The organism is Kineococcus terrestris, from assembly GCF_041020755.1.
Lineage (GTDB): Bacteria > Actinomycetota > Actinomycetes > Actinomycetales > Kineococcaceae > Kineococcus > Kineococcus terrestris.
This window is the reverse complement of sequence record NZ_JBEUEI010000022.1, coordinates 1-57,671: the sequence shown is the minus strand read 5'-3', so window position 1 is coordinate 57,671 and position 57,671 is coordinate 1. Positions and strand designations below refer to the sequence as shown.

At 76.6% G+C, this 57,671-nt stretch carries 53 protein-coding genes, 1 pseudogene and 1 riboswitch (1 of these 55 running past the window's edge); of the genes and pseudogenes, 47 read left to right on the top strand and 7 right to left on the bottom strand.

Annotated features, from left to right (window positions below):
- The 7 genes in view from pyrR to pyrF are tightly spaced (each overlapping or abutting the next) and all read left to right on the top strand, a layout consistent with a single transcriptional unit that may run on beyond the window.
- Positions 1–584, top strand: partial view of a bifunctional pyr operon transcriptional regulator/uracil phosphoribosyltransferase PyrR gene (pyrR, locus tag AB8M62_RS13930; protein WP_369052249.1) — the 3' portion only. Its footprint begins 13 nt before the window's first position; 584 of the gene's 597 nt are visible here — the last part of the coding sequence; the start codon falls outside the window, past its left edge; its stop codon occupies positions 582–584.
- Positions 584–1,552 (top strand): aspartate carbamoyltransferase catalytic subunit, encoded by a 969-nt coding sequence (locus AB8M62_RS13925; protein WP_369052248.1) that lies wholly within the window; start codon positions 584–586, stop codon positions 1,550–1,552. The genes pyrR and AB8M62_RS13925 overlap by 1 nt, the downstream gene beginning before the upstream one ends.
- Entirely contained in the window at positions 1,549–2,856 is a 1,308-nt protein-coding gene (locus tag AB8M62_RS13920; RefSeq protein WP_369069949.1) for a dihydroorotase, read from the top strand. Before AB8M62_RS13925 ends, AB8M62_RS13920 begins: the two co-directional genes overlap by 4 nt.
- Positions 2,856–3,389: a PH-like domain-containing protein gene (locus AB8M62_RS13915; RefSeq protein WP_369052246.1), complete on the top strand. Its 534-nt coding sequence runs from the start codon at positions 2,856–2,858 to the stop codon at positions 3,387–3,389. The genes AB8M62_RS13920 and AB8M62_RS13915 overlap by 1 nt, the downstream gene beginning before the upstream one ends.
- Positions 3,386–4,636 carry a glutamine-hydrolyzing carbamoyl-phosphate synthase small subunit gene (carA, locus tag AB8M62_RS13910; protein WP_369069948.1) on the top strand — a complete coding sequence of 417 codons (1,251 nt, stop codon included), beginning with the start codon at positions 3,386–3,388 and terminating at the stop codon, positions 4,634–4,636. Before AB8M62_RS13915 ends, carA begins: the two co-directional genes overlap by 4 nt.
- A complete protein-coding gene (gene carB / locus AB8M62_RS13905) occupies positions 4,636–7,941 on the top strand; it encodes a carbamoyl-phosphate synthase large subunit (protein ID WP_369069947.1) in 3,306 nt (1,101 codons plus the stop codon). Before carA ends, carB begins: the two co-directional genes overlap by 1 nt.
- Entirely contained in the window at positions 7,938–8,804 is an 867-nt protein-coding gene (gene pyrF / locus AB8M62_RS13900; RefSeq protein ID WP_369069946.1) for an orotidine-5'-phosphate decarboxylase, read from the top strand. Before carB ends, pyrF begins: the two co-directional genes overlap by 4 nt.
- 21 nt (positions 8,805–8,825) lie before the next feature.
- Here the strand turns inward: pyrF and AB8M62_RS13895 are convergent, their stop codons facing one another.
- Entirely contained in the window at positions 8,826–9,686 is an 861-nt protein-coding gene (locus AB8M62_RS13895; RefSeq protein WP_369069945.1) for an AraC family transcriptional regulator, read from the bottom strand.
- A 121-nt stretch (positions 9,687–9,807) separates the two neighbouring features.
- On the opposite strand from AB8M62_RS13895, the gene AB8M62_RS13890 reads away from it, so the two are divergent.
- From AB8M62_RS13890 to AB8M62_RS13870, 5 genes are all read left to right on the top strand, one after another.
- Positions 9,808–10,875, top strand: a complete 1,068-nt coding sequence (locus AB8M62_RS13890; RefSeq protein ID WP_369069944.1) for an aldo/keto reductase — start codon at positions 9,808–9,810, stop codon at positions 10,873–10,875.
- Positions 10,876–11,013: 138 nt separating this feature from the next.
- Positions 11,014–11,976: a siderophore ABC transporter substrate-binding protein gene (locus AB8M62_RS13885; protein ID WP_369069943.1), complete on the top strand. Its 963-nt coding sequence runs from the start codon at positions 11,014–11,016 to the stop codon at positions 11,974–11,976.
- Complete coding sequence (locus AB8M62_RS13880) at positions 11,973–12,974, top strand: ABC transporter permease (RefSeq protein WP_373694946.1); 1,002 nt, start codon at positions 11,973–11,975, stop codon at positions 12,972–12,974. The genes AB8M62_RS13885 and AB8M62_RS13880 overlap by 4 nt, the downstream gene beginning before the upstream one ends.
- A complete protein-coding gene (locus tag AB8M62_RS13875) occupies positions 12,967–14,031 on the top strand; it encodes an iron chelate uptake ABC transporter family permease subunit (protein ID WP_373694945.1) in 1,065 nt (354 codons plus the stop codon). The genes AB8M62_RS13880 and AB8M62_RS13875 overlap by 8 nt, the downstream gene beginning before the upstream one ends.
- Positions 14,028–14,786 carry an iron ABC transporter ATP-binding protein gene (locus AB8M62_RS13870; protein ID WP_369069942.1) on the top strand — a complete coding sequence of 253 codons (759 nt, stop codon included), beginning with the start codon at positions 14,028–14,030 and terminating at the stop codon, positions 14,784–14,786. Before AB8M62_RS13875 ends, AB8M62_RS13870 begins: the two co-directional genes overlap by 4 nt.
- On the opposite strand, the gene AB8M62_RS13865 is transcribed toward AB8M62_RS13870, so the two are convergent.
- Positions 14,777–15,487, bottom strand: a complete 711-nt coding sequence (locus AB8M62_RS13865) for an NAD(P)-dependent oxidoreductase (protein ID WP_369069941.1) — start codon at positions 15,485–15,487, stop codon at positions 14,777–14,779. The two genes, AB8M62_RS13870 and AB8M62_RS13865, sit on opposite strands and share 10 nt — an antisense overlap.
- Before the next feature lie 110 nt (positions 15,488–15,597).
- Here AB8M62_RS13865 and AB8M62_RS13860 point away from each other — a divergent pair, with 110 nt between their 5' ends.
- The 12 genes from AB8M62_RS13860 to AB8M62_RS13805 all read left to right on the top strand — a co-directional run bounded on the left by AB8M62_RS13860 (position 15,598) and on the right by AB8M62_RS13805 (position 28,142).
- Positions 15,598–16,032, top strand: a complete 435-nt coding sequence (locus AB8M62_RS13860; protein WP_369052239.1) for a MarR family winged helix-turn-helix transcriptional regulator — start codon at positions 15,598–15,600, stop codon at positions 16,030–16,032.
- Between the two features lie 297 nt (positions 16,033–16,329).
- The gene (locus tag AB8M62_RS13855; RefSeq protein ID WP_369052238.1) at positions 16,330–18,033 is read left to right on the top strand and encodes an ABC transporter substrate-binding protein; all 1,704 of its coding nucleotides are present in this window, start codon (positions 16,330–16,332) and stop codon (positions 18,031–18,033) included.
- Positions 18,033–19,037 (top strand): ABC transporter permease, encoded by a 1,005-nt coding sequence (locus tag AB8M62_RS13850; RefSeq protein WP_369052237.1) that lies wholly within the window; start codon positions 18,033–18,035, stop codon positions 19,035–19,037. The genes AB8M62_RS13855 and AB8M62_RS13850 overlap by 1 nt, the downstream gene beginning before the upstream one ends.
- Positions 19,034–19,951 carry an ABC transporter permease gene (locus AB8M62_RS13845; RefSeq protein WP_373694944.1) on the top strand — a complete coding sequence of 306 codons (918 nt, stop codon included), beginning with the start codon at positions 19,034–19,036 and terminating at the stop codon, positions 19,949–19,951. Before AB8M62_RS13850 ends, AB8M62_RS13845 begins: the two co-directional genes overlap by 4 nt.
- Positions 19,948–20,979 carry an ABC transporter ATP-binding protein gene (locus tag AB8M62_RS13840; RefSeq protein WP_369052236.1) on the top strand — a complete coding sequence of 344 codons (1,032 nt, stop codon included), beginning with the start codon at positions 19,948–19,950 and terminating at the stop codon, positions 20,977–20,979. Before AB8M62_RS13845 ends, AB8M62_RS13840 begins: the two co-directional genes overlap by 4 nt.
- Positions 20,976–22,055, top strand: coding sequence for an ABC transporter ATP-binding protein (locus AB8M62_RS13835; protein ID WP_369052235.1), 1,080 nt, complete (start codon positions 20,976–20,978; stop codon positions 22,053–22,055). The genes AB8M62_RS13840 and AB8M62_RS13835 overlap by 4 nt, the downstream gene beginning before the upstream one ends.
- A gap of 197 nt (positions 22,056–22,252) precedes the next feature.
- Positions 22,253–22,618, top strand: a complete 366-nt coding sequence (gene mihF, locus AB8M62_RS13830; protein WP_369052234.1) for an integration host factor, actinobacterial type — start codon at positions 22,253–22,255, stop codon at positions 22,616–22,618.
- Complete coding sequence (gene gmk / locus AB8M62_RS13825) at positions 22,615–23,250, top strand: guanylate kinase (RefSeq protein ID WP_369052379.1); 636 nt, start codon at positions 22,615–22,617, stop codon at positions 23,248–23,250. Before mihF ends, gmk begins: the two co-directional genes overlap by 4 nt.
- 2 nt (positions 23,251–23,252) lie before the next feature.
- Positions 23,253–23,516, top strand: a complete 264-nt coding sequence (gene rpoZ, locus AB8M62_RS13820; protein ID WP_369052233.1) for a DNA-directed RNA polymerase subunit omega — start codon at positions 23,253–23,255, stop codon at positions 23,514–23,516.
- Entirely contained in the window at positions 23,513–24,751 is a 1,239-nt protein-coding gene (coaBC, locus tag AB8M62_RS13815; protein ID WP_369069940.1) for a bifunctional phosphopantothenoylcysteine decarboxylase/phosphopantothenate--cysteine ligase CoaBC, read from the top strand. The genes rpoZ and coaBC overlap by 4 nt, the downstream gene beginning before the upstream one ends.
- Positions 24,748–25,947, top strand: coding sequence for a methionine adenosyltransferase (metK, locus tag AB8M62_RS13810; RefSeq protein WP_369052231.1), 1,200 nt, complete (start codon positions 24,748–24,750; stop codon positions 25,945–25,947). Before coaBC ends, metK begins: the two co-directional genes overlap by 4 nt.
- Positions 25,948–26,213: 266 nt before the next feature.
- Entirely contained in the window at positions 26,214–28,142 is a 1,929-nt protein-coding gene (locus tag AB8M62_RS13805) for a primosomal protein N' (protein WP_369052378.1), read from the top strand.
- Positions 28,143–28,163: 21 nt separating this feature from the next.
- Here the strand turns inward: AB8M62_RS13805 and AB8M62_RS13800 are convergent, their stop codons facing one another.
- Positions 28,164–29,126, bottom strand: coding sequence for a DUF368 domain-containing protein (locus AB8M62_RS13800; protein ID WP_369069939.1), 963 nt, complete (start codon positions 29,124–29,126; stop codon positions 28,164–28,166).
- A 172-nt stretch (positions 29,127–29,298) separates the two neighbouring features.
- Here AB8M62_RS13800 and def point away from each other — a divergent pair, with 172 nt between their 5' ends.
- The 11 genes and pseudogenes from def (at position 29,299) to AB8M62_RS13740 (ending at position 39,176) form a co-directional block, all read left to right on the top strand.
- Positions 29,299–29,844, top strand: coding sequence for a peptide deformylase (gene def / locus AB8M62_RS13795; protein ID WP_369052229.1), 546 nt, complete (start codon positions 29,299–29,301; stop codon positions 29,842–29,844).
- The gene (gene fmt, locus AB8M62_RS13790) at positions 29,844–30,785 is read left to right on the top strand and encodes a methionyl-tRNA formyltransferase (protein ID WP_369052228.1); all 942 of its coding nucleotides are present in this window, start codon (positions 29,844–29,846) and stop codon (positions 30,783–30,785) included. Before def ends, fmt begins: the two co-directional genes overlap by 1 nt.
- Positions 30,782–32,386 (top strand): RsmB/NOP family class I SAM-dependent RNA methyltransferase, encoded by a 1,605-nt coding sequence (locus tag AB8M62_RS13785; protein WP_369069938.1) that lies wholly within the window; start codon positions 30,782–30,784, stop codon positions 32,384–32,386. Before fmt ends, AB8M62_RS13785 begins: the two co-directional genes overlap by 4 nt.
- Positions 32,387–32,479: 93 nt before the next feature.
- On the top strand, positions 32,480–33,577 hold the full coding sequence (locus AB8M62_RS13780) for an alpha-hydroxy acid oxidase (protein ID WP_369069937.1): 1,098 nt from the start codon (positions 32,480–32,482) through the stop codon (positions 33,575–33,577).
- A 25-nt stretch (positions 33,578–33,602) separates the two neighbouring features.
- Complete coding sequence (rpe, locus tag AB8M62_RS13775; protein WP_369052225.1) at positions 33,603–34,268, top strand: ribulose-phosphate 3-epimerase; 666 nt, start codon at positions 33,603–33,605, stop codon at positions 34,266–34,268.
- Positions 34,269–34,365: 97 nt separating this feature from the next.
- Positions 34,366–34,493, top strand: a riboswitch (FMN riboswitch).
- Between the two features lie 88 nt (positions 34,494–34,581).
- Positions 34,582–36,363 carry a bifunctional diaminohydroxyphosphoribosylaminopyrimidine deaminase/5-amino-6-(5-phosphoribosylamino)uracil reductase RibD gene (ribD, locus tag AB8M62_RS20100; protein WP_373694943.1) on the top strand — a complete coding sequence of 594 codons (1,782 nt, stop codon included), beginning with the start codon at positions 34,582–34,584 and terminating at the stop codon, positions 36,361–36,363.
- A gap of 41 nt (positions 36,364–36,404) precedes the next feature.
- Positions 36,405–36,989 (top strand): annotated as a pseudogene (gene ribB / locus AB8M62_RS13760) (3,4-dihydroxy-2-butanone-4-phosphate synthase); the annotation flags it as partial.
- 44 nt (positions 36,990–37,033) lie between these two features.
- Positions 37,034–37,513 carry a 6,7-dimethyl-8-ribityllumazine synthase gene (gene ribH, locus AB8M62_RS13755; RefSeq protein ID WP_369052224.1) on the top strand — a complete coding sequence of 160 codons (480 nt, stop codon included), beginning with the start codon at positions 37,034–37,036 and terminating at the stop codon, positions 37,511–37,513.
- 75 nt (positions 37,514–37,588) lie between these two features.
- Complete coding sequence (locus AB8M62_RS13750) at positions 37,589–37,852, top strand: phosphoribosyl-ATP diphosphatase (protein ID WP_369052223.1); 264 nt, start codon at positions 37,589–37,591, stop codon at positions 37,850–37,852.
- 29 nt (positions 37,853–37,881) lie between these two features.
- Positions 37,882–38,727: an ATP phosphoribosyltransferase gene (gene hisG, locus AB8M62_RS13745; RefSeq protein ID WP_369052222.1), complete on the top strand. Its 846-nt coding sequence runs from the start codon at positions 37,882–37,884 to the stop codon at positions 38,725–38,727.
- Positions 38,724–39,176, top strand: a complete 453-nt coding sequence (locus AB8M62_RS13740; RefSeq protein WP_369052221.1) for a PH domain-containing protein — start codon at positions 38,724–38,726, stop codon at positions 39,174–39,176. Before hisG ends, AB8M62_RS13740 begins: the two co-directional genes overlap by 4 nt.
- A 15-nt stretch (positions 39,177–39,191) precedes the next feature.
- On the opposite strand, the gene AB8M62_RS13735 is transcribed toward AB8M62_RS13740, so the two are convergent.
- Positions 39,192–39,833 carry a nucleoside/nucleotide kinase family protein gene (locus tag AB8M62_RS13735; protein ID WP_369069936.1) on the bottom strand — a complete coding sequence of 214 codons (642 nt, stop codon included), beginning with the start codon at positions 39,831–39,833 and terminating at the stop codon, positions 39,192–39,194.
- Positions 39,834–39,836: 3 nt separating this feature from the next.
- Positions 39,837–41,093: a GNAT family N-acetyltransferase gene (locus AB8M62_RS13730; protein ID WP_369069935.1), complete on the bottom strand. Its 1,257-nt coding sequence runs from the start codon at positions 41,091–41,093 to the stop codon at positions 39,837–39,839.
- Positions 41,094–41,161: 68 nt separating this feature from the next.
- On the opposite strand from AB8M62_RS13730, the gene hisF reads away from it, so the two are divergent.
- Complete coding sequence (gene hisF / locus AB8M62_RS13725; RefSeq protein ID WP_369052218.1) at positions 41,162–41,935, top strand: imidazole glycerol phosphate synthase subunit HisF; 774 nt, start codon at positions 41,162–41,164, stop codon at positions 41,933–41,935.
- Between the two features lie 16 nt (positions 41,936–41,951).
- Here hisF and AB8M62_RS13720 read toward each other — a convergent pair whose 3' ends face one another.
- Positions 41,952–42,599, bottom strand: coding sequence for a TIGR03085 family metal-binding protein (locus AB8M62_RS13720; RefSeq protein WP_369052217.1), 648 nt, complete (start codon positions 42,597–42,599; stop codon positions 41,952–41,954).
- A 58-nt stretch (positions 42,600–42,657) separates the two neighbouring features.
- Here AB8M62_RS13720 and hisI point away from each other — a divergent pair, with 58 nt between their 5' ends.
- From hisI to AB8M62_RS13670, 10 genes are all read left to right on the top strand, one after another.
- Positions 42,658–43,059: a phosphoribosyl-AMP cyclohydrolase gene (hisI, locus tag AB8M62_RS13715; RefSeq protein WP_369052216.1), complete on the top strand. Its 402-nt coding sequence runs from the start codon at positions 42,658–42,660 to the stop codon at positions 43,057–43,059.
- Complete coding sequence (locus AB8M62_RS13710; protein ID WP_369052215.1) at positions 43,056–43,724, top strand: Trp biosynthesis-associated membrane protein; 669 nt, start codon at positions 43,056–43,058, stop codon at positions 43,722–43,724. The genes hisI and AB8M62_RS13710 overlap by 4 nt, the downstream gene beginning before the upstream one ends.
- A gap of 63 nt (positions 43,725–43,787) precedes the next feature.
- A complete protein-coding gene (locus tag AB8M62_RS13705) occupies positions 43,788–44,063 on the top strand; it encodes an HGxxPAAW family protein (RefSeq protein WP_369052214.1) in 276 nt (91 codons plus the stop codon).
- 132 nt (positions 44,064–44,195) lie between these two features.
- On the top strand, positions 44,196–45,020 hold the full coding sequence (trpC, locus tag AB8M62_RS13700; protein WP_369052213.1) for an indole-3-glycerol phosphate synthase TrpC: 825 nt from the start codon (positions 44,196–44,198) through the stop codon (positions 45,018–45,020).
- Entirely contained in the window at positions 45,017–46,324 is a 1,308-nt protein-coding gene (gene trpB / locus AB8M62_RS13695) for a tryptophan synthase subunit beta (RefSeq protein WP_369052212.1), read from the top strand. The genes trpC and trpB overlap by 4 nt, the downstream gene beginning before the upstream one ends.
- A 68-nt stretch (positions 46,325–46,392) precedes the next feature.
- Entirely contained in the window at positions 46,393–47,169 is a 777-nt protein-coding gene (gene trpA / locus AB8M62_RS13690) for a tryptophan synthase subunit alpha (RefSeq protein ID WP_369052376.1), read from the top strand.
- A gap of 127 nt (positions 47,170–47,296) precedes the next feature.
- Positions 47,297–48,148 (top strand): DsbA family protein, encoded by an 852-nt coding sequence (locus AB8M62_RS13685; RefSeq protein WP_369069934.1) that lies wholly within the window; start codon positions 47,297–47,299, stop codon positions 48,146–48,148.
- On the top strand, positions 48,145–49,191 hold the full coding sequence (gene lgt / locus AB8M62_RS13680; RefSeq protein WP_369069933.1) for a prolipoprotein diacylglyceryl transferase: 1,047 nt from the start codon (positions 48,145–48,147) through the stop codon (positions 49,189–49,191). Before AB8M62_RS13685 ends, lgt begins: the two co-directional genes overlap by 4 nt.
- A gap of 229 nt (positions 49,192–49,420) precedes the next feature.
- Positions 49,421–54,007: a glutamate synthase large subunit gene (gene gltB / locus AB8M62_RS13675; protein ID WP_369052209.1), complete on the top strand. Its 4,587-nt coding sequence runs from the start codon at positions 49,421–49,423 to the stop codon at positions 54,005–54,007.
- Positions 54,000–55,460, top strand: a complete 1,461-nt coding sequence (locus tag AB8M62_RS13670; protein WP_369069932.1) for a glutamate synthase subunit beta — start codon at positions 54,000–54,002, stop codon at positions 55,458–55,460. The genes gltB and AB8M62_RS13670 overlap by 8 nt, the downstream gene beginning before the upstream one ends.
- A 79-nt stretch (positions 55,461–55,539) precedes the next feature.
- Here the strand turns inward: AB8M62_RS13670 and AB8M62_RS13665 are convergent, their stop codons facing one another.
- Positions 55,540–55,971 carry a hypothetical protein gene (locus AB8M62_RS13665; RefSeq protein WP_369052207.1) on the bottom strand — a complete coding sequence of 144 codons (432 nt, stop codon included), beginning with the start codon at positions 55,969–55,971 and terminating at the stop codon, positions 55,540–55,542.
- A gap of 134 nt (positions 55,972–56,105) precedes the next feature.
- Between AB8M62_RS13665 and pyk the strand changes: the two genes are divergently transcribed.
- The gene (gene pyk / locus AB8M62_RS13660; protein ID WP_369052206.1) at positions 56,106–57,545 is read left to right on the top strand and encodes a pyruvate kinase; all 1,440 of its coding nucleotides are present in this window, start codon (positions 56,106–56,108) and stop codon (positions 57,543–57,545) included.
- Positions 57,546–57,671: the final 126 nt, after the last annotated feature.

The following is a 57,671-nucleotide window of genomic DNA, read 5'->3' as shown; positions in this document are numbered from 1 at the left end:
ACGACCCGGCCGGGTCGGCGCCGGCGACGGCGGACCGGGTGCTGCTGGAGGCCCCGGACGTCGCGCGCGCGCTCACCCGCATCGCGCACGAGCTGCTGGAGGCCAACAAGGGCCCCGGCGACCTGGTGCTGCTCGGCATCCCCACGCGCGGCGTCCCGCTCGCGCAGCGCCTGGCCCGGCGCCTGGCCGAGGTGGAGGGCACCGCGGTGCCCGTCGGCTCCCTCGACGTGACGATGTACCGCGACGACCTGCGCCGGCACCCCGTGCGCGCCCTGCTGCCCACCGAGCTGCCCGCCGGCGGCGTCGACGACAAGGTCGTCGTCCTCGTCGACGACGTCCTGTACTCCGGGCGCACGGTGCGCGCCGCGCTGGACGCCCTGAACGACCTGGGCCGCCCGCGCGCCGTGCGCCTGGCCGTCCTCGTCGACCGCGGCCACCGCGAGCTGCCCATCCGCGCCGACCACGTCGGCAAGAACCTGCCCACCTCCTCCGCCGAGCGGGTGCGGGTGCTGCTGGCCGAGGCCGACGGCCGCGACGCCGTCGTCCTCACCACGCCCGTGGCTCCCGCGGGGGGCGACGCCTGATGCGCCACCTGCTGTCCGCCGCCGACCTCGACCGCGCGGGGGCCGTGGAGGTCCTCGACGTCGCCGAGGAGATGGCCGCCACCCAGCGCCGGGAGATCAAGAAGCTGCCCACGCTGCGCGGGCGCACCGTGGTCAACCTCTTCTTCGAGGACTCCACCCGCACCCGCACCTCCTTCGAGGCCGCCGCCAAGCGGCTGTCCGCGGACGTCATCAACTTCTCCGCCAAGGGCTCCAGCGTCTCCAAGGGCGAGAGCCTGAAGGACACCGCGCTGACCCTGGAGGCCATGGGCGCCGACGCGGTCGTCGTGCGGCACTCCGCCTCCGGCGCCCCGCACCGCCTCGCCCACGCCGGCTGGACCCGCGGGGCCGTCGTCAACGCCGGCGACGGCACCCACGAGCACCCCACCCAGGCCCTGCTGGACGCCTACACGCTGCGCCGGCACCTGCGCGCGAGCGGCGAGGGCCTGGACGGCGTGCGCGTCACGATCGTCGGGGACGTCCTGCACAGCCGGGTGGCCCGCTCCAACGTCCTGCTGCTGCACACCCTCGGCGCGCGCGTCACCCTCGTCGCCCCGCCCACCCTGCTGCCGGTGGGTGTCGAGGCCTGGCCGTGCCAGGTCACCAGCGACCTCGACGCCGCCCTGACCCTGGGCGAGCCGGACGCGGTGATGATGCTGCGCGTGCAGCGCGAGCGCATGGAGGCCGCCGGCGGCGGGTTCTTCCCCTCCGCCCGCGAGTACACCCGCCGCTACGGCCTGGGCCGCGCGCGGCTGGCCGCCCTGCCCGACCACACCCTCGTCATGCACCCCGGGCCGATGAACCGCGGCCTGGAGATCTCCGCCGACGCCGCCGACAGCGCCCGCTCGACGATCGTCGAGCAGGTCGGCAACGGCGTCGCGGTGCGCATGGCCGTCCTGTACCTGCTGCTCGCCGGTGAGCGGGCCGAGACCCCCGGAGGTGCGCGGTGAGCGTCCTCGTCCACGGCGCCCGCGTCCTCGGCGGCGAGCCGACCGACCTGCTGCTGCGCGGCGGCGTCATCGCCGAGGTCGGAACGCTCGCCGGGACCCCCGCGGCCGAGGGCGCCACCGTCCTCGACGCGAGCGGCCTGGTCGCCCTGCCCGGCCTGGTCGACCTGCACACCCACCTGCGCGAACCCGGCCGCGAGGACGCCGAGACCGTCGAGTCCGGCACCCGCGCCGCCGCCCGCGGCGGCTACACCGCCGTCTTCGCGATGGCCAACACCTTCCCCGTGGCCGACACCGCCGGCGTCGTGGAGCAGGTCAAGCGCCTGGGCGACGAGGCCGGCTGGGCCGAGGTGCGCCCCGTCGGCGCCGTCACCGTCGGCCTGGCCGGCGAGCAGCTGGCCGAGCTGGGCGCGATGGCCGACTCCGCCGCCGCCGTGCGCGTCTTCTCCGACGACGGGCACTGCGTGTCCGACGCCGTCCTCATGCGCCGCGCGCTGGAGTACGTCAAGGCCTTCGACGGCGTCATCGCCCAGCACGCGCAGGAGCCGCGGCTGACCGAGGACGCGCAGATGAACGAGGGCACCGTCTCCGCCGTCCTGGGCCTGCGCGGCTGGCCCAGCGTGGCCGAGGAGGCCGTCATCGCCCGCGACGTGCTGCTGGCCGACCACGTCGGCTCGCGCCTGCACGTGTGCCACGTGTCCACCCGCGGCTCGGTGGAGATCATCCGCTGGGCCAAGCAGCGCGGGGTGCGGGTGACCGCCGAGGTCACCCCGCACCACCTGCTGCTCACCGACGAGCTGGTGCGCGGCTACGACCCCGTCTACAAGGTCAACCCGCCGCTGCGCACGCAGGCGGACGTCGAGGCGCTGCGCGAGGGCCTGGCCGACGGCACCATCGACGTCGTCGCCACCGACCACGCCCCCCACCCGGTGGAGGCCAAGGACTGCGAGTGGTCCGCGGCCGCCATGGGCATGACGGGGCTGGAGACCGCCCTGTCGGTCGTGCAGCACGCCGTCGTCGACACCGGCCTGCTCACCTGGGCCGACGTCGCGCAGCGGATGTCGGCGACGCCCGCGCGCATCGGGCGCCTGGCCGGGCACGGCACCCCGCTGGCCGCCGGCGAGCCGGCCAACCTCGTCCTGCTCGACCCCGCGGCCCGCACCGTCGTCGACCCGGAGGCGATGGCCACCAGCGGGCGCAACTCCCCGTTCCGCGGCATGGAGCTGCCCGGGCGCGTGGAGGCCACCTTCCTGCGCGGCGAGCCCACGGTGCTCGACGCGCGCCTCGTCGAGAGGACCCCGAGCTGATGCGCTGGATCGCCGTCGCCCTGCTGGTCATCGGCCTGCTGATCCTGTGGCGGATGATGTTCGCCGGCTACCGCGGGCGCGCGCTGCGGCAGAAGATGCTGCCGCGCCCGGTCGGCGCGCGGGACTGGGACGCGCTCACCGACGCCATCGAGGGCGTGTACGTGTCCACGACCGACGCCGAGAACGCGCTGGACCGCGTGGCCGCCCACGGCCTGGGCACCCGCAGCGCCGTCGCCCTCGGGTTCGTCGACGGCGGGGTGGGGTTCCTGCGCCAGGGGGCGCGCTCGTTCGTGGTGCCCGCCGACGCGATCGTCGGCGTCGGCCACGGCCCCGGGATGGTCGGCAAGTGGATGGGCAGGCCCGACGGGCTCCTCGTGCTGCGCTGGCGGCTCGGGGACCGCGTCGTGGACACGGGGGTGAAGCCGCGGCACCCGGCCGAGGGCAAGCGCTTCGCCCAGCAGGTGGAGGAGCTCGTGCGCAGCGCGGAACGGGCGCGGCGCACGCAGCGCGAGCAGCAGGGAGGCCAGGAGTGAGCACAGGCGCGAGCGGCGCCCGCACCCCCGCGGTGCTGGTGCTGGAGGACGGGCGCACGTTCCGCGGCGACGCCTACGGCCGCGTCGGCGAGACGGTCGGCGAGGCGGTGTTCTCCACCGGCATGACCGGCTACCAGGAGACGCTGACCGACCCCAGCTACCACCGCCAGGTCGTCGTCATGACGGCCCCGCACGTGGGCAACACCGGGTACAACGACGAGGACGACGAGTCCTCGCGCATCTGGGTCGCCGGCTACGTCGTGCGCGACCCCGCCCGCGTGCCCTCGAACTGGCGCTCGCGGCGCACCCTGGCCGACGAGCTGGACGCGCAGGGCGTCGTCGGCATCTCCGGCGTGGACACCCGCGCGCTGACCCGGCACCTGCGCGAGCGCGGCGCCATGAAGGTCGGCGTGTTCTCCGGGGAGGCCGCCGCCCGCCCGCTCGAGCAGCTGCTGGACGCCGTGCGCGGGGCCCCCGACATGGTCGGCACCGACCTGGCCTCCCTGGTCAGCACCCCCGAGGCGTACACCGTGCCGGCGCGGGGGGAGCGGCGCTTCACCGTCGCCGCCGTCGACCTGGGCATCAAGTCGATGACGCCGCAGCGGCTGGCCGAGCGCGGCGTCGAGGTCACCGTGCTGCCCTCGACCGCGACGCTGGAGCAGGTCCTGACCGCCGGGCCCGGCGGTTCCGCTCCCGACGGGGTGTTCTTCTCCAACGGCCCCGGCGACCCCGCCGCCGCCACCCACGAGATCGAGGTGCTGCGCGGCGTGCTGGAGCGCAAGGTGCCGTTCTTCGGCATCTGCTACGGCAACCAGCTGCTGGGCCGCGCCCTCGGGTTCGGCACCTACAAGCTGAAGTACGGCCACCGCGGCATCAACCAGCCCGTCATGGACCTGGCCACCCGCAAGGTCGAGGTCACCGCCCACAACCACGGCTTCGCCGTCGAGGGCCGCGCCGGGGAGGTCCGCCAGACGCCCTACGGGCGCGCCGAGGTCAGCCACGTCTGCCTCAACGACGACGTCGTGGAGGGGCTGCGCTGCCTGGACGCCCCGGCGTTCAGCGTGCAGTACCACCCCGAGGCCGCCGCCGGCCCGCACGACGCCTCCTACCTCTTCGACCGGTTCCTCGCCCTCATGGAGGGCGTGCCGGCCGCGCAGCTGGTCGACGACACCGGCGCCGCGGACACCACCGAGGCCGACACCACCGAGAACCCCGCCGCCGACGGCGCGACCGCGAAGGACGCCTGATGCCCCGCCGCACCGACATCTCCTCGGTCCTCGTCATCGGCTCCGGGCCGATCGTCATCGGCCAGGCCGCGGAGTTCGACTACTCCGGCACGCAGGCCTGCCGCGTCCTGAAGGCCGAGGGCCTGCGGGTCGTGCTGGTCAACTCCAACCCGGCGACGATCATGACGGACCCGGAGATGGCCGACGCCACCTACGTCGAGCCCATCACCCCCGCCACCGTCGAGGCGATCATCGCCAGGGAGAAGCCCGACGCGGTCCTGGCGACCCTGGGCGGGCAGACCGCCCTGAACACCGCGATCGCCCTGTACGAGAGCGGGGCGCTGGAGCGGCACGGCGTCGAGCTCATCGGCGCCGACGTGGACGCCATCAAGCTGGGCGAGGACCGCCTGCTGTTCAAGGGCGTCGTCGAGCGCTGCGGCGCGGAGTCCGCCCGCAGCCACCTGTGCCACTCCATGGACGAGGTGCTGGCCGCGGCCGGGGACCTCGGCTACCCCGTCGTCGTGCGCCCCAGCTTCACCATGGGCGGCCTGGGCTCCGGGTTCGCGCACACCGAGGAGGAGCTGCGCCGCATCGCCGGGCAGGGCCTGCACCACTCCCCGGTGACCGAGGTGCTCCTGGAGGAGTCGATCCTCGGCTGGAAGGAGTACGAGCTGGAGCTCATGCGCGACCGCGCCGACAACGTGGTCGTCGTCTGCTCCATCGAGAACTTCGACCCGATGGGCGTGCACACCGGCGACTCCATCACCGTCGCGCCGGCCATGACGCTCACCGACCGCGAGTACCAGCGGATGCGCGACATCGGCATCGCCGTCATCCGCGAGGTCGGCGTCGACACCGGCGGCTGCAACATCCAGTTCGCCGTGAACCCCGCCGACGGGCGCATCATCGTCATCGAGATGAACCCGCGCGTCTCGCGCTCGTCCGCGCTGGCGTCCAAGGCGACCGGGTTCCCCATCGCCAAGATCGCCGCGCGCCTGGCCGTCGGGTACACCCTCGACGAGATCCCCAACGACATCACGCGGGAGACCCCCGCCAGCTTCGAGCCGACGCTGGACTACGTCGTCGTCAAGGTGCCGCGGTTCGCGTTCGAGAAGTTCCCGGCCGCCGACCCCACGCTCACCACGACGATGAAGAGCGTCGGCGAGGCCATGGCGCTGGGCCGCAACTTCACCGAGGCCCTGCAGAAGGCGCTGCGCAGCACCGAGAAGCGCGGCGCGCCCTTCACGTGGGCCGGCGACCCCGGCGACCTGGACGACCTGCTGGAGCGCGCGCGGCAGCCCACCGACGAGCGCATCGGCCTGGTCATGCGGGCGGTGCGCGCCGGCGCCACCCCCGAGCAGCTGTTCGAGTCCACCCGCATCGACCCGTGGTTCCTGGACCAGCTGTTCCTGCTTGACGAGGTGGCCCGCGAGGTCCGCGACGCCGAGCAGCTGACGCCCGAGCTGCTGCGGCACGCCAAGCGGCACGGCTTCTCCGACGCCCAGCTCGGGGAGCTGCGCCACCTGCCCGAGGACGTCGTGCGCGGGGTGCGGCACGCGCTGGGCGTGCGCCCGGTCTACAAGACCGTCGACACGTGCGCGGCCGAGTTCGCCGCCCGCACGCCCTACCACTACTCCAGCTACGACGAGGAGGACGAGACCCGCCCGCGCGAGCGGCCGGCCGTCGTCATCCTCGGCTCAGGGCCCAACCGGATCGGGCAGGGCGTGGAGTTCGACTACTCCTGCGTGCACGCCTCCTTCGCCCTGCGCGACGCCGGGTTCGAGACCGTCATGGTCAACTGCAACCCCGAGACGGTCTCCACCGACTACGACACCTCCGACCGGCTGTACTTCGAGCCGCTGACGCTGGAGGACGTCCTGGAGGTCGTGCACGCCGAGACCCGCTGCGGTCCCGTGCACGGCGTGATCGTCCAGCTGGGCGGGCAGACGCCGCTGGGGCTGGCGGCCGGGCTGCAGGCCGCCGGGGTGCCGATCATCGGCACCCAGCCGGAGGCCATCGACCTGGCCGAGGAGCGCGGCGCGTTCGGCCGCGTCCTGGACCGCGCGGGCCTGCCCTCGCCGCAGCACGGCACCGCCGTCAGCGTCGAGGAGGCCACCGCCATCGCCGCCGGGATCGGCTACCCCGTCCTCGTGCGCCCCTCGTACGTCCTGGGCGGGCGCGGCATGCAGATCGTCTACGACGAGGCCTCGCTGCGCGACTACATGGCCACCGCCACGGAGGTCTCCCCGGACCGTCCCGTGCTGGTGGACCGGTTCCTCGACGACGCCGTGGAGATCGACGTCGACGCCCTGTTCGACGGCGAGGAGATGTACCTCGGCGGGATCATGGAGCACATCGAGGAGGCCGGCATCCACTCCGGCGACTCCGCGTGCGTCATCCCGCCCGCCACCCTGGGCCGCGCCGAGCTGGAGCGCGTGCGCCGCTCCACCGAGGCCATCGCCCGCGGCGTGGGCGTGCGCGGCCTGCTCAACGTCCAGTTCGCCCTGGCCGCCGACACCCTGTACGTGCTGGAGGCCAACCCGCGCGCCTCGCGGACCGTGCCGTTCGTCTCCAAGGCGACCGGGGTGGCGCTGGCCAAGGCCGCCGCGCGCGTCATGGCCGGCTCCTCGATCGCCGACCTGCGGGCCGAGGGCCTGCTGCCGGCGCGCGGCGACGGCGGCGTCCTGCCGCTGGAGGCGCCCACCTCCGTCAAGGAGGCCGTGCTGCCCTTCGCCCGGTTCCGCACGGCCGAGGGGGAGGTCGTCGACTCGCTGCTGGGGCCGGAGATGCGCTCCACCGGCGAGGTCATGGGCATCGACGTCGACTTCCCCACGGCCTTCGGCAAGGCGCAGGCCGCCGCCTACGGCGGGCTGCCCACGACGGGCACGGCGTTCATCTCCGTGGCCGACCGCGACAAGCGCGCCATGGTGTTCCCCGTCAAGGGCCTGGCCGACCTCGGGTTCCGGCTCCTGGCCACCCAGGGCACCGCGGACGTGCTGCGCCGCAACGGTATCGAGTCCACCGTGGTGCGCAAGCACTCGGCGGGCCCGGGGGAGTCGGGGGAGCCGACCATCGTCGCGCAGATCGCCGCCGGCGAGGTCTCCATCGTCGTCAACACCCCCTCGGGCAACCAGGCGCGCGCCGACGGCTACGAGATCCGCGCGGCCTCCACGGCCGTGGGCGCGCCCATCATCACGACCGTGCAGGAGCTCGCGGCGGCCGTGCAGGCCATCGAGGCGCTGCGCGCCGGGCACGGCACGTCGGTGGCGCCGCTGCAGGAGCACGCGGCCGTCCTGGCCGCGGCCTGGGACGGGTTCCGGGCGTGAGCGCGCCGCCGGTCGCGGCCGGGCGGCGCTTCGGCGCCCGCCTGGCCGCGGCCGTCGAGCGGCACGGCCCGCTGTGCGTGGGCGTCGACCCGCACCCGCCGCTGCTGGCCGCGTGGGGGCTGGACGACGACGCGGCCGGTGTCGAGCGCTTCGGGCGCACCGTCGTGGAGGCCGTCGCCGGGCACGTGGCGGCGCTCAAGCCGCAGGCGGCGTTCTTCGAGCGGCACGGCTCGCGCGGGGTCGCCGCCCTGGAGCGCGTCGTCGCCGACGCCCGCGAGGCGGGACTGCTCACGGTCGTGGACGCCAAGCGCGGCGACATCGGCTCGACGATGGCCGCCTACGCCGACGCGTTCGCCGGGGACTCCCCGCTGGCCGGGGACGCCGTGACGGCCTCGCCGTACCTGGGGTTCGGGTCCCTGCGCCCGCTGCTCGACGTGGCCGCCGCCCACGGGCGCGGCGTGTTCGTGCTGGCGCTGACGTCCAACCCCGAGGGGCCGGGCGTGCAGCACGCCACCGGCGCCGACGGGCGCCCGGTCGCGCGGGCCGTCGCCGAGGCGGCGGCCGCCGAGAACGCCGGCGCGCCGGACATGGGCGACGTCGGCCTCGTCGTCGGGGCCACGGTCGGCACGGCCGTGCGCGACCTGGGCATCGACCTCGCCGCGGTCCACGGGCCGCTGCTGGCGCCCGGCGTGGGGGCGCAGGGGGCCACGGCGGCCGACCTGCGCGCGGTGTTCGGCGACGCCCGCCGGTACGTGCTGGCGGCCAGCTCCCGCGAGGTCCTGTCCGCCGGGCCGGACCGACGGGCGCTGCGCGAGGCCGCCCGGCGCTCCGCGGACGCCGTGCGCGCCGCGCTGTCCGGGTGAGCCGCCGCCCCGCGGCGGCCGTCAGCGCAGGGGGTCGAGCGTGTCCCGGCTGGGCGGGACGCCGAAGAGCCGGCGGTACTCCCGGCTGAACTGGGACGCGCTCTCGTACCCCACGGAGTGGCCGACCGAGGCGACGTCGTCCGTGGTCGTGGCCAACCGGACGCGCGCGCGCTGCAGCCGCAGGCGCTTCTGGAACTGCAGGGGCGTCAGGTCGGTGACCGCCCGGAAGTACCGGTTCAGCGTCGGGGCGCTCACCCCGACGTGCGCGGCCAGGTCGTCGACGCGGACGACCTCGTCGAACCTCTCCGTGATCCGGCGCACGGCCCGGCCCACCACCGCGACGCGCTGGTCCAGCCTGGCGACCTGCCGCACCGTGGGTCCCAGGGGCCCGCTGAGCAGCCGCCAGTGGACCTCGCGCTCGGCCGCCGCGGCCAGCACGGCGAAGTCGGCGGGGCTCTCGGTCAGGCGCAGGAGGCGCACGACGGCGTCCAGGAGCGCCCCGTCGGCGTCGCCCACGGCGAGCGCGTGCACCGGGCCCCGCCGGGGGAGCGGACCGCCCGCCACGGACAGCTCGGCGACCAGCTCCGGCCGCAGCGCCAGCCCGATCCCCAGGTAGGGGTCGGCCTCGAGGACCCGCCCGGTCACCGGCAGGTCGAGCGTGGCCATCAGGTACTGCCCGGCGCGGTACTCGAACGTGCGGCGGCCCAGCACCGTCTGCTTGGCCCCGCGGACCGTCAGGGCCAGGGTGGGCCGCGTGTGGCCCTCCGCGGGGTGGCCGGCACCGGTGCTGCGGTGCACCGTCAGACCCGCCGGCCACGTCCGCGGCCGGGGGCGCGTGGCCAGCCGCTCCACCCGGGCGGCGAGCTCCTCGAGCACTTCCACACGCCCAGTGTGCGGGCGAGCTGATCGGATCGTGCGCGCGCCCGCGCGGATCGGTCTAGGGCGCGGCCCGTCGCCCGGGTGGACTGGGAGCCGTCCAGCTCGCGCACGGAGGAGGAGTCCTGTGTCCCTCGACGCCTACGTCACCCTCGGCCGCTCGGGCCTGCGGGTCAGCCCGTTCACCCTCGGCACCATGACCTTCGGCGAGGACTTCGGGTGGGGCTCGACGCCCGAGGAGTCCGCCCGCGTCCTGTCCGCCTACGTGGAGGCGGGCGGCAACTCGCTCGACACCGCGAACCTCTACACCAACGGCCACTCCGAGAAGATCATCGGCGACTGGCTGGCCGCCCGCCCCGGTCAGCGCGACCGCCTCGTGGTGGGCACCAAGTTCTTCGGCAACCTCCACCCGGGCGACCCGAACGGCGGCGGGGTCGGCCGCAAGGGGGTCCTGCACCAGCTGGAGGACTCGCTGCGCCGCCTGCGGACCGACCACGTCGACCTGTACTGGGTGCACAACCTCGACCCGGTCGTCCCGCTGGAGGAGACGATGCGGACCTTGGACGACCTGGTCACCGCCGGGAAGGTGCGCTACGTGGGCCTGTCCGACCTGCCGGCCTGGCGGGTGGCCCAGGCCGCGACGACGGCGCAGTTCCGCGACCGGGTCCCGGTCACCGCCCTGCAGCTGGAGTACTCGCTGCTGGAGCGCACCTCGGAGGCCGAGCTCCTCCCGGCGGCGCAGGCGCTGGGGGCGGGCGTGATGCCGTGGGGCCCGCTGCGCAACGGGATGCTCACGGGCAAGCACTCCCGCGCGACGGGCGGCCCGACCCGGGCGATGGTCGACCCGCCGCGCGAGAGCGACTGGGCGGTCGTCGACGCGGTCGTCGAGGTGGCCGCCGAGGTGGGTGCCGACCCGGCCGCGATCGCCCTGTCCTGGCTGCGGGGGCGCCACGGCGTGTCGTCGACGATCGTCGGTGCCCGCAGCGCCGACCAGCTGACCCGCAACCTGACCGCGCTGGACCTGGAGCTGCCGGCCGGTGCGCGGGCGCGGCTGGACGAGGTGTCGGCGCCCTCCCTGCCGTTCCCGGCGTGGGCCAACGCCCGGGCCTCCGTCCTGCAGTTCGGCGGTACGACGGTGGACGGCGTGAGCCACCCGGAGAACCCCCTCCTGTCGGCGAGCCCGGCGCGGTACTGAGGCGTGCTCGGACGGTGAGACCGACGTCACGGGAGGTGCTCGTGACGGCGACAGGATAGGTGTGGCTAAGCTCCGTGAGGCCAGGCTCGCCTCACCGCTGAGCCGGCTCCACCGCACCCTGCCCGGAAGGCTCCACCCGTGCTCACCCACGTCTCCCGCCGCGCGCTCGCCGGCGCGTCCGTCGCCGTCGGCGCCGCCCTCCTGACCGCCTGCTCCGGCGCCGAGGCCGGCACCGGCGACGGCACCGAGACCGCGACCGTCGTCGTCAGCGCCAACAACGGCGAGGTCGAGGTCCCCGCCGAGCCGCTGCGCGTCGCCGTCCTGGACAACACCGCGTTCGAGACCGTCAAGGCCTTCGGCATCACGCCCGTGGCCGTCCCCAAGCCGCTGCTGCCCGGTACCGGGTTCGAGGACTGGGAGGCCGACGAGTCCATCGCCGACGCCGGCAGCCACCGCGAGCCGGTCCTCGAGGCCGTCAGCGAGGCCGAGCCCGACCTCATCCTCGGCGGCTACCGCTTCGAGGACCACACCGAGCAGCTGAGCCGGATCGCCCCCGTCCTCGACCTGGCCCCCAGCGAGGACCACGAGGGCGGGTACGTCGAGTCGCTCAAGCGCCAGACCGAGACGCTGGGCGAGGTCCTCGGTCACCCGGAGGAGGCCGCGGCGCTCATCGCCGACCTCGAGGACTCGGTGGCCGCCGCGGCGGCCGCCACCGGCGGGGAGAGCGTCTTCCTCGCCGTCGCCAGCGGCGGCCGGATCGACAACGGCGCCAGCCGCCTCGGGCGGATCCTCGAACCCCTCGACCTCGTCAACGTCCTCGCCGACGAGGGCGACGCCGTCCACAGCGACTCCGGCCTGGCGCCCGAGACGATCGCCCAGCTGAACCCCGACTGGATGGTCGTCCTGGACCGCGACGCCGCCGTGGAGGAGGGGGCGACGTCCCCGGCCCGCCAGCTCGTCTCCGAGCAGGAGGCCTGGGCGGGCACCACCTTCACCACGCAGGACCAGGTGGTCTACCTGCCGCCGACCTTCTACGTCACCGAGGGCGTCCAGGCCTACACCGCCGTCTTCGACCAGATCACCGACGCCTTCACCGCGTGAGCGGCGCCACCACGGCCGGCCGGCGGTCCCCCGCGCGCGGGCGGGGGCCGCTGGCCGCCGGCGCGCTCGTCGTCGCCGCCCTGCTCGTGCTCTCCCTCGCCGTGGGCGGGTACGACATCACCGCGCGGACGATGCTCGAGGACCCCGCCGCGCGGGAGATGTTCCTCATCTCCCGGGTGCCGCGCACCGCCGCGCTCGTCCTGGCCGCCGCCGCGATGGGCGTGTCCGGCGTCGTGATGCAGGTGCTCGTGCAGAACCGGTTCGTCGAACCCACGACGACCGGCGCCGGCGCGTGGGCCGCGCTCGGCGTCGTCGTCCTCGCCCTCGGGTACCCGGCCGCGCCGACCCTCGTGCGGATGGCCTGCGCCACCGCGTTCGCCTTCGCCGGGACGGTGGTGTTCCTCGGGGTCCTGCGCGGCGTGTCGCTGCGCTCCTCGGTCGTCGTGCCGCTCGTCGGCATCATGCTCGGCGCCGTCGTCAGCTCCGCGACGCTGTTCCTGGCGAACTCCGCCGACCTGCTGCAGATGCTCGCCACCTGGCGCTCGGGGGGTTTCAGCGGTGTCGTGCGCGGCCAGTACGAACCCCTGTGGATCGTCGCGGTCGTCGTCCTCGCCGTGTACCTGACGGCGGACCGGTTCACCGTCGCCGGGCTCGGCCGGGACGTCTCGACCGGCCTCGGCCTGGACCACCGCCGCGTCGTCCTCACCGGCACCGCGATGGTCGCGCTGGCCACGGGCGTCACCACCGTCGTCGTCGGGATGCTGCCCTTCCTCGGGCTCGTCGTGCCCAACGTCGTCGCCCTCCTGCGCGGCGACGACGTGCGCCGGAACCTGCCCTGGGTCCTGCTCGGCAGCGTCGCCCTCGTGCTCGTGTGCGACCTCATCGGCCGCACCGTCGTCGCGCCGCTGGAGGTCCCGGCCTCCGTCGTCCTCGGGGCCGTCGGCGCCACCTGCTTCGTCGCCCTCGTCCTGCACCGCCGGAGGTGGCTGCGTGTCTGACTCCCCGGCCCTGCCGGCCGCCGGTGCGCGTGCCCCGGAGGTGCTGCGCCGCAGCGGGTCCGCGTCGACCCGGTCCGCCCGCCCGGTGCTCCGCCGGCCGCGCCCGGCACTGCGCCCGGACCTGCGCCCGGTGCTGCTGGGCGTCCTCGCCCTCGTCGCGGTCGCCTGCTACCTGCTGCTGTTCGTGCGGGGCTCGTTCGCGTTCGCCCTCGAGCGGCGGGCGACCGCGGTGGGGGCGATGGTCGTCGCGGCCTTCGCCCAGGGCGTGGCCACCGTGGTGTTCCAGACGGTGACCCGCAACCGGGTCCTGACCCCCTCGATCATGGGTTTCGACTCCCTGTACGTCCTCGCCCAGACCGCCCTGGTCGTCGTGTTCGGCGGCAGCGTGCTCGCGGCCACCGACGGCCTGCCCAAGCTCGTCGTCCAGACGCTCGTCATGGTCGCCTTCGCCACGCTGCTGTTCCGCTGGTTGTTCTCCGGCCGCTGGGGCGACCTGCACGTGCTCCTGCTCGTCGGCGTCACCCTCGGGCTGGCGTTCGACAGCCTGTCCGTCTTCCTGCAGCGGGTCCTGTCCCCGACCGACCACGACGTCCTGTCGGTGCGGCTGTTCGGCCGCCTCACCGCCGTCGACCCCGCGACCCTGCCGCTCGCGGTGCTCGTCTGCGCCGGTGCCGGGGTCGTCGTCTGGCGCCGCCGGCACCGTCTCGACGTCCTGCAGCTGGGCCGCGACACGGCCACCGGCCTCGGTCTGGACCACCGGCGCGAGCTGACGGTCGCGCTCGTCGCGGTCTCCGTCCTCGTGGCGTCCTCCACCGCGCTCGTCGGGCCGATGACCTTCTTCGGGTTCCTCGTCGCCGCGCTGGCGCGGCAGCTGGCCGGCACCCACCGCCACGCGGTGCTGCTGCCGACGGCGTTCGCCCTGGGTGTGCTGACCCTCGTCGGCGGGCAGTTCGTCCTCGAGCACATCTTCTACGCCAGCGGCATGCTCACGGTCGTCGTGGAGTTCACCGGCGGCCTGCTGTTCATCGCGCTCCTGCTGCGGAAGAGGTCCCTGTGATCACCGTCTCCGGCCTGACGAAGACCTACGACGCGCAGACCGTCCTCGGGCCCATCAGCGAGCACCTCGCCGTCGGCGGCCTCACCTCCCTCATCGGGCCCAACGGCGCCGGCAAGTCGACGCTGCTGACCATCACCGGCCGCCTCGCCGCGCCGGACACCGGCCAGGTCCTCCTCGACGGCCTCGACGTGCACCGCGCGAAGTCCTCCGAGGTGGCGCGCCGGCTGGCCGTCCTGCGCCAGGAGAACCACGTCACCGCGCGCGTCACCGTCCGCGAGCTCGTCGGCTTCGGCCGCTTCCCGCACTCCGGCGGGCGCCTGCGCGCCGAGGACGTCGAGCACGTCGACCGGGCCCTGGAGTTCCTGGACCTGACGGACCTGCAGGACCGCTTCCTGGACCAGCTCTCCGGCGGGCAGCGCCAGCGCGCCCACGTCGCGATGGTCCTGGCGCAGGACACCGGGCATGTGCTGCTGGACGAGCCGCTGAACAACCTCGACATCAAGCACGCCGTGCGGATGATGGGCCTGCTGCGCCGGGCGGCCGACGAGCTGGGCAGGACGGTCGTCCTCGTCGTCCACGACATCAACTTCGCCGCCGCCTGGTCCGACCGGATCGTCGCGCTGCGCGACGGGCGGGTCGTCGCCTCCGGGACGCCGGCCGAGATGGTCACCCCCGAGGTCCTCGGGCGCGTCTTCGACACCCCCGTGCGCGTGCACGTGCTCGACGGGGTGCCCACGGCGGTCTACTACCGCTGACGGCGCGGGCCGTCCGGCCCGCCCGTCCCGGCCAGCAGGAACGGCGAGCGCCGGTCCTGCTCGCGCGAGGTGGCCAGGTGCACCAGCGCCTCGGCGACGTCCCCCTTGGCCACGGCCCGCGCCGTCAGGCCCGGCGCCCGCTCCGACAGGACCCAGGAACCGGTGGCGTCCGCCTCGCGCAGGCGCGGCGGGCGCACCTCGGTCCAGGACAGCTCCCCGCCGGTGGCGGCGAGCAGCGCGTGCTCGCCCTCCTTGTCGCGCACCAGGTCGCCGCCGAAGCGGCGCGCCGCGGCGGACACCAGCCGCGCGCCCGGTCCCTTGCGCTCGCCCGGCACGGCGACCCCCGCCCCCGAGACGGTGACGAGCCGGGGGACGCCGAGCTCGCGCAGGGCGGTCAGCACGTGCGGCAGGGCGCTGCGGCCGACGTCGCCGCCCGAGCGGGGCGTCACCCCCACGCACCACAGCGCCGCGTCGGCGCCCTCGAGGGCCCGGCGCACCGCGGCCGCGTCCCGCACGTCCAGCTCCACGGGCACGACCCGCCCGCGAGCTCCCAGCGCGCCGACCGGGTCGGTCGGGTCCGCCGGGTCCGGGGGCGCCTGCGGACCGCGCGCCGCCGCCACGACGTCGTGCCCGCGGTCCACCGCCGCGCGCACCGCCCTGCGGCCGACCCCGCCCCGGGCGCCGAGCACCACCAGCCTCACGACGACCTCCTCGTGTCAGGTGACCTGACGCCCGACTCTACGCCCGTCCCGCGCCGCCGTCACCCGCCGGGCGCGGGCCCGCCCGGCGGCGGGGTGGGTACCGTGCCCGGGTGGACCGCGTACCGCTGGCGCTGCTGCTGCTGCGGGCCAGCCGCTGGTTCGACCGCCAGCTCCTCGACGGCCTGGAGGAGGCGGGCTGGCCGCGCCTGAGCCCGGCGCAGTCCCTCGTCTTCGCCCACCTCGACGCCCGCGGTGTCGCGCCCGCGACCCTGGCGCGCCGGCTGGGCACCAGCCGGCAGGGCGCTCACGAGCTCGTCGCCGGCCTCGTGCGTCACGGCCTGCTCGCCGTCGAGCCCGACCCCGCCCGCGCCGGCGGCCGCCTCGTCCTGCTCACCGCCCGCGGGCGGGCGCTGGCCGCCGACGCCCGCCGCCTCCTGCGCGGTCTGGAGGAGCAGCTGGGCGGCGAGCGGGTCGCGGCGCTGCGCGACCTGCTCGCCGACGTGGGGACGGGCGCGGGGGCCGACGCCACCGACGGCCCCTCGTGAGCCCCCCGCCCCCGCGCCGCGTGTCGCCTTGCGCGGGCGCCCGCGACTGGCGGAAGGTCTGCTCGCGCCCGGGACCGGCCCGGTGCGCCGTCGAGGAGGACGAGTGCACCACCCGACCGGCGACCCGCCGGGCACGGCGACCGGGAACCGGGGAACCCGCCCACCCCGCGTCCCCTGTTACGACTGTGTGACACGTGCGTGGAGCCCTTGGTGAGCACGTGGCGACCGCCTAACGTCCCCCCGGGCCGCGCGGCCACCCCGCGCGCCGACCACCCCGACACCAGAACGAGGACCTCGATGCCTGAGTCTCCCGAGAACGCTCCCACCCGCCGCACCTTCACGCTCGCCTCGCTGGCCGTGGCGGCGACGGCCACGACCGCGGCCTGCGCGGAGAGCCAGCGCGACACCGGTGGGCAGGAGGGCGCCGAGGGCGGCGGCGGTGGCGGTTCCGAGGTCGACACCTTCGTGTTCGGCGGCGCGTCCGACCCCGACGCCCTCGACCCCGTCTTCGCCAGCGACGGCGAGACGTTCCGCATCACCCGGCAGGTCTTCGAGGGGCTCGTCAGCACCGAGCCGGGCACGACCGAGCTCGCGCCCGGCCTGGCGACCTCCTGGGAGGTCTCCGAGGACGGCCTCAGCTACACCTTCACCCTCGCCGAGGGCGTGACGTTCTCCAACGGCGAGCCGTTCGACAACCAGGCCGTCGTCGCGAACTTCGAGCGCTGGTACAACCTGCGCGGCCTGGCCCAGGGCGAGGACCTCGCGTACTACTACCGCTCGATCTTCCGCGGGTTCGCCGTCAACGACGACCCCGCGCTGGGCGCCAGCCTGTACGCGGGCAGCACCGCCAACGACGACGGCACCGTCACCGTGAACCTCACCGCGCCGTTCGCCGGTTTCCTCGCCTCCCTCACGCTGCCGGCGTTCGCCATGCAGGAGACCGGTGCCGTCGAGGCCGGCGGCGGCAATGGCGCCGACGGTTCCGACCCGCGCCAGAGCGCCTACGCCACCGGCGGGATCGTCGGCACCGGCCCGTTCGTGTTCGACTCCTGGGAGCGCGGGCAGCAGATCCGCCTGCGCCGCAACGACGACTACTGGGGCGAGACCGCCAAGGTCGCCACCGCCGTCGTCCGGTTCATCGGCGACGGCACCGCCCGCCGCCAGGCCCTGCAGAACGGCGACATCGACGGCTACGACCTCGTCGCCCCCGCCGACGTCGACACCCTGACCTCCGCCGGGTTCCAGGTCCAGGAGCGCCCGGCCTTCAACATCCTGTACCTGGGGATGAACCAGGCCTTCCCGCCGCTGGACGACGTCCGCGTGCGCCAGGCGATCGCCCACGCGATCGACAAGGAGGCCGTCATCGCCAACGCGCTGCCCGAGGGCACCGAGCCGGCGACGCAGTTCATGCCCGAGAACGTCATCGGGTACAACGCCGGCGTCACCACCTACGAGTACGACCCCGACCGCGCGCGCCAGCTGCTCGCCGAGGCCGGCCAGTCCGAGCTGACCCTGCCGTTCAACTACCCCACGGGCGTCTCGCGCCCGTACATGCCGGACCCGGAGACCATCTACAACGCGATCTCCCAGCAGCTGTCCGCCGTCGGCATCACCGTGCAGCCCGTCGCCGAGCAGTGGACCCCGGACTACCTGGGCACCGTGCAGGGCGGCAGCGACCACGGCCTGCACCTGCTGGGCTGGACGGGCGACTACAACGACCCCGACAACTTCATCGGGGTGTTCTTCGGCGCCGCCACGAACGAGTGGGGGTTCACCGACCAGGCCCTGTTCGACGGGCTGGCGCAGGCCCGTACCGTCGTCGGCGAGGACGCGCAGCAGGAGGCCTACGAGGCCCTCAACGAGCAGGTCATGCAGCTGCTGCCCGGCATCCCCGTCGCCAGCCCCGTGCCGTCGCTGGCGTTCGCCGCCGGCGTCGAGGGCTACACCGCGAGCCCCGTGCAGGACGAGGTCTGGAACACCGTCACCGTCTCCGAGGGCTGATGCTCTCCTTCGTCGCCCGCCGGCTGGGACTGCTCCTGGTGGTCCTGGCCGGCCTGTCGCTCCTGCTGTTCGCCTGGGTCCGGGCCCTGCCCGGGGACCCGGCCCGGGCGCTGCTCGGCGAGCGCGCGACCCCCGCCGGGATCGCCGCGGTCACCGAGCGGTACGGGTTCGACCAGCCGCTGTGGCAGCAGTACGTCACGTACGTCGGCCGCCTGCTCACCGGCGACTTCGGCGCCTCGATCCGCACCGGGGAACCCGTGCTGGCGACGTTCGCCGAGCGGTTCCCGGCCACGGTCGAGCTGGCCGTGGCGGCCCTGCTGATCGCCGTCGTCGCGGGGATCCCCCTGGGGTACCTGGCGGCGCGGCGGCGCGGCGGGGCGCTGGACCACCTCGCCGTCGGGGGTTCGCTGCTCGGCGTCGTCGTCCCGGTGTTCTTCCTCGCCGTCCTGCTGAAGTACCTGTTCGCCCTGCAGCTGGGGCTGTTCCCCACCGCCGGGCGCCAGGACGCGCGCATCGACGCCACCCACGTCACCGGGTTCTACGTCCTGGACGGCCTGCTCACCCGCGAGTGGGACGCCTCCTGGGACGCCCTGGTGCACCTGGCCCTGCCCGCGCTGGCGCTGGCGTCGATCCCGCTGGCCATCATCGTGCGCATCACCCGCGCCTCCGTGCTCGACGTGCTCGGCGACGACCACGTGCGCACCGCCCGCGCCAAGGGCCTGCCCAGCTCCGTCGTCAGCCGCCGCCACGTGCTGCGCAACGCGCTGCTGCCGGTGTCCACCACCCTCGGGCTGCAGGCCGGGGCGCTGCTGTCGGGGGCGGTGCTCACCGAGACGGTGTTCGCGATCAACGGCATCGGCAGCTACCTGTTCCAGGCCGTCACCCAGCTCGACTACCCGGTCCTCCAGGGGTTCATCCTGTTCATCGCCGTCGTGTACGCCCTCGTCAACCTCCTCGTCGACGTCAGCTACGGCCTCGTCGACCCGCGGGTGCGCGTCTCGTGACCGCCCTCGAAGCGCTGCCGGACCCCGGGCAGGTGGAGCCCACCGGCACCTCCGGCGCCGGTCCCTGGCGCGCCGCGTGGCGGCGCCTGCGCCGCGACCCCGCCGGCATCGCCGGCGCCGTCATCGTCGCGCTGTTCGTCCTCGTCGCCGTCCTGGCGCCCGTGCTGGCCCCCTACCGGCCCGCCACCGCGGAGTGGTTCGGCCAGGTGACGCCGACCTCCGTGCCCGGCCCCAGCGCCGAGCACCCCCTGGGCCTGGACTCCTTCGGCTCCGACCTGCTGACCCAGCTGCTGTACGGGGCGCGCTCCTCCCTGGTCATCGGCGTCGTGTCCACCGCCGTGGGCCTGGCGGTGGGGGCCGCGCTCGGCCTGCTCGCCGGCGGGATCGGCGGCTGGGTCGACACGGCGATCATGCGCGTGGTCGACGTCCTGCTGTCCATCCCGGCGCTGCTGCTGGCCGTCTCCGTCGCCGCCGTCCTGGGCCGCAGCTCCACCTCGGTCATGCTCGCCATCGCCGCCGCGCAGGTGCCCGTCTTCGCGCGGCTGCTGCGCGCCTCGCTGCTGTCCCAGCGCGGCCAGGACTACGTGCTCGCCCTGCGCTCGCTGGGCCTGCGCCAGCGGCGCATCGTGCTCGGGCACATGCTGCCCAACTCCACCGGCCCCGTCCTGGTGCAGGCCACCCTCGTGCTGGCCACCGCCGTCATCGAGGTCGCCGCCCTGTCGTTCCTCGGCCTGGGCGACCCCGAGCCGAGGGTGGCCGAGTGGGGCCGGATGCTCGTGCGCGCCCAGGACCGCCTCGAGCAAGCCCCGCAGCTGGCCCTCCTGCCCGGCGCCTGCATCGCCGTCACCGCGCTCGGCTTCACCCTGCTCGGCGAGTCGCTGCGCCAGGCCCTGGACCCGAGGAGCACCCGGTGAGCCTGCTGGAGGTCGAGGACCTGCGGGTCCGCTTCACCCGCCGCGGCGCGGCCGACGTCACCGCCGTCGACGGCGTCTCGTTCAGCGTCGACGCCGGTGAGGTCGTCGGCCTGGTCGGGGAGTCCGGCTGCGGCAAGTCCGTCACGTCGCTGGCCGTCATGGGGCTGCTGCCGCGCACCGCGCGCGTCACCGGTTCCGTCCGCTTCGACGGCACCGACCTGCTCACCCTGCCGCCGCGGGCCCTGGCCGCCCGGCGCGGCCGCGACCTGGCCATGGTGTTCCAGGACCCGATGACCTCGCTGAACCCCGTGCTCACCCTCGGGCGCCAGCTGACCGAGGTGCTGCGCGCGCACACCGACCTCGGCCGCGCCGCCGCACGGCGCGAGGCCGTGGACCTGCTGGCCCGTGTCGGCATCCCCGACCCGCGCCGGCGCGTGGGCGAGTACCCGCACCAGCTGTCCGGCGGCATGCGCCAGCGCGTGCTCATCGCCATCGCGCTGGCCTGCTCCCCGCGGCTGATCATCGCCGACGAGCCGACCACCGCCCTCGACGTCACCATCCAGGCGCAGGTCCTCGACCTGCTCACGACCCTCGTCCGGGAGTCCGGCACGGCCATGGTCCTCATCACCCACGACCTCGGCGTGGTCGCCGGCACGTGCGACCGCGTCAACGTCCTGTACGGCGGGCGCGTCGTGGAGACCGCCGGGCGCCGCGAGCTGTTCGCGCACCCGCGCCACCGCTACACCACCGGCCTGCTGGCAGCGGTCCCGCGCGTGGACGCCCCCGAGGGCACGGGCCTGCGCCCCGTGCCCGGGTCCGTGCGCGACCTGCTGCCGTGGGCGCGCGGCTGCGCGTTCAGCCCCCGCTGCGCCCACGCCGACGACGCCTGCCGCTCCGGGGACATCGCCCTGACCGCCGGGCCCGCCGACGGCGGCCCGACCGGGACCGGGGAGCGCGCACCGCACGCGGCCCGCTGCGTCCACCCCGCCTCCGGCACCCCGGCGCGCGCCGGCGGGGGAGCGGCGTGAGCGCGCTGCTGGAGGTCCGCGGGCTCCAGGTGCACTACCCGGTGCGCGGCGGGCTCCTGCGCCGCCGCGGCGGCGCCGTGCGCGCCGTGGACGGCGTCGACCTCGACGTCGAGCGCGGCACGACCTACGGGCTCGTGGGGGAGTCCGGCTGCGGCAAGTCCACCCTCGGGCGCGCCGTCCTGCGCCTGACCGAGCCGACGGCCGGCGAGGTGCGCGTGGGCGGGCGCGACCTGCTGCAGCTGCGCCCCGAGGAGCTGCGCCGCGCCCGCCGCGGCCTGCAGATGGTCTTCCAGGACCCGCTGGCCAGCCTCGACCCCCGCCAGGACGTCGAGAGCGCCCTCGTGGAGCCGCTGCGCGTGCACGGGGTCGAGGGCGGCGCCGCCGGGCACCGCCGGCGGGTGCGCGAGCTGCTGGAGCGGGTCGGGCTGCCCGCCTCGGCCGCCGCCAAGTACCCGCACGAGTTCTCCGGCGGGCAGCGCCAGCGCGTCGGCATCGCCCGCGCCCTCGTCCTGGACCCCGAGCTGCTCGTGGCCGACGAGCCCGTCTCGGCCCTCGACGTGTCGGTGCAGGCGCAGGTCCTCGTGCTGCTGGAGGAGCTGCAGCGCGAGCTGGGGCTGACCTACCTCGTCATCGCCCACGACCTGGCCGTCGTCAAGCACGTCAGCGACGTCGTCGGCGTCATGTACCTGGGCGCGGTCGTGGAGGAGGGGCCCGCCGCCGCCGTCTACGCCCGGCCGCTGCACCCGTACACGCGGGCGCTGCTGTCCGCCGCGCCCGTGCCCGACCCCGAGGTGGAGGAGCGCCGCGAGCGCATCCTGCTGTCCGGGGACCTGCCCAGCCCCGCCGACCCGCCCTCGGGCTGCCGCTTCCGCACCCGCTGCCCGTGGGTGCAGCCCACCCGCTGCGCCGACGAGCGCCCCCTGCTGCGGGTCCTGCCCGCCGACGTGCCCGCCGGCGCGCCCGGTGCCGGGCCCGCGGCGGGGGACGGGTCGCCGGCCCAGCGGGTCGCGTGCCACTGGGCCGAGGACATCGCCGCCGGGCGCCTGGAGCCCGCGGCCGGGGCGGTGGCGCGGTGAGCCCCGCGGTGAGCCCCGCGGTGAGCCCCGCGGTGAGCCCCGCGGTGAGCCCCGCGGTGCTGTCCCGGCGCGCACCGACCCCGCCGTTGCCGCTGCCGGAGGGGGGTCGCTAGGTTGCCCCGCACGCCCCCGCCCAGCGCCCCGCGCGCCGGCCAGCCCCGCCGACCGCTGCCCCCGAAGGACCCCGAGGTGACACCGTGCCCCTGCCTCCCCTGACGGCCGAACAGCGCGCCGCCGCCCTCGAGAAGGCCGCGGCCGCGCGCCGGGAGCGCGCGGAGGTGAAGAACCGCCTGAAGTACGCCGGGGGCAGCCTCGAGGACGTCGTCCGCGAGGGGCAGGACAACGAGGTGCTGGGCAAGATGAAGGTCTCCGCGCTGCTGGAGTCCCTGCCCAACGTCGGCAAGGTGCGCGCCCGCCAGATCATGGCGGAGATCGGCATCTCGGAGTCCCGCCGGGTGCGCGGGCTGGGCGCCCACCAGATCGCCGCCCTCGTCGAGCGCTTCGGCGCCCACGGGAACGGCGCGGCGGCCGAGGACGGGTCCGGGGAGGGGGAGCGGTCCTGAGCTCGGCCCCCGCCCCCTCCCGCCTGACGGTCCTCGCCGGGCCCACCGCCGTGGGCAAGGGCACCGTCTCCGCCGACCTGCGCGCCCGCTACCCGCAGGTGTGGATCTCGGTGTCGGCCACCACCCGCCCGCAGCGGCCCGGCGAGGTCGACGGCGTGCACTACCACTTCGTGGGCGAGGAGGACTTCGACGGCCTCGTCGAGCGCGGGGAGCTGCTGGAGTGGGCGCGCGTGCACGGCCGGCACCGCTACGGCACCCCGCGCGGGCCCGTGGCGGAGGTCCTGGCCTCCGGCCGCCCCGCGCTGCTGGAGATCGACCTGGCCGGCGCGCGCCAGGTGCGCGCCGCGATGCCCGAGGCCCGGTTCGTCTTCCTCGCTCCGCCCAGCTGGGACGAGCTGGTGCGCCGCCTCGTCGGCCGCGGCACCGAGACCCCCGAGGAGCGCGAGCGCCGGCTGGCCACCGCCCGCGTCGAGCTGGCCGCCGAGCCGGAGTTCGACGTGACGATCTACAACGACGACGTGCGGCGCGCCACCGACGAGCTCGTAGGATGGATGGGACTGTCCCCGCACGAGCCGCCGGCTCCGGCCGGGGCCGGGGCACCGCACCACCCGCCGACCCCTGAGGAGACCTGACCGTGGCTGGAACCGTCGCCGCGCCCGAGGGCATCACCAACCCGCCCATCGACGACCTGCTGACGGCCGCCGACTCCAAGTACGCCCTGGTCATCTACGCCGCCAAGCGCGCGCGCCAGATCAACGCGTACTACTCCCAGCTCGGCGAGGGCCTGCTGGAGTACGTCGGCCCGCTGGTGGAGACCCACGTGCAGGAGAAGGCGCTGTCCGTGTCCCTGCGCGAGATCAACGAGGGCCTGCTGACCTCGGAGCCCATCGAGCAGTGAGCACCTCCCCGCAGGGCGCGCGTCCCCGCGTCGTCCTCGGGGTCGCCGGTGGCATCGCCGCCTACAAGGCGGCGCTGCTGCTGCGCGAGCTCACCGAGACCGGCCACGACGTCCGCGTCGTGCCCACCGCCGCCTCCGAGCGCTTCGTGGGCCGGGCCACCTGGGAGGCCCTGTCGGGCCACCCGGTCAGCACCGGCGTGTGGGACGACGTGCCCAAGGTCCCGCACGTGCGCATCGGCCGCGAGGCCGACCTCGTCGTCGTGGCCCCCGCGACCGCCGACCTGCTGGCGCGCGCCGCGCACGGCCTGGCCGACGACCTGCTGACCAACGTCCTGCTGACGGCCACCTGCCCCGTGCTGCTGGTGCCCGCCATGCACACCGAGATGTGGCTCAACGCCGCCGTCCAGGACAACGTCGCCCTGCTGCGCCGGCGCGGCGTCACCGTCCTGGACCCCGCCTCCGGGCGCCTGACCGGCGCCGACTCCGGGCCGGGCCGGCTGCCCGAGCCCGCCGACGTCGCCGCCGCCTGCCGGCGCCTGCTGGCCGGCGGCGCGCGCGGGCGCGACCTGGCCGGGCGCCGCGTCGTCGTCTCCGCCGGCGGCACCCGCGAGCCGCTGGACCCGGTCCGCTTCCTGGGCAACCGCTCCTCGGGCCGGCAGGGCGTGGCGCTGGCCGCGGCCGCCGCCGCCCGCGGCGCCGCCGTCACCCTGGTGGCCGCCCACCTGGAGGTCCCCGTCCCGGCGGCCGTCGAGGCCGTCCGCGTGAGCACCGCCCTGGAGCTGCGCGCGGCCGTGCGCGCGGCCGCGCAGGACGCCGACGTCGTCGTCATGGCCGCGGCCGTGGCCGACTTCCGCCCCGCGACCCGCAGCGACGCCAAGATCAAGAAGGGCGACGACCCGGCCCGCGACCCCGTCGTGCTGCTGGAGCGCAACCCCGACGTGCTCGCCGAGCTCGTCGCCGACCGCACCGGCCGCGCGCCGCTGCTCGTCGGCTTCGCGGCCGAGACGGGCGACGAGGAGGGCGACGTCCTGGAGCACGGGCGCGCCAAGCTGGCCCGCAAGGGCTGCGACCTGCTGGTGCTCAACGAGGTGGGGGAGCACCGCGGGTTCGCCGAGCCCGTCAACGCGGTCACGCTGCTGGGCGCCGACGGCACCGAGCGGCAGGTCCCCGAGGCCAGCAAGGACGTGGTGGCCGACGCGGTGTGGGACGCCGTGGTCCCTATGCTGACCCCGTGACGTCCCCCCTGCGCCTGTTCACGTCCGAGTCGGTCACGGAGGGCCACCCGGACAAGATCTGCGACCAGATCTCCGACGGCGTCCTGGACGCCCTCCTGGCGCAGGACCCGGCCAGCCGCGTCGCCGTGGAGACCATGGTCACCACCGGCCTCGTGCACGTGGCCGGGGAGGTCAGCACCGAGGCGTACGCGGACATCCCCACCATCGTGCGCCGCACCCTGCTGGAGATCGGCTACGACTCCTCCGCCAAGGGCTTCGACGGCACCACGTGCGGCGTCGAGGTGTCCATCGGCTCGCAGTCGCCGGACATCGCCCAGGGCGTGGACGAGGCGTGGGAGAACCGGCAGGCGGGCGGCGGCGCCGACCCGCTGGACCTGCAGGGCGCCGGCGACCAGGGCCTGATGTTCGGCTACGCCTGCGACGACACCCCCGAGCTCATGCCGCTGCCGATCCACCTGGCGCACCGGCTGTCGCAGCGGCTGTCCGAGGCGCGCAAGAAGGGGGAGATCCCCTACCTGCGCCCCGACGGCAAGACGCAGGTGACCGTCGGCTACGACGGCGACCGCGCCGTCAGCCTGGACACCGTCGTGCTCTCCACCCAGCACGAGCCCGACGTCGACCTCGTGCGCACCCTGACCCCGGACGTGCGCCGGCACGTCATCGAGCCGGTGCTGGAGGGCCTGGAGCTGGACACCTCCGACATCCGGCTGCTGGTCAACCCCACCGGCCGCTTCGAGATCGGCGGCCCGATGGGCGACGCCGGCCTGACCGGCCGCAAGATCATCGTCGACACCTACGGGGGCATGGCCCGCCACGGCGGCGGCGCCTTCTCGGGCAAGGACCCGTCCAAGGTGGACCGCTCCGCCGCCTACGCGATGCGCTGGGTCGCCAAGAACGTCGTCGCCGCCGGCCTGGCCGCGCGCTGCGAGGTGCAGGTGGCCTACGCCATCGGCAAGGCGCAGCCGGTCGGGCTGTACGTGGAGACCTTCGGCACCGAGACGGTGGCCCGCGGGCGCATCGAGGCCGCCATCCGCGAGGTGTTCGACCTGCGCCCGGCCGCCATCGTGCGCGACCTGGACCTGCTGCAGCCCAAGTACGCTCCCACCGCCGCCTACGGCCACTTCGGCCGCGAGCTGCCCGGCTTCACCTGGGAGCGCACCGACCGCGTCGACGCGCTGCGCGCCGCCGCGGGCTGAGCGCCCTGGACGAGCAGGAGCCCGGCGGGCTCCCGGCGTCCGGGGACGGCGCCGGGGGCGGGGACGGTCCCGGTCAGGCCCCGCCCGCCGACCAGGCCCCGCCCGCCGACCAGGCCCCGCCGGCCGACGAGGGCGCACCGGCCGGGGAGGACGCACCCGCCGGGCGCCCGGCCCGCCGCGCCCGCGCGCGCCGGGGCCCGGCCCGCCGCCCCGCCGAGGAGGTCGCCGAGCAGGACCCCGTCGCGCGGGTCCTCGTCGCCGTCGGCCTGGCCCACCTGGACCGCCCCTTCGACTACCTCGTCCCGGCCTCGATGGCCGACGCGGCCCAGCCCGGCGTCCTGGTGCGGGTGCCGTTCGCCGGCGCCGACGTCGAGGGCTGGGTCCTCGAGCGCGCCGCCGCCAGCGAGCACCCCGGCCGGCTGGCCAGGCTGCGGCGCGTCGTCAGCGACCTGCCCGTGCTGGACCGGCGCGTCCTGGAGCTGTGCCGGCGGGTGGCCGACCACTACGCCGGCACCCTGGCCGACGTCGTGCGCCTGGCCGTGCCCGGCCGGCACGCGGCCGCCGAGGCCGCCGTCCTGGCCGCCGCGCCCGAGCCCACCGCCGCCGTGCCCGCCCCCGCGCCCGGCGACGACCTGGCCGGCTGGGACCTGCACCGCGCCGGGCCCGCGTTCCTGCGCCACCTCGCCGACGGCGGCGCCCCGCGGGCCGTCGCCACCCTCGCCCCCGGCACCGACCCCGCCGACGCGCTCGCGGTGGCCGCCCGCGCGTGCCTGGCCTCGGGCCGCTCGGCGGTCCTCGTCGTGCCCGACCACCGCGACCTGGACCGCCTGGACGCCGCCCTGACCCGGCGCCTGCCCGCGGGGGCGCACGTGCGGCTGGAGGCCGACGCCGGCCCGTCGGCGCGCTGGGACGCCTACGTGCGCGCCCTGACCGGCCGCGCCCGCGTCGTCGCCGGCACCCGCGCCGCCGTCTTCGCCCCCGTGCAGCACCTGGGCCTGGTCGCCGTCCTCGACGACGGCGACGACTCGCACGCCGACCAGCGCACCCCCTACCCGCACGCGCGCGAGGTCGCCCGCCTGCGCGCCGACCTGGAGGGCGCCGCGGCCCTGCTGGCCGGCACCGCCCGCACGGCCGAGGCGCAGCAGCTGCTGCAGGACGGCTGGGCCCGCCCCGTCGTCGCCGACCGGGACGTCGTGCGCGAGCGCGCGCCCCGCGTCAGCGTCGCCGGCACCGCCCCGCACGCCCAGGACCCGGTGGCCGCCGCGGCCCGCCTGCCCAGCGACGGCTGGCGCGTGCTGCGCGAGGCCGTGCGCCGCGGGCCCGTGCTCGTGCAGGTGCCGCGCGGCGGGTACGTGCCCACGCTGGCGTGCGCGACCTGCCGCGAGCCGGCGCGCTGCCCCGTCTGCGCCGGGCCCCTGGCCCTGGACGAGGCCGCCGGCACCCCCGCGTGCCGCTGGTGCGGGCGCCCGGCCGCCGACCACGCCTGCCCCCACTGCGGGGACACTCGCTTCCGCGCCGTGGTCACCGGCGCCCGGCGCACCGCCGAGGAGATGGGACGCGCCTTCCCCGGCGTGGACGTCGTCACCTCCGGCGGCTCCCGCGTCGTGGACCGGGTGGGCGAGCGGCCCGCCCTCGTCATCGCCACCCCCGGCGCCGAGCCGGTCGCCGAGGGCGGGTACGCGGCCGCGATGCTGCTGGACGGCTGGGTGCTGCTGGGCCGCCCCGACCTGCGCGCGCAGGAGGAGGCGCTGCGCCGGTGGACGGCCGCGGCCTCCCTCGTGCGCGGCGCCGAGCGGGGCGGGGCCGTCGTCGTCGTCGCCGACCCGCAAGCCCCGGCCGTGCAGGCCCTCGTGCGCTGGGACCCGGCCGGTTTCGCCGAGCGCGAGCTGGCCTCGCGCGCCGAGCTGCAGCTGCCGCCCGCCGCGCGCTTCGCCGGTCTCATCGGCGCGGCCGCCGACGTCGCGGAGGCCGTGGCGGCGCTGCCGCCGCTGCCGGACGCCCGCGTCCTGGGCCCCGTCCCGCTGCCGGCGCCGCCGCGCGGGCGCGACCCCGAACCGCTGGTGCGCACCGTCGTGCGGGTGCCGCGCGAGGGCTCCGAGGAGCTGGCCGCGGCCCTGCGGGCCCTGGCCGCCGGGCGCAGCCTGCGCAAGCTGCCGCCCGTGCGGGTGCGGGTGGACCCCCTGCAGATCGGCTGACCCGGGGCGGGCGGGGTGTCCTCAGCCGTCGGCGAGGATCCCGCTGCGCTCCAGCCGGCGCTCCACCACCAGCAGCACGGCCACCAGCGCCGCGCCGGCCACCGCCAGGCCCACGACGCCCAGCACGTCGCCCGCTGGGCCCGCGGGCGCCAGCAGGGTGCGGTCCTCCTCCTGCCACGGCCACAGCGCGCGCAGCGAACCGGCCATCAGCCCCGTCATCACCGCCAGCGTCACCGCCCGGTGGGTGCTCAGCAGGTGCTGCAGCAGCCGCACGAACGAGGCCAGCCCGATCGTCGCGCCCACCGCGAACGCCCCGACGTAGGCCAGGTCGCGCTCGGAGACCGCCGCCAGCGTCGTCTCGTACAGCCCGAACGTCAGCAGCAGGAACGAGCCGGAGACCCCCGGCAGGACCAGCGCGCAGATCGCCACGGCCGCGGCCGCGGCGACCACCAGCAGCGACGGGTCCGCGGTCGAGCCCGCCGGCAGGCCCGTCAGGGCGAAGGCCGCCACCGCCATCACCACCGCCACCACGCCCAGGCCGGGCGTCCAGCGCCCGACCATCCGCGCCGGCACCACCAGCGAGGCCAGCACCAGCCCGAAGAACACCGCCCGGCTGCCCACCTCGTGCTCGGTCACCAGCGGCTCCAGCACCGAGGCGCCCACGACCACCGCGACCGCCATGCCCGCCAGGACCGGCAGCACGACCGACCAGCGCGCCTTCGCCAGCTCGGTGCGCACCTGCGAGCGCGGGCCGGTCACCAGCAGCCGGGCCGCGGTCACCACGTGCGACGCCGAGGCGATGAGCGTCTCGTACACGCCGGTGAGCAGCGCCACCGTCCCGCCGCTGACGCCCGGCACCACCTCGGCGCTGCCGATGAGGGCGCCGCGCACGACGTCCACCGGCAGGCGGCGCGCGGACGGGCGCCCGCCGGTGGGCGGGGAGTCGGGCGGGGAGGCGCTGGGCTCGCGGCGGGCGGTGCTCATGCCCGGAACGGTAGGGGACCGCGGGGCCCCCGCCGCGCACGACGGGCCCGCCGCGCCACCCGCCTACCATGGAGGGTCGCGCGTCGCCGGGCCCGCGGGCACCCTCCCGCGCGGCCCGACCCGCGCGGCCCGACCCGCACCCCGACCCGCACCCCGACCCGAGAGGAGCCCCGTGGCGGTCCAGCCCATCCGGCTGTTCGGCGACCCCGTGCTGCGCCAGCGCGCGCAGGAGGTCACCACCTTCGACAAGGAGCTGCGCAAGCTCGTCAAGGACCTCGAGGACACCATGCTGGCCGCCCCCGGCGCGGGGCTCGCCGCCCCGCAGCTGGGCGTGGGCCTGCGCGTGTTCACGTACCACGCCGACGGCGAGCTGGGGCACCTCGTCAACCCGGTGCTGGAGCTGTCCGAGGAGTGCCAGGACGGCGACGAGGGGTGCCTGTCGTTCCCCGGGATCGTCGCCGACACCCGCCGCGCCCTGCACGTGGTCGCCAGGGGCTTCGACCAGCACGGCGAGCCGGTCACGATCACCGGCTCGGAGTACAAGGCCCGCGCCATCCAGCACGAGACCGACCACCTCGACGGCGTCCTGTTCATCGACCGCCTCGACAAGCAGCAGCGCAAGCTGGCCCTCAAGGCCGTGCGCGAGGCGGAGTGGATGGGCCAGCCCGCCCCGCAGGTGAAGGTCAGCCCGCACGCCACCTTCGGCCAGGCCCGCTAGTGCGGGTCGTCTTCGCCGGCACCCCCGACGTCGCGCTCGCCTCCCTGGACGCCCTGCTGGCCTCCTCGCACGAGGTCGTCGCCGTCCTGACCCGCCCCGACGCCGCCCGCGGCCGCGGCCGGCGCACGGCCGCCTCCCCGGTGGCCGCGCGCGCCCGCGAGGCCGGGCTGGAGCTGCTGCAGCCCGAGCGCCCGCGCGGGCCGGAGTTCCTGGACCGGCTGCGCGCGCTGGCCCCCGACGTGTGCCCCGTCGTCGCCTACGGCGCCCTCGTGCCCGCCGAGGCGCTGGCCGTGCCCCGCCTGGGCTGGGTCAACCTGCACTTCTCCCTGCTGCCCGCCCACCGCGGCGCCGCCCCCGTGCAGCGCGCCGTGATGGCCGGCGACGACGTGACCGGCGCGTGCGTCTTCCAGCTGGAGACCGGCCTGGACACCGGCCCGGTGTACGGGCAGCTGACCGAGCCGGTCGGCGCCCGCGACACCGCCGGCGACCTGCTGGGCCGGCTGGCCGTCTCCGGCGCCCGGCTGCTCGTGGACGTCCTCGACGGCCTGGAGCGCGGCGTCCTGAGCGCGGTGCCGCAGCCCGCCGACGGCGTCAGCCACGCCCCGAAGATCCCGGTCGAGGAGGCCCGCGTGGACTGGGCCGCCCCCACCGCGCGCGTGGACCGGCTCGTGCGCGGCTGCACCCCCGACCCGGGGGCGTGGACGACCTTCCGCGGGTCCCGGCTGAAGCTGGGGCCCGTCCTGCCCGTGGCGCCGGACCCCGACGGCCCGCAGGAGCCGCTGGCCCCCGGCGCCCTGCGCGTGGAGCGCCGGCGCGTGCTGGCCGGCACCGGGGACGGCGCCGTCGAGCTCGGCACGGTGCAGGCGGCGGGCGCCAGGGCCCTGGCCGCCGGTGACTGGGCGCGCGGCGCGCGCCCCGAGGACGGAGAGCAGCTGCAGTGAGCGAGACCCCCCGCCCCTCCCGCTCCGGCGGCCCCCGCGGTGCCGGTGGGCAGCGCGGTGCCGGTGGGCAGCGCGGCCGGCAGGACCGCCGCGACCAGCGCCCCGAGCGTCCCGGGGAGCGCCCCGGTGAGCGGCCCGGCCAGCGCCGCGGCGTGCGCCAGGACCGCTTCACCGCCGTCGACGACGCCCGCCGCGTCGCCTACGCGGTGCTGCGGGCCGTGGAGGAGGAGGACGCCTACGCCAACCTCGTCCTGCCGCGGATGCTGCGCCAGCAGCGCCTGTCCGGCCGCGACGCCGCCTTCGCCACCGAGCTGGCCTACGGCGTGCTGCGCGGGCGCGGCAGCTACGACGCCCTGCTGGCCTCGGTCAGCGACCGGCCGCTCGCCGAGCTGGACCCCGGCGTCCTGGACGTCCTGCGGCTGGGCGCGCACCAGGTGCTGGCCACCCGCGTGCCCGACCACGCCGCCGTCGCCACGAGCGTGGCGCTGGCCCGCCGCGAGCTGGGCAGCGGCCCGTCCGGGCTGGTCAACGCCGTGCTGCGCCAGCTCGCCGGCCGCGAGCTCGGCCCGTGGCTGGAGGAGGTGGCCCCCGACGCGGCCACGGACCCCGTCGGGCACCTGGCGGTGCGCTGGTCGCACCCGGCGTGGGTCGTGCGCAGCCTGCGCGAGGCCCTCGTCGCCCACGGCCGCGACGCGGGCGAGCTGGCCGACCTGCTGGCCGCCGACAACGCTCCCGCGGCGGTCGCCCTGGCGGCCCTGCCGGGCCTGGCCGGGCCCGCCGACCTGCTCAGCGACGACCGCGCCCTCACGGTGCGCCCCGGCCGCTGGTCGCCGACCGCCGCCGTCCTCGAGCACGGCGACCCCGGCCGGGTGCCCGCCGTGCGCGAGGGCCGCGCCCGCGTCCAGGACGAGGGCAGCCAGCTCGTCGCCCACGTCCTGGCCGCCGCCGGCGTCGAGCCGCGCGCCGGTGCCGGGGCCGGTGCGGAGGGGGAGCGCTGGCTGGACCTGTGCGCCGGCCCGGGCGGCAAGGCCGCGCTGCTGGCCGCGCACGCCGCCGGGCGCGGGGCGTCCCTGACGGCCGTCGAGGTCGCCCCCCACCGCGCCGACCTCGTGCGCCAGGCGCTCGCGGCCGTGCCCGGCGAGGTGCAGGTGCGCGTCGGCGACGGCCGCGAGGTCGGCCGGGACGAGCCGGCCGCCTTCGACCGCGTCCTCGTCGACGCCCCCTGCACGGGCCTGGGTGCGCTGCGCCGGCGCCCGGAGGCCCGCTGGCGGCGCAGCCCCGCCGACCTGGGCGCCCTGGGCCCGCTGCAGCGGGACCTGCTGGGTTCCGCGCTGGACGCCGTGCGCCCCGGCGGCGTCGTCGCCTACGCCACCTGCTCGCCCGTCCTGGCCGAGACGCGGCTGGTCGTCGACGACGCCCTCAAGGCCGCCGCGAAGCGCGGCGTGCAGGTGGAGCGCCTGGACACCCCGGCCGTCCTCGCGTCGGTCCTCGGCGGACAGGAGCTGCCGGGCGCGGCGGCGGGGAAGGGGGCCGTGCAGCTGTGGCCGCACGCCCACGGCACCGACGCCATGCACGTGGCCCTGCTGCGGCGCACCTCCTGAGCGCGCACCGCTGAGCGCCCGTCCCCTCCCGCCCGCCCCACCCGTCCGCCGCGGCAGCCGTCCGCGGCGGACGGGTGGGGGAGGATGGGTGCCGTGACGACGACGCCACCCGCTCCCGCCGCGACCCCCGGCCCCCTCGCCGCGCCCGGCTGGGTCGAGGAGCTCGCCGCCCGCGCCGACGCGGTCCTGCCCGACTACGTCTCGGGCTACTTCCACTCCGCCGCCGGGGACGGCACGTGCGCCCGCGAGGGCGTCGCCGACTGGGACGCCTTCCGCCTGCGCCCGCGCGTCCTGCACGACACCTCCGAGGTCACCACCGCCACGACCCTCCTGGGCACCCCCGTCGCCAGCCCCCTCGTAGTGGCGCCCATGGCCCAGCAGGTCGCCGCCCGCCCCGAGGGGGAGGTCCTCACCGCCCGCGCCGCCGCCGCCCGCGGCCACCTGCTGGGCCTGTCCACCAACACCGGCGCCCGCTTCGCCGACGTCGCCGCCGAGGGCGCGCCCTGGTGGTACCAGGTGTACGTCTGCCGCGACCGCTCCGTCACCGCCCGCCTCGTCGAGCGCGCCGCCGCCGCCGGCGCCCGCGCGCTGCTGCTCACCGTGGACACCACGTCCCTGGCCGTGGAGGGCCCGCGGCTGGACCCCTCCAACTGGGTGGAGTCGCCCCGCAAGAACCGCACCGCCAACCTCACGCCCGCCGAGGTCGAGGCGGCCGGGCCCGACGGGCTGGCGATGGCGCTGGACCTGACGCCCGACGTCATCGGCTGGCTGGCCGACGTGTCGGGGCTGCCCGTGCTCGCCAAGGGCGTCCTGAGCGCCCGCGACGCGCGCCGCTGCGTGGACGCCGGCGCCGACGGGATCGTCGTCTCCACCCACGGCGGGCGCCGGCTGGGCCCGTCGGTGACGTCCGCGCACGCCCTGCCGGAGGTCCTCGCCGAGGTCGGCGCCGAGGTCGAGGTGCACGTCGACTCCGGCGTGCGGGCCGGCCACCACGCCGTCGCGGCGCTCGCGCTGGGCGCCCGCGCCGTGCACGTGGGCCGGCCGGTCATGTGGGGCCTGGCCGCCGACGGCGCCGAGGGGGTGGGCGCCGTCCTGGACCAGCTGCAGGCCGAGCTGGTCACCTGCCTGCGCCAGACCGGTTTCGCCCACCAGCGCGAGCTGACCCCGGCGGACGTGGTGCGCCGGGCCTGACGGAGCGCCCCGCTAGGGTCGCCGCGTGGCGATCCAGGTCAACCCCAGCATCCTCTCCGCCGACTTCGCGCACCTCGCCGCGGAGCTGGCGCGCATCTCCACGGCCGACGCCGCGCACGTGGACGTCATGGACGGCCACTTCGTGCCCAACCTCACCCTGGGCCTGCCCGTCGTGGAGGCGCTGCAGGCCGTCTCGCCCGTCCCGCTGGACTGCCACCTGATGATCGAGGCGCCGGACCGGTGGGCCCCGGCCTACGCCGAAGCCGGCGCCGCGGGCGTCACCTTCCACGCCGAGGCCGCCGCCGCCCCCGTCAAGCTGGCCCGCGAGATCCGCGCCGCGGGCGGGCGGGCCGGTCTGGCGCTGCGCCCGGCGACCCCGCTGGAGCCGTTCGTCGACCTGCTGCCCGAGTTCGACATGCTCCTCGTGATGACCGTCGAGCCCGGCTTCGGCGGGCAGAGCTTCCTCGACGTGACGCTGCCGAAGGTCCGCCGCGCCCGCGCCGCCATCGGCGCCTCCGGCCTGGACGTGCGCCTGCAGGTCGACGGCGGGATCTCCGCGGCCACCGTCGAGCGGGCCGCCGAGGCGGGCGCCGACGTCCTCGTCGCCGGCAGCGCCGTCTACGGGGCCGAGGACGCCGCGGCCGCCATCGCCGACCTGCGCCGGCTCGCCGAGGCCGCCTGCGCCCACTGATCCCCCCCGCCCGCCGGCGCCGCCCGCGCGGGCGTGCGGGCCGCGGACCGCGTGGTTGAATCGCAGGGCCAGAAGCAGGACCAGCAGCAGGACCAGCGCGCGTGCTCCGGGGTCGGTGGAAGTCCGAACCGGCGGTGACAGTCCGCGAGCCCCCACCCCGGTGGGGGCCGACCCGGTGGGACTCCGGGACCGACGGTGAGAGTCCGGAGGAGAGGCAGCACGCGGCGCCCGCCGACGCTCCCGCGCACCGCGCGCGGGAGCCCGTCGTCGCGCGCCCGACCCCCGGAGCACCCGTGCCCCGGAGGAGCCAGGCATGAGCGGCGGCACCCGCGACGGCGGCGCCAGCGAGCACGAGGTGCGCGCGATGCGCCGCGCCCTCGACCTCGCCCGCCGCGGCCCGCTCACCGGCCCCAACCCGCGCGTGGGCTGCGTCCTGCTCGACGCCGGCGGCACCCCGCTGGCCGAGGGCCACCACGCCGGCGCCGGCACCCCCCACGCCGAGGTCGCCGCACTGGCCGACCTCGCCGCCCGCGCGGGCGGGGCCGCGGTCCCCGGCCTGACCGCCGTCGTGACCCTCGAGCCGTGCCGGCACACCGGCCGCAGCGGACCGTGCACCGACGCCCTCACCCGCGCCGGCGTCGCCCGCGTCGTCGTCGGCTCGCCCGACCCCAACCCCCGCGCCGGCGGCGGCGCGCAGGTCCTGCGCGGGCGCGGCGTCGACGTCGTCGTCGGCGTCCTGGTGGAGGAGGCCCGCGCCCTCAACGAGCGCTGGGCCGCCGCCGTCGCCCGCGGGCGCCCCTGGGTGACGTGGAAGGTCGCCAGCACCCTCGACGGGCGCTCGGCCGCCGCCGACGGCACCAGCCGCTGGATCACGTCGGCCGCCGCGCGCGCCGACGTGCACCGGCTGCGCGCCGAGCACGACGCCGTCCTCGTCGGCACCGGCACCGCCCTGGCCGACGACCCGTCCCTCACCGTGCGCCGCGACGGGCGCGCGGAGGGCCCGCAGCCGCTGCGGGTGGTCGTCGGCGCGCGCGACGTGCCGGCCGGCGCCCGGCTGCGCGACGGCGACGCGCCCCTGCTGCACCTGCGCACCCACGACCCGGTGCGCGCCCTGGAGGCGCTGGCCGCCCGCGAGGTGCGCACCGTCCTGCTGGAGGGCGGACCCCGGCTGGCCGCCGCGTTCTGGCGCGCCGGCGTCGTCGACGAGGTCGTCGCCTACCTCGCGCCCGCCCTGCTGGGCGCCGGGCCCGCCGCCGTCGGCGACCTGGGCGTCACCTCGATGCCCGGCATCGCCCGGCTGCGGGTGCGCGACGTCGCCCTCGTCGGCGACGACGTGCGCCTGGTCGCCCGCCCCGCGGTGCCCGCCAGGCCCACCGGGCCCAGCGGGTCCGCCGCCACCACCGACCCGTCCCACCCGTCCGCACCCAGGAGGTCAGCCGTGTTCACCGGGATCGTCGAGGAGGTCGGCGAGGTCGTCGCCGTCGAGGCCGGGGAGGACTCCGCCCGCCTCACCCTGCGCGGGCCGCTGGTCACCAGCGACGCCGTCCACGGCGCGTCCATCGCCGTCGACGGCGTCTGCCTGACCGTCGTCGAGCAGCCGGCGCCGGACACCTTCACCGTCGACGTCATGCGCGAGACGCTCGTGCGCAGCTCCCTGCGCGACGCGGCCCCCGGCCGCCGGGTCAACCTCGAGCGCGCGATGGCCGCCGGCGGCCGCTTCGGCGGGCACGTCGTGCAGGGCCACGTCGACGGCACCGGCACGGTCACCGCCCGCGTCCCCGGCGAGCGCTGGGAGGTCGTGCGGGTGGGCATCGCCCCCGAGCTGGCCCGCTACGTCGTGGAGAAGGGCTCGGTCACCGTCGACGGCACGTCCCTGACCGTCAGCGCGGTCAGCGCCGTCGACGACCCCGCGCCGTGGTTCGAGGTCTCCCTCATCCCCACGACGCTGGAGGCCACGACGCTGGGCGCCAAGCCCGCCGGCAGCGTGGTCAACCTCGAGGTCGACGTCCTGGCCAAGTACGTCGAGCGCATGTCGCTGGCCGGGCCGCGCGCGGCGGCCGGCGCGCCGGCGGACGTGGCCGAGGCGGTCCTGTGAGCGCGCCCTGCGCGCCGGCCCCCACGGGCGCCGCCGAGGCGGTGGCCGCCGCGCTGCAGTCCCTGGCCGCCGGCCGGCCCGTCCTGGTGACCGACGACGCCGCGCGCGAGGACGAGGGCGACGTGGTCCTGGCCGCGCAGCTGGCCACGGCCGAGTGGATCGGCTGGACCGTGCGGCACACCTCGGGGATGCTCTGCGTCCCGATGAGCGCCGAGCGGGCCGCCGCGCTGGACCTGCCGCCCATGGTCGAGCGCAACGAGGACTCGCTGCGCACCGACTACACGGTCAGCGCCGACGCCGCCACGGGTATCACCACGGGCATCTCGGCGGCCGACCGGGCCCGCACCGCGCGGGTGCTGGCCGACCCGGCCAGCACCCCGGCCGACCTCGTGCGCCCCGGGCACGTCTTCCCGCTGCGCGCGCGCCCGGGCGGCGTCCTGGAGCGGCCCGGGCACACCGAGGCCGCGGTCGACCTGTGCCGGCTGGCCGGCCTGGCGCCCGTGGGCGTCATCGCCGAGCTCGTGCGCGACGACGGGTCGATGGCCCGCTGGGACGACGTCGTCGCGCTCGGCAGGGAGCACGACCTGCCCGTCCTGACCATCGCGCAGCTGCGCGAGCACCTGGCCACCAGCACCAGCACCAGCACCACGAGCGACGCGGAGGACGCGCGATGAGCGGCGACGGCAGCCCCGAGATCACGGTCGACGGCAGCGGCCTGCGCGTGGCGGTCGTCGCCGCCCGCTGGCACGCGGAGGTCATGGACGGTCTGCTGGCGGGCGCGCGCCGCGCGCTGGAGGAGTCCGGCACCACCGACGTCGTGGAGGTCCGCGTCCCCGGCGCCTTCGAGCTGCCCGTGGCCGCGGCCCGCCTGGCCCGCACGGGCGTCGACGCCGTCGTCGCCCTCGGCGTGGTCATCCGCGGCGGCACCCCGCACTTCGACTACGTGTGCGACGCCGCCACCCAGGGCCTGACGCAGGTCGCCGTCACCACCGGCGTGCCGGTGGGGTTCGGCGTCCTCACCGTCGACAACGAGGCGCAGGCGCTGCACCGGGCCGGCCTGCGCGGCTCGCGCGAGGACAAGGGCGCCGAGGCCGTGCTGGCGGCGCTGGAGACCGTCGTCGCGCTGCGCGGCGTCGCCCCGCTCGCCTGAGACCGGCCCCGGAGCGGCCCGGGGGCGGCCCCACCGCTCCCGGGCCCGCCCGCGCGCCCACCTAGACTCGCCGCCGTGAAGACCTTCGACGAGCTGTTCGCCGAGCTGACGGACAAGGCGCGCACGCGCCCGGCGGGCTCCGGCACCGTCGTCGAGCTCGACGCCGGCGTGCACGCCATCGGCAAGAAGGTCGTCGAGGAGGCCGCCGAGGTGTGGATGGCCGCCGAGCACGAGACCGCCGAGCGCACCGCCGAGGAGGTCTCGCAGCTGCTGTACCACCTGCAGGTGCTGCTCATCGCGCGCGGGCTGACGCTCGACGACGTGTACGCCCACCTGTGACGCACCGCCCGAGACGAGGAGACCGACCCGTGCTGCGCATCGCCGTCCCCAACAAGGGGTCGCTGTCGGAGGCCGCCAGCGCCATGCTGCGCGAGGCGGGGTACAACCAGCGCCGCGAGGCCAAGGAGCTCATCCTCGACGACCCGGACAACAACGCCCAGTTCGTCTTCCTGCGCCCGCGCGACATCGCCCTGTACGTCGGCTCGGGCACGCTGGACGTCGGCGTCACCGGCCGCGACCTGCTGCTGGACTCGCGCGCCCCGGCCGACGAGGTGCTGCCGCTGGGCTTCGCGCGCAGCACCTTCCGGCTCGCCGCCCGCCCGGGCACGGCCGCCTCGGTGACCGACCTGCAGGGCCGGCGCATCGCGACGAGCTACTCGGGGCTGCTGGGCAAGCACCTGGCCGAGCACGGGGTGTCCGCCGACGTCGTGCACCTGGACGGGGCCGTGGAGACCGCCGTGGCGCTCGGCATCGCCGACGTGATCGCCGACGTCGTGGAGACCGGCACCACGCTGCGCGCCGCGGGGCTGGAGGTCTTCGGGGAGCCGGTGATGCGCTCGGAGGCCGTCCTGGTGCGCCGCACGGGCGCCCCCGCGGACCCGGCCGTCGACGTCCTCGTGCGCCGCCTGCAGGGCGTGCTCGTGGCCCGGCAGTACGCGATGGTCGACTACGACTGCCCCAAGCACCTCGTCGAGGCCGCCTGCGCGATCACCCCCGGCCTGGAGTCGCCCACGGTCTCCCCGCTGGCCGACCCCGACTGGGTCGCGGTGCGAGCCATGGTGAGCAAGTCGTCCACCAACCGCGTCATGGACGAGCTGTACGACCTGGGTGCGCGCGCGATCCTCGTGACCAGCATCCACGCCTGCCGGCTGTGACCGCCCGGCTGGACGCGCCGTTCCGGCCCCGGCGCGCGCGGATCGCCGGGTACGCCGTCGCCGTCCTCGTCGTGGTGACGATGCTGGTGGTCTCGATCGCGCTGGGCACCTCCCCGGACTCGGGGTGGACGGTCGTGGACACGCTGTCCGCGCTGGTGTTCGCCGCCCTCGTCGCCGGCGGGCTCGTGCGCCTGGTCGGGGTGCGCGCCCTGCCCACCGACGACGCGCTCGTCGTGCGCAACGTCCTCTACACGACGCGGGTGGACTGGGGGGCGGTGATCGCCGTGCGCTTCGGCGGCGCCGACCCGTGGCTGACGCTGGACCTGGACGACGGGCAGAACCTGGCGGTCATGGCCGTGCAGCGCGCCGACGGCGCCCACGCGCAGGCCGAGGCCGAGCGGCTGGCGCGGCTGGTGCGCTCGCGCGCGCCGCAGCCCCCGCCGGGCTGAGGCGCGCGCGGGACCTCACCCGGCGGCCGGGCGCAGCAGGCGCCAGCCGGGCCCGCCGGTCCCGTCGGTCCCGCCCGGCGACCCGCTGTCCACCACGACGTCCGCCCGCCCGCGGGTGCCCTCGGCGGCGAACAGCCGCGCCTCCTGCGCGGCCCAGCGCTTCCAGTGCGGGGCGTACGCGTCGCCGTCGCGGGCCAGCGCCCGCTCGCGGCGCACGCCGGCGGGGGCCTGCACCCACACCAGGCGCGAGACCCACCGGGCCGCGGCCCGCGCCCCGCAGCCGACGCCCTCGACGACGAGCAGCGGCGCCGGCGGCACCTCGACCTCCGCGCCGGGCGCGTCCGCGCTCCAGTCCCAGCGCCGGTAGCGGCCGGGCCGTCCGGCGGCCAGCGGCGCGAGGACCCCGTCGGCCAGCAGCGGCACCGAGGCCGCGAGCCCGTCCCAGCCGGGGTAGAGGTCCTCCACGTGCAGCAGCGGCGCCGCCAGCGCGGCCGCCAGGGCCCCGGCCAGGACCGTCTTGCCCGCCCCCGACGGCCCGTCGACGGCCACCACCCACGGGTTCGCCGCCGGCACCGGGGGGCTCAGCAGCGGCAGCAGTCGCCCGGTGAGCGCCGCGGTGCCCGGCACGACGTCACCGCCGGGCACGGCGGCGGGCACGGGTCAGAACCAGGTGGGGCACCACGGCTGCTCGGGGGTGGCCAGCAGCGCGTCCAGCCGCCAGGCCCGGTCGGGGGAGGCGCACACCAGCCGACCGGCGGCCGCCAGCGCGGTCGCGCGGCCGCCGCCCAGCAGCAGCGCCCCCAGCTCGGCCACGCCCAGCACCACGTCGGGCTCGTCGGCGCACGTCTCCACCTGCCCGCACGTCCACCCGTCCGGCGTGCGCGCCGGTCCCTCGACGCTCAGGCGGACCGTGCCGCCGGCCAGGCCGTCGGGGTCCTCCACGCGCAGCACGAGGGAGTCGCGGCCCAGGTAGCGGCGGGCGCACAGCGCTCCGGGCACGTCGAGGACCCGCAGCCACAGGAAGTCGTCGACGGGCTGCTGCTGCGCGGCGCGCGGGTCGGCCAGCAGGTGCGGCAGCAGCTCGTCCTCGGGGCGGTCGCCCGCGCTGACGGTGCGCACGAGGTCCACCGAGGCCACGAACCGCCACAGGTCCGCGTAGGCCGCCGCCGTCACCGCGGTCAGGTCCAGCACGCGGGCGCTGGAGCGCGGCACCCGGCCCGCCCACGCCTCCGTCAGCTCGTACAGGGCGTACCCGTCGGGGTGCCCGTCCTCGCCGGAGTGCACGACGAGGTGGGTGCGCCGGTCCGCCGGCGACGGGACGGCGAAGCGCTCGTCCCACCAGCGCCGGTCGCGCTCCAGCCCGCCGGCGCGGGCGCGGCGGGCGCGGTCGTGCACCTCGCGCTGCGCGCCGGCCCCGGCGCGCGGGTCCAGCAGGCGCAGCGTCCCGCCCGCGGGGGCGTCGGGGCGCAGGACCGCCCGGTCGGCGTCCAGCGTCCACGTCGTCGAGCGGGTCGCGGCGCCGAAGCCGAAGCGGCCGTAGATGGGCGCCTCCATCGCGATGAGCGCCGCCAGGGCGTGCCCGGCCTCGCGAGCGCGCCGCAGGTCCTCGGCCACCAGGTGCCGCAGGACGCCGCGGCGGCGGTGGGTGGGCAGCACGCCCACGGAGCTGACCGCGTCCACGGTGACCGGCCCGGCGCCCGGCAGCGTCAGCTCGGTGTCGAAGGAGCGCAGCGTGCCGACGGGCTCGTCACCGTCGAACGCCGCGCGCAGCCGGTGCCCGGCCACGGAGCGGCGGCGGGCGGCGCGCTGCGCCTCGTCGGGCAGCTCCTGCAGCATCGCCACGGCGGGCACGCGGGCCCACGCGTCCACCGCGTCCGGGTCGTGGCTGTCGACGTCGGCGAACCGCAGGGAGGTCACGCCCGGCACGCTACCCCGGTGATCGCGGGGGCGCCGGGGGAGCGCGCGGGGGCGACTACCCTCCCGGTGTGAGCGTCGCGGTGCGAGTCATCCCCTGCCTGGACGTGGACGCCGGGCGCGTCGTCAAGGGCGTCAACTTCACCGACCTGCGCGACGCGGGCGACCCCGTCGAGCTGGCGCACCGCTACGACGCCGAGGGCGCCGACGAGCTGACGTTCCTCGACGTGACGGCCTCCTCGGGCTCGCGCGAGACGACCTACGACGTGGTGCGCCGCACCGCCGAGCAGGTGTTCATCCCGCTGACCGTCGGCGGCGGGGTGCGCAGCACGGAGGACGTCTCGCGGCTGCTGCGCGCCGGCGCGGACAAGGTGGGCGTCAACACGGCCGCCATCGCCCGTCCGGAGCTGATCCGCGAGATCGCCCACCGCTTCGGCTCGCAGGTCCTCGTCGTCTCCGTCGACGCCCGGCGCACCCCGCCGGGCACGCCGCCGACCGCCTCCGGCTACGAGGTCACCACGCACGGCGGGCGGCGCGGCACGGGCCTGGACGCGGTGGAGTGGGCCGCGCGCGCCGCGGAGCTGGGGGCGGGGGAGGTGCTGCTGAACTCGATGGACGCCGACGGCACGAAGGCCGGCTTCGACCTGGAGATGCTCGCGGCCGTCCGGGCCCGCGTGTCCGTGCCGCTGGTCGCCAGCGGCGGCGCCGGCGCGGTCGAGCACTTCGCGCCGGCCGTGGCCGCGGGCGCCGACGCCGTCCTGGCCGCGAGCGTCTTCCACTTCCAGCAGCTGACGATCGGGCAGGTCAAGGACGCCCTGCGCGCCGGGGGCGTCCCCGTGCGCTGAGGGTCCTGCGGGGGCCTCAGCCCGCGGCGGGGAAGGCCTGCTGGAAGCGGTGGACGGCCTGCGGGAAGCCGCCGACCTCCACGCGGGCCCGCGAGCGGCGCCCGAAGGCGTGCAGCAGCAGCTCCTGCGGCTGCCCGGTGAGCGTGACGGCGGGCACGCCCTTGCGCACGGCGGCGCGCGGGCCGTCCGGGACGACGAGCACCACGCCCACGCCGGAGCGGTGGTACGCCACCCGCGCCAGGGTCCGCGCCGTGCGCCACAGCGCCCGCGACTCCTGGGCGTCCAGCTCCCGCGGGGCCCAGCCGTCCTGCGCCCGGCGCACGTCCTCGCGGTGGGTGAAGAACTCGGCGAGGTTGACCAGCTCGTCGACGGCGCCCGCGCGGGCCGGGCTCCACGCCGGCGGCCCCGAGCGCACCCGCTCGACGAGCTCGCCGAACGGCAGGGCGGCCAGGTCCTGCTGCACCCGCCCGGCGCGGCGGCCGAGGGCGGGCAGCAGCCGCCCGGCGGCCTCGCCGAGGGCCACGTCGGGGCGCCCGTCGCGCACGTGCAGGTGCACGAGCAGGTCGCGCACGCTCCACCCCTCGCACAGCGTCGGCGCGTCCGGGCCGGCGGCCAGCGCGTCGTCGCAGAGGCCGGAGCGTTCGCGGGCGGCGAGGGCGGTCACGGCGGGATCGTCGCACGGCGGGCGGGCCGTCGCCGCGGGCGGTGCCATCATCGAGCCCGTGCCCGACGCCGTCCCCGCTGCTCCCGTGCCCGCTGCCGTCCCCGTCCTCGACCCGGCCGTCGCCGCGCTGCTCAAGCGCGACCCGGCCGGCCTGGTGTGCGCCGTCGTGCAGCAGCACGACACCCGCGAGGTCCTCATGGTGGCGTGGATGGACGAGACGGCCCTGGCCAGCACCCTGACCACGGGGCGGGCGACGTACTGGTCGCGCAGCCGGCGCTCGCTGTGGCGCAAGGGCGACACCTCCGGGCACGTGCAGCACGTCAAGCGCGTCTCGCTGGACTGCGACGGCGACGCCCTCCTCGTCGAGGTCGACCAGGTCGGCGCCGCCTGCCACACCGGCGACCGCACCTGCTTCGACGCCCGCCCGCTGCCCGTCGCCGCGGCGGGGCCGGGGGCGTGAACCCCGCCCGCGAGCGCGGCGCCCTGCTCCTCCTCGCGGCCGGCGGGTCGCTGCTGGCGCTGGCCGCCGGCGCGCCGCAGTGGCTGGCGGGCGCGGTGGAGACCCCCACCGGTCTCGTGCCGGTGGGCGCCACCGGCCGCGCGGCGGCCCCGCTGGCCACCGCGGCGGCCCTCGTCGGCGCCGCGGCCGCCCTCGCCGCCGCCATCGGCCGCCGCCTGGCGCGCGCGCTGGCCGCCCTCGTGCTGCTGCTGGCCGGGACGGGCGTGGCCGCCGCCAGCCTCGCGGTCCTCGCGCAGCCGCAGGACGGCCTGGACGCGGCGGCCCGGGCGGCCAGCGGGCGCACGAGCGCCGCGGCCGCCGGTCCCGTCGACGTCTCGCCGTGGCCGGCGGTGTCCGCGGCCGCCGGAGCCGCGGCGGCCCTGGCGGGCGCCGGGGTGCTCGTGCGCGGCCGCCGCTGGGCCGGCGCCCCCGCCTCGCGCCGCTACGAGCGCGACGCCTCGGTGACCTCCGGGGCCCCCGGCGCGCACCCGGCCCCCCGCGCCCCGGGGGCCGCCGAGGACCCGGCGGCGGCGTGGGACTCCCTGACCCGCGGGGACGACCCCACGGGCGGCGGGCCGGCGGGCGGCGGGTCCACCGGTCCCCCGGGGTCCGGCCCGTCGCGCTGAGCGCGGGCGCCGGTACCGTGGCCGTCGGCAGGACCGCACGCAGACCGTGACCGAGGAGCGACCGTGACGACCGAGCGACCTGAAGACCAGCACCCCGACGGCGCCCACGACGAGCTCGGCCACGGGCACAGCGTCGCGGCCTGGGCCGGGGTGGGCATCGCCCTCGTCGGCTTCCTGATCCTGTGCCTGGCGGTCGTGTTCCCCAGCCTGGTGTGGGGCGTCGTCGGCAGCGTGGTGATCCTCGCCTCGCTCGTGGCCAGCTTCGCGCTGTCCAAGGCCGGGTACGGCGTCAAGGACGCCTCCGGCAAGCCGGTGGGCCTGCGCCGCCCCTCGCACTGACACCCGGCCCGCCGCGGCCACCCACGGCGCGCGTCCCCCCGGCGGGGGCGCGCGCCGTCGCGCGTGCGGCGGGCGGTGCGCCGGACGGGCGGGCGGCTCGGGGGCGCGCCCGGCCGGGGCTAGCATCGGGGCGTGACCGTGCTCGACGACATCCTCGCCGGTGTCCGTGAGGACCTGGCCGCCCGCAAGGCGCTCACCTCGCTGGACGAGCTGAAGGAGCGCGCCCGGCGCCAGGTGCCCGCCAAGGACGCGGTCGCGGTGCTCAGGCCCCGCGACGAGGCGCAGCGCGGCGTCAAGGTCATCGCGGAGGTCAAGCGCCGCAGCCCCTCCAAGGGCGCGCTGGCCGACATCCCGGACCCGGCGCACTTGGCGGCGCAGTACGAGCTCGGCGGCGCCAGCGTCATCAGCTGCCTGACCGAGCAGCGCCGCTTCGGCGGCAGCCTGGAGGACCTGCGCGCCGTGCGCTGCGCGGTGGACGTCCCCGTGCTGCGCAAGGACTTCGTCGTGGAGTCCTACCAGCTGTGGGAGGCGCGGGCGTGGGGCGCGGACGTCGTCCTGCTCATCGTGGCCGCCCTCGAGCAGGAGGCCCTCGTCTCGCTGGTCGAGCGCACCCGCTCCCTGGGCATGACCGCGCTGGTGGAGGTGCACACGGCCGAGGAGGTGGCCCGCGCGCTGGACGCCGACGCCCGCGTCGTCGGGGTCAACGCCCGGGACCTGAAGACCCTCGAGGTCGACAACGGCCGCTTCGCGGACCTGGCCCCGCTGCTGCCCGAGACGGTCGTCAAGGTCGCCGAGTCCGGGGTGCGCGGCCCGCACGACGTGGTCGAGTACGCGCGCGCCGGCGCCGACGCCGTGCTGGTCGGCGAGACGCTCGTGCGCGGGGACGACCCGCGCCGCGCGGTGGCCGACCTCGTCGCCGCCGGCGCCCACCCGGCCGTGCAGGCGGTGCGCCCGTGAGCGCGCCGACCTCCCCCCGCTCCCTGGCCGCCGAGCGCGGTCCCTACTTCGGCGACTTCGGCGGCCGCTTCGTGCCCGAGGCCCTGGTCGCCGCCCTCGACGAGATCGAGGCCGCGCACACCGCGGCGATGGCCGACGAGGGGTTCCTGGCCGAGCTGGCCGAGCTGCACCGCAGCTACTCGGGGCGCCCGAGCATCGTCACCGAGGTGCCGCGCTTCGCCGCGCACGCCGGCGGCGCGCGCGTGCTGCTCAAGCGCGAGGACCTCAACCACACCGGCTCGCACAAGATCAACAACGTGCTGGGGCAGGCGCTGCTGACCCGCCGGATGGGCAAGAAGAGGGTCATCGCCGAGACGGGCGCCGGTCAGCACGGCGTGGCCACCGCGACGGCCGCCGCGCTCATGGGGCTGGAGTGCACGGTCTACATGGGCGAGGAGGACACCCGCCGCCAGGCGCTGAACGTCGCCCGGATGCGCCTGCTGGGCGCCGAGGTCGTGCCCGTCACGGTCGGCACCCGCACCCTCAAGGACGCCGTCAACGAGGCCTTCCGCGACTGGGTGGCCTCCGTGGACACCACCCACTACGTCTTCGGCACGGTCGCCGGCCCGCACCCCTTCCCGGTGCTCGTGCGCGACTACCAGCGCGTGGTGGGCCTGGAGGCCCGCGAGCAGGTGCCGGCGCTCGTCGGCCGCCTGCCGGACGCGGTGTGCGCGTGCGTGGGCGGCGGCTCCAACGCCATCGGGATCTTCCACGCCTTCCTCGACGACCCGCAGGTCGCCCTCTTCGGCTTCGAGGCCGGCGGCGACGGCGTGGACACCCAGCGGCACGCCTCGTCCATCACGGGCGGCGCCGCGGGCGTCTTCCAGGGCTCGCGCAGCTACGTCCTGCAGGACGAGGACGGCCAGACGCTGGACTCGCACTCCATCTCCGCGGGCCTGGACTACCCGGGCGTCGGTCCCGAGCACGCCTGGCTGGCGGCCAGCGGCCGCGCCACGTACCGGCCGGTCACCGACGCCGAGGCCATGGAGGCCTTCCGCCTGCTGTGCCGCACCGAGGGCATCATCCCGGCCATCGAGACCGCGCACGCCCTCGCCGGGGCGCTCGTCGTCGGCCGCGAGCTGGCCGCGCGGCGCGGGCCGGACGAGGAGCCGCCGGTGGTGCTCGTCAGCCTGTCCGGGCGCGGCGACAAGGACGTGGACACCGCGGCCCGCTGGTTCGGGCTGGTCAGCGACGCCGACCTGGTGGCCTCGGAGGCGGAGCGCGTCGCGGACGCGCCGGAGGAGACGGAGGCGTCCGGGTGGTGAGCGCGGCTCAGCAGCCGGCGGGCGCGACCGGGACGGCGGCGCCCGCCGCCGGCCGGGCCGCGGCGGCCGTGGACCGGGCCCGCGGGGAGGGCCGCGCGGCCCTCGTGGCGTACCTGCCGGTCGGCTTCCCCGACGTGGCCGGCAGCGTGGAGGCCGCGAAGGCGGCCGTCGACGGCGGCGCGGACGTCGTCGAGCTGGGCCTGCCGTACTCGGACCCGACGATGGACGGGGCGACCATCCAGCGCGCCGTCGACGCCGCGCTGGCCGCCCGCACCCGCCCGGCCGACGTGCTGCGCGCGGTGGAGGCCGTGGCCGCCACGGGCGCGGCGGTCCTCGTCATGACGTACTGGCCGCCGGTGGACCGCTACGGCGTCGACCGGTTCGCCGCCGACCTGGCCTCGGCCGGGGGAGCGGGGCTCATCACGCCCGACCTCATCCCCGACGAGGCGGGCGCGTGGCTGGCCGCCAGCGACGCGCACGACCTGGAGCGCGTCTTCCTCGTCGCGCCCAGCTCCACCGACGCGCGCCTGGCGCGCACGACGGCCGCCTGCCGCGGCTTCGTCTACGCCGCCTCCCTGATGGGCGTCACGGGCGCCCGCGCCAGCGTCGGCGCCGGGGCCCGCGACCTCGTCGCGCGCACCCGCGCCGCCGGTGCCGAGCGCGTGTGCGTCGGCCTGGGCGTGTCCACCCCGGAGCAGGCGCAGGAGGTCGCCGGCTACGCCGACGGCGTCATCGTCGGCTCCGCGTTCGTCTCCCGGCTGCTCGAGGCGTCCTCGACGGCCGAGGGCGTGCGGGCCGTGGGCGCCCTGGCCGCCGACCTGTCGGCCGGCGTGCGGCGCCGCTGAGGCCCGCCCGGGCCGCCGGAACCCCCCGCCCGGCCCGGGAGTCGTACCCGCGGGAGGGCGCTCGCGCGCTCCCGCCCGCCCGCGGGCCCGCCCGCGGGCGTCCGCGCGTCCCGTGAGGAGTCCCTTCGTGAGCAGCAGGAAGCGCCCCGGCGGCAACCCCGCCCGCGCCGGCCAGGCCGAGGACGCGCGCGAGGCCCGGCGCGCCAAGGCGGCGGCGCTGCGCGAGCGCGAGCTGGCCCGCGAGCGCCGGCGCCGGGTGACGCTCGTCACCACCGCCGTCGTCGTCGCGCTCGCGGTGGTGGCGACGGTCGTCGTCCTCGTGGTCCGCCAGCGCGACGCGTCGACGTCGACGGAGGGCGCGACCCCGGCCGCCGCGACCTCCGCCTCCGGCGGCGTCGTGCTGCCCGGCAGCCCGGCGGAGGGCGCGGCCCCGACGGTCGACCTCTGGCTGGACTACCAGTGCCCCTTCTGCGCGCAGCTGGAGGACACCACCGGTCAGGCGTTCACCGAGCTGGCCGCCGACGGCGAGGCCCGCGTGGTCGTGCACACGGTGACCTTCCTGGACGCCAACCTGCGCAACGACTCCTCCGAGCGGGCGGCCTCCGCGGCCGCGGCCGCCGCCGAGCAGGACCGCTTCGCCGAGTACACCCGGGTCGTCTTCGCCGGCCAGCCCGGCCACGACGGCAACCCGGGCTCGGAGGGCGACGGGTACACCGACGAGCAGCTGCGCTCCTTCGCCGAGGAGGCCGGCGTGCCGGACCTGGAGGCCTGGCAGCGCGCCTACGACGAGGGCACCTACGTCGGCTACGTGCGCCGGGTGGAGGCCGCGCGCGGCGAGCAGGGCGTGCAGGGCACCCCGACCGTGCGGCTGACCCCCGCCGGCGGCGGGGAGGCCGTGGACCTGGACGCCTCCCAGCTGATCGGCGCGCAGGGCCCGCAGTACCTGCGCGAGCAGGTCGCCGCGGTGGCCGCCCCGTGACCGCCGGTCTGAGCACGGGCCTGAGCACCGGCCTGGTCGCCGCGATCCCGAGCCCGGCGCAGGCCGTCTGGTACCTGGGCCCGGTGCCCGTGCGCGCCTACGCCCTGTGCATCGTGCTGGGCATCGTGCTCGGCCTGTGGATCACCGACCGGCGCTGGCGCGCGCGCGGCGGGCGAAAGGACTTCCCCCTCGACGTGGCCGTGTGGGCGGTGCCGCTGGGCATCGTCGGCGCCCGGCTGTACCACGTCGTCACCTCCCCGGACGCGTACTTCGGCCCCGGCGGGGACCCCGTGCGGGCCCTGTACGTGTGGGACGGCGGCCTGGGGATCTGGGGGGCCATCGCCCTGGGGGCCGTGGGCGCGTGGATCGCCTGCCGGCGCGCGGGCTACCGGTTCGTGCCCCTCGCCGACGCCATCGCCCCGGGTCTGCTGGTGGCGCAGGCCGTGGGCCGCTGGGGCAACTGGTGGAACAACGAGCTGTACGGGCGCGAGACCGACCTGCCGTGGGCGCTGGAGGTGCACCGCTGGGACGGCTCGACCGGCCGCGCGGTCACCGGCCCGGACGGCACCCCCGAGGTGCTGGGCACCTTCCACCCGACGTTCCTGTACGAGTCGCTGTGGTGCCTGCTGGCCGCGGCCGTCATCGTGCTGGCCGACCGGCGCTGGCGGCTGCGGCACGGTCAGGCCTTCTGGCTGTACGTCGCGCTCTACACGGCCGGGCGCTCGGTCACCGAGGCGCTGCGGGTGGACGAGGCCACGATCATCGCCGGCCAGCGCGTCAACACGTGGGTCAGCGCCCTGGTCCTGCTGGTGGCCCTGGTCGCGCTGGTGGTCTCCCGCCGCCGTCACGGTGGTGGTCCGGACCAGCCGCTGGAGCGGGTACCGTCCTCCCTGGCCACCCCGGCGGACACCCCGCCCGGTGGACCGGCCGGCGGCGTCGAGCGCCCCGGCGAGCCTGAGCACCCGGCGCAGCCACGGACCGTGAGCGAGCCGGTCAGCGGCTCTCGAGAGGACCCGCGCGAGGACGGCGCCGCACCCCGGTGACGCCGGTTCGTGATGGTTCGGTGACGACCCGGCGGCGCTGATGCGTCGGTCCCGGGCGTTACAGTGAGGTGAACGTGGGCCAGCGCCGCCCCCCGTTCGACGCGTGCCCGCCGGGCGCGCGGCCAGCCCAGCGAGAGTCGGACTCGCCCGGGGACGACGCACGTCGCCGCCCGGGACTCCCCCTGTCCACCGAGGCCCTGCGGGTCTCACCTCCCAGGACGGTGCACCCATGTCGTTCCCCCTGGCGCCGCGGACCCCCGCGGACCGCACGACCAACCCGCTGCCCTTCTCCTCGCTGCCCGAGGGCGGGGGCCTGTACGACCGCGCCTCCGAGAAGGACGCCTGCGGCGTCGCCTTCGTGGCGACCATGCGCGGTGAGCCCGGGCACGACATCGTCCAGCACGCCCTGACGGCCCTGCGCAACCTCGACCACCGCGGCGCGGTGGGCGCGGAGACGACCACGGGCGACGGCGCCGGGATCCTCACCCAGGTCCCCGACGAGTTCCTGCGCGCCGTGACCGCCGAGCTGGGGATCCAGCTGCCCGCCAAGGGCGCCTACGCCGTCGGCAACGCCTTCCTGCCCGTCGACCCCGACGAGCGGGCCGCCGCCGTCGCGCGCGTGGAGGAGATCGCCGCCGAGGAGCAGGTGCGCGTCCTGGGCTGGCGCGACGTGCCCGTGACCGCCGACCTCGTCGGCGCGCAGGCGCGCGCCTGCATGCCCTTCTTCGCCCAGGTCTTCGTCGAGGGCCTGGCCGGCGAGGCGGGCATCGACCTGGACCGGCGCGTGTACGCGGTGCGCAAGCGCGCCGAGCGCGAGCTGGGCGTGTACTTCCCCTCGCTGTCGGCGCGGACGCTGGTCTACAAGGGCATGCTGACCACCGGTCAGCTGGAGCCCTTCTTCCCGGACCTGTCCGACCGCCGCTTCACCAGCGAGCTGGGCCTGGTCCACTCCCGCTTCTCCACGAACACCTTCCCCTCGTGGCCGCTGGCGCACCCCTTCCGCACGATCGCCCACAACGGCGAGATCAACACGGTCAAGGGCAACCGCAACTGGACGGCCGCGCGCGAGTCCACGATGAGCACCCCGCTCATCCCCGGCGACGTGCAGCGGCTGGGCCCGGTGTGCGCGACCGAGGGCTCGGACTCGGCCTCCTTCGACGAGGTCCTGGAGCTGCTGCACCTGGCGGGGCGCTCCCTGCCGCACGCGGTGCTGATGATGATCCCCGAGCCGTGGGAGAACAACACCGAGATGGACCCGGCCCGCCGGGCCTTCTACGAGTTCCACGCCATGTCCGCCGAGCCGTGGGACGGCCCGGCCAACCTGGTCTTCACCGACGGCACCGTCATCGGCGGCGTCCTGGACCGCAACGGCCTGCGCCCCTCGCGCTACTGGGTCACCGACGACGGCCTGGTGGTCCTGGCCAGCGAGGTCGGCGTCCTGGAGCTGGACCCCGCCTCGATCGTCTCCCGCGGCCGCGTGGCGCCGGGCAAGATGTTCCTCGTCGACACCGCCCGCGGGCGCATCGTCGACGACGAGGAGGTCAAGGCCGAGCTGGCCGCGGCCCAGCCGTACGCGGAGTGGCTGAAGAACGTCGTGCACCTGGGCGACCTGCCCCCGCGCGAGCACGTCGTGCACACGCACGCCTCGGTGGCGCGCCGGCAGCAGACCTTCGGCTACACCGAGGAGGAGCTGCGCCTGATCCTGGCGCCGATGGCGCGCGCGGGCGCCGAGCCGATCGGCTCGATGGGCTCCGACACCCCGCTGGCCGTCCTGTCGGACCGCCCCCGGCTGCTCTTCGACTACTTCACGCAGCTGTTCGCGCAGGTGACCAACCCGCCGCTGGACGCGATCCGCGAGGAGCTGGTCACCTCGCTGATGACCATCGCGGGCCCGCAGCAGAACGTCCTGACGGAGTCCCCGGCGCACTGCCACCAGCTGGTGCTGCCCTTCCCGGTGATCGACAACGACGAGCTCGCCAAGATCGTCCACATCGACCGCGACCGCCGCAACCCGGGCCGCACGACGCACACCGTCAAGGGCCTGTACCGGGTCGCCGGCGGCGGCGCGGAGCTGGCCCGGCGCATCGAGGAGATCCGCGCGGAGGTCTCGCGCGCCATCGCCGACGGCGCCGTCTTCGTCGTGCTCTCCGACCGCGACTCCACCTCCGAGCACGCGCCGATCCCCTCGCTGCTGCTGACCTCGGCGGTGCACCACCACCTGGTGCGCCAGAAGCTGCGCACCCAGGTCGGTCTGATCGTCGAGGCCGGCGACGTGCGCGAGGTGCACCACGTCGCGCTGCTCATCGGCTACGGCGCCGCCGCGATCAACCCGTACCTGGCGATGGAGACGGTCGAGGACCTCGTACGCACGGGCGTCATCACCAACGTCGACGCGCAGACCGCGGTGAAGAACCTCATCAAGGCGCTGGGCAAGGGCGTGCTGAAGGTGATGTCCAAGATGGGCATCTCCACGGTCGCCTCCTACCGCGGAGCGCAGGTCTTCGAGGCCATCGGCCTGAGCCAGACGCTGGTGGACGAGTACTTCACCGCCACGACCTCGCGCCTGGGCGGCGTCGGCCTCGACGTCCTGGCCGAGGAGGTCTCCCGCCGCCACCGCGTGGCCTACCCCGTCGAGGGCCAGGAGCGCGCGCACCGCCGGCTGGAGATCGGCGGGGAGTACCAGTGGCGCCGTGAGGGCGAGCCGCACCTGTTCGACCCCGAGACGGTCTTCAAGCTCCAGCACTCCACCCGCCAGCGCAACGAGCAGGTCTACCGCGAGTACACCCAGCGCGTGGACGAGCAGTCCGAGCGGCTCATGACGCTGCGCGGGCTGCTGCAGCTGAAGAAGGGCGTGCGCGAGCCCGTGCCGCTGGAGGAGGTCGAGCCGGTCAGCGAGATCGTCAAGCGCTTCTCCACCGGCGCGATGAGCTACGGCTCGATCAGCCAGGAGGCCCACGAGGTCCTGGCCGTGGCGATGAACCGGCTGGGCGGCAAGTCCAACACCGGGGAGGGCGGCGAGGACGTGGACCGCCTGCTGGACCCGGTGCGCAACTCGGCGATCAAGCAGATCGCCTCCGGCCGCTTCGGCGTCACCAGCAGCTACCTGACCCACGCCACCGACCTGCAGATCAAGGTCGCCCAGGGCGCCAAGCCCGGCGAGGGCGGGCAGCTGCCCGGGCACAAGGTGTACCCGAACATCGCCAGGACGCGGCACTCCACGCCGGGCGTGGGGCTGATCTCGCCGCCGCCGCACCACGACATCTACTCGATCGAGGACCTCGCCCAGCTCATCCACGACCTGAAGAACTCCAACCCCTCGGCGCGCGTGCACGTCAAGCTCGTCTCCGAGGTCGGGGTCGGCACGGTCGCCACGGGCGTGTCCAAGGCCAAGGCCGACGTCGTGCTGATCTCCGGCCACGACGGCGGGACGGGCGCCGCGCCGCTGACGAGCCTCAAGCACGCCGGCGGGCCGTGGGAGCTGGGCCTGGCCGAGACGCAGCAGACGCTCGTGGTCAACGGCCTGCGCGACCGCATCTCGGTGCAGGTCGACGGCCAGCTGAAGACCGGCCGCGACGTGGTCGTGGCCGCGCTGCTGGGCGCGGAGGAGTTCGGCTTCGCCACCGCCCCGCTGGTGGTCGCCGGCTGCATCATGATGCGCGTGTGCCAGCTGGACACCTGTCCGGTCGGCGTCGCGACCCAGAACCCCGAGCTGCGCGCCCGCTTCACGGGCCAGGCCGACCACGTCGTGGCCTTCTTCGAGTTCCTGGCGCAGGAGGTGCGCGAGCTGCTCGCCTCCCTGGGCTTCCGGTCGCTGGAGGAGGCCGTCGGGCACGTCGAGGTCCTCGACACCCGCCGCGCCGTGGCGCACTGGAAGGCCTCGGGCCTGGACCTGTCGCCGATCCTGCACGCGCCGGCGGTGCCGGAGGGCACGACGCTGCACTGCTCGACCACCCAGGACCACGCCCTGGAGAAGGCCCTGGACCACGTGCTCATCGAGCGCAGCGCCGAGGCCCTGGAGCACGGCACGCCGGTGCGCTTCGAGCTGCCGATCCGCAATGTCAACCGCACCGTGGGCACGATGCTCGGGCACGAGCTGACGCTGCGCCACGGCGAGCGGGGGCTGCCGGAGGGGACGATCGACGTCACCCTGACCGGCTCGGGCGGGCAGTCCTTCGGCGCCTTCCTGCCGCGCGGCATCACGCTGCGCCTGGTCGGCGACACCAACGACTACGTCGGCAAGGGCCTGTCCGGCGGCACGGTCGTGGTCCGCCCCGACCGCGCCTCGGCCGTGCGCGAGCGCGACATCGTCGCCGGCAACGTCATCGGCTACGGCGCCACCAGCGGCAAGCTGTTCCTGCGCGGGGAGGTCGGCGAGCGCTTCTGCGTGCGCAACTCCGGCGCCACCGCCGTCGTGGAGGGCGTGGGCGACCACGCGCTGGAGTACATGACGGGCGGTGAGGTGGTCGTCCTGGGCCGCACGGGCCGCAACGTGGCCGCCGGCATGTCCGGCGGGTTCGCCCACGTGCTCGACCTCAAGGAGCACCGGGTCAACCACGACATGGTCTCGCTGCGCCCCCTGGACGACGAGGCCGCCGCCCGCGTCCACGACCTGCTCGTGGAGCACCGGGAGAACACCGACTCCCCGCTGGCCGCCCGGCTCCTGGCCGACTGGGGCGCCGCGCGCCAGCGCTTCACCACCATCGTCCCGCGGGACTTCCAGCGCGTGCTGGACGTCCGGGCCAAGGCCGTCGACGAGGGCCTGGAGCCCGACTCCGACGCCGTGCTCACCCGCATCATGGAGGCTTCTCATGGTTGATCCCCGGGGTTTCCTGCGGGTCCGCGAGCGCGAGCTGCCGCCGCGCCGGCCGGTCCCGCTGCGCCTGATGGACTGGCGCGAGGTGTACGAGAAGCAGGACACCGACCAGCTGCGCCGGCAGGCGGGCCGCTGCATGGACTGCGGCATCCCCTTCTGCCACAGCGCCTGCCCGCTGGGGAACCTCATCCCCGAGTGGAACGACCTGGTCACGCGCGGGGACTTCGCCGAGGCCTCCGAGCGCCTGCACGCGACGAACAACTTCCCGGAGTTCACGGGCAAGCTGTGCCCGGCCCCGTGCGAGTCGGCCTGCGTGCTGGGCATCAACCAGCCGCCGGTGACCATCAAGCAGGTCGAGGTGATGATCGCCGAGACGGCCGCCGAGCGCGGCTGGCTGGAGCCGCGCCCGCCGGAGCGGCTGACGGGCAAGACCGTCGCCGTCGTCGGCTCCGGCCCCGCGGGGCTGGCGGCCGCGCAGCAGCTGACCCGGGCCGGTCACACCGTCGCGGTCTTCGAGCGCGACGACAAGATCGGCGGGCTGATGCGCTACGGCATCCCCGAGTTCAAGATGGAGCGCTCCGTCCTGGACCGCCGCCTGGCGCAGATGGAGGCCGAGGGCACCCGCTTCCGCCCCGGCGTCGACATCGGCACCGACATCACCGGTGAGCAGCTGCGCGAGCGCTACGACGCCGTCGTGGTCGCCACGGGCGCCACCCAGTGGCGCGAGGTGGACGTCCCCGGCCGCGAGCTGGCCGGGATCCACCAGGCGATGGAGTTCCTGCCGCCGACCAACCGCGTGGCGGTGGGCGAGGAGCGCCCGCAGGACTACATCGACGCCCACGGCCTGGACGTGGTCATCATCGGCGGCGGCGACACCGGCTCCGACTGCTACGGCACCTCGCTGCGCCAGGGCGCGCGCTCGGTGACGCAGCTGGACATCTACCCGCAGGCGCCGGGGGAGCGGGCCGAGGCCGAGCCGTGGCCCACGATGCCCAAGGTGTTCACCGTCTCCTCCTCGCACGAGGAGGGCGGGCGCCGGGAGTTCTCCGCCAGCACCAAGGCGCTGCTGGGCGACGAGCACGGGCGCGTGCGCGCCCTGCAGATCGTCGAGGTGCGCAAGGTCGACGGCACCTGGACGCCCGTGGAGGGCACCGAGCGGGAGCTGCCCGCGCAGCTGGTGCTGCTGGCCATCGGCTTCTCCGGCCCCGAGGCCGGCCCGCTGGTGCAGCAGCTCGGCCTGGCGCAGGACGAGCGCACGCGCTTCGCGCGCACCCCGGGCTACGCCACCAGCACCCCGGGCGTGTTCGTCGCCGGGGACGCCGGCCGCGGGCAGTCGCTCATAGTCTGGGCCATCGCCGAGGGCCGGGCGTGCGCCGCGGCCGTGGACGAGTACCTCATGGGGGACACGGCCCTCCCGGCGCCGGTGCGCGCCGACGCCAAGCCGCTGACGGTCTGAGAGCCGCCGCACGCGCGAGAGGGGGCCTCCCGGTCGTACCGGGAGGCCCCCTCCCGCGCGGGCGCTCGGCCGGCACGGCTCACCAGGCGGCGACCTGCTCGCGGTCGTAGCTCCACACGGCCGCGTCGCTGATGACCGTCACGTCGGCGGCGTGCCCGCGCAGCCCGCGCGCGGCGGCGGCCTCCGCGACCTTCTCCAGCGCCCGCTGGGCGGCGCTCTCGGCGTCCAGGCCGTCGCCGTCGACGCTGATGACGACGTCGTGCTCGGGGGCCTCGACGTCCTCCACGCGCGGGTGGGCGGCCTGCAGCTGGCGCACCAGCCCCGCGAGGTCCTCGGCGGACCAGGTGCCGTCCGGGTGCAGGCGCACGTAGACGGCGTACTCGTGGTCGAGCTCGCCCATGCCCTCCTCGATGAGCTCGTCGATCTCCAGGTCCACGGCGGTGCCGCGCACGTGGGAGTCCTGCCCGCGCGCGCGGTCGAGGCGGTCGTCGTTCCGGCCCAGCACGTCCATGCCGCCAGCATGACCGCTCCCGGCGCCGGCGCACGTCGAGGTCCCCGGGCGCCGGAGGACCTGCACGACCTCCCCACGAGCCGCTGGCGCCGCCCGGTGCGCGGCGCCGGTCGGCCGCCCCCTAGGCTCGCACCATGCGCAGAGCCAAGATCGTCTGCACGCTCGGGCCGGCCGTGGACGGCGAGGAGCGGGTGCGGGCGCTGGTGGACGCCGGGATGGACGTCGCCCGGATGAACCTCAGCCACGGGTCCCAGGACGAGCACCGGGCCCGGTACGAGACCGTGCGGGCCGCCGCGGAGGCCTCGGGCCGCGCCGTCGGCATCTTCGCCGACCTGCAGGGCCCGAAGATCCGCCTCGGCAAGTTCGCCGACGGCCCCCACGACCTCGCGGTCGGCGACGTCTTCACCATCACCACGGAGGACGTCCTCGGCACGAGGGACCTGTGCTCGACGACCTACGAGGGCCTGCCCGGCGACGTCTCGCCCGGCGACCGCATCCTCATCGACGACGGCAAGGTCGGCCTCGACGTCCTCGAGGTCGACGGCCCGCGCGTGGTGACCCGCTGCGCGGTCCCCGGCCCGGTGTCGAACAACAAGGGCATCAACCTGCCGGGCGTGGCCGTCAGCGTGCCGGCGCTGTCGGACAAGGACGTCGACGACCTGCGCTTCGCCCTGCGCCTGGGCGTCGACATGGTGGCGCTGTCCTTCGTGCGCAGCGCCGCCGACGCCGAGGACGTGCACCGGATCATGGCGGAGGAGGGCGTCACCGTCCCGATCATCGCCAAGATCGAGAAGCCGCAGGCGGTGGACAACCTGCGCGAGATCGTGGCCGCCTTCGACGGCATCATGGTCGCCCGCGGCGACCTGGGCGTGGAGCTGCCGCTGGAGGAGGTCCCCCTCGTCCAGAAGCGCGTCATCGAGCTGGCCCGCCGCCAGGCCAAGCCGGTCATCGTGGCCACGCAGATGCTCGAGTCGATGATCACCAGCCCGCGGCCCACCCGCGCGGAGGCCTCCGACTGCGCCAACGCGGTCCTGGACGGCGCGGACGCCCTCATGCTGTCCGGCGAGACGAGCGTGGGCGCCTTCCCGTTCGAGGCCGTGCGCACGATGGCCCGCGTCATCGAGAACACCGAGGCCCACGGCGCCGACCGGATCGCCCCGCTGGGCACCACCCCGCACACCAAGGGCGGTGCCGTCACCCTGGCCGCCTCCGAGATCGGCAAGCAGCTGGACGCGAAGCTGCTGGTGACGTTCACCCAGAGCGGCGACTCGGCGCGCCGGCTGGCGCGCCTGCGCTCGGGCATCCCGCTGCTGGCCTTCACCCCCGAGGAGGCGGTGCGCCGCCGCCTGGCCCTCAGCTGGGGCACGGAGCCGGAGTACGCGCCGTTCATCAACACCACCGACGAGATGGTCAAGGCCGTCGACGCCCGCCTGCAGGAGATGGGCCGCTGCGCGGTCGGCGACCTCGTGGTCATCGTGGCCGGCGCCCCCCCGGGCATCGTCGGCTCGACCAACGCCGTGCGCGTGCACCGCATCGGCGACGCGACCGCGGGCGTGTCCTCGGCCTACGCCTGAGGCGCGGCCCGGACGCGGGGGGGGGGGGGGGGGGGGGGGGGGGGGGGGGGGGGGGGGGCGGGGGGGGGGGGGGGGGGGGGGGGGGGGGGGGCGGGGGGGGGGGGGGGGGCGGGGTGGGGGGGGGGG

Bases quoted from the DNA above. Each gene is read 5' to 3' on its own strand.
- AB8M62_RS13925 (WP_369052248.1), top strand. From the start codon at position 584: ATGCGCCACCTGCTGTCCGCCGCCGACCTCGACCGCGCGGGGGCCGTG.
- AB8M62_RS13915 (WP_369052246.1), top strand. From the start codon at position 2,856: ATGCGCTGGATCGCCGTCGCCCTGCTGGTCATCGGCCTGCTGATCCTG.
- carB (WP_369069947.1), top strand. From the start codon at position 4,636: ATGCCCCGCCGCACCGACATCTCCTCGGTCCTCGTCATCGGCTCCGGG.
- AB8M62_RS13855 (WP_369052238.1), top strand. From the start codon at position 16,330: ATGCCTGAGTCTCCCGAGAACGCTCCCACCCGCCGCACCTTCACGCTC.
- AB8M62_RS13850 (WP_369052237.1), top strand. From the start codon at position 18,033: ATGCTCTCCTTCGTCGCCCGCCGGCTGGGACTGCTCCTGGTGGTCCTG.
- AB8M62_RS13800 (WP_369069939.1), bottom strand. From the start codon at position 29,126: ATGAGCACCGCCCGCCGCGAGCCCAGCGCCTCCCCGCCCGACTCCCCG.
- ribD (WP_373694943.1), top strand. From the start codon at position 34,582: ATGAGCGGCGGCACCCGCGACGGCGGCGCCAGCGAGCACGAGGTGCGC.
- ribH (WP_369052224.1), top strand. From the start codon at position 37,034: ATGAGCGGCGACGGCAGCCCCGAGATCACGGTCGACGGCAGCGGCCTG.
- gltB (WP_369052209.1), top strand. From the start codon at position 49,421: ATGTCGTTCCCCCTGGCGCCGCGGACCCCCGCGGACCGCACGACCAAC.
- AB8M62_RS13670 (WP_369069932.1), top strand. From the start codon at position 54,000: ATGGTTGATCCCCGGGGTTTCCTGCGGGTCCGCGAGCGCGAGCTGCCG.
- AB8M62_RS13665 (WP_369052207.1), bottom strand. From the start codon at position 55,971: ATGGACGTGCTGGGCCGGAACGACGACCGCCTCGACCGCGCGCGCGGG.
- pyk (WP_369052206.1), top strand. From the start codon at position 56,106: ATGCGCAGAGCCAAGATCGTCTGCACGCTCGGGCCGGCCGTGGACGGC.